39 protein-coding genes, 2 pseudogenes and 1 other annotated feature are annotated in these 48,595 nt (G+C 38.0%); of the genes and pseudogenes, 9 read left to right on the top strand and 32 right to left on the bottom strand.

What is annotated here, in order from left to right; all coding sequences use genetic code 11:
* Window positions 1–298: 298 nt before the first annotated feature.
* From CD33_RS02335 to CD33_RS02305, 8 genes and pseudogenes are all read right to left on the bottom strand, one after another.
* Complete coding sequence (locus CD33_RS02335; RefSeq protein WP_036197787.1) at window positions 299–3,856, bottom strand: SIR2 family protein; 3,558 nt, start codon at window positions 3,854–3,856, stop codon at window positions 299–301.
* A gap of 433 nt (window positions 3,857–4,289) precedes the next feature.
* A complete protein-coding gene (locus CD33_RS02330; protein WP_036197785.1) occupies window positions 4,290–4,721 on the bottom strand; it encodes a hypothetical protein in 432 nt (143 codons plus the stop codon).
* Between the two features lie 75 nt (window positions 4,722–4,796).
* Window positions 4,797–5,219, bottom strand: a complete 423-nt coding sequence (locus CD33_RS02325; RefSeq protein WP_052129911.1) for a hypothetical protein — start codon at window positions 5,217–5,219, stop codon at window positions 4,797–4,799.
* Window positions 5,216–6,988 (bottom strand): YfjI family protein, encoded by a 1,773-nt coding sequence (locus CD33_RS02320; RefSeq protein ID WP_140422984.1) that lies wholly within the window; start codon window positions 6,986–6,988, stop codon window positions 5,216–5,218. Before CD33_RS02320 ends, CD33_RS02325 begins: the two co-directional genes overlap by 4 nt.
* A gap of 1 nt (window position 6,989) precedes the next feature.
* Complete coding sequence (locus CD33_RS20650; protein ID WP_258516431.1) at window positions 6,990–7,211, bottom strand: primase alpha helix C-terminal domain-containing protein; 222 nt, start codon at window positions 7,209–7,211, stop codon at window positions 6,990–6,992.
* Between the two features lie 81 nt (window positions 7,212–7,292).
* Window positions 7,293–7,754: pseudogene (locus tag CD33_RS20645) on the bottom strand (bifunctional DNA primase/polymerase); the annotation flags it as partial.
* Between the two features lie 119 nt (window positions 7,755–7,873).
* A complete protein-coding gene (locus CD33_RS02310; RefSeq protein WP_036197781.1) occupies window positions 7,874–8,152 on the bottom strand; it encodes a hypothetical protein in 279 nt (92 codons plus the stop codon).
* Entirely contained in the window at window positions 8,118–8,345 is a 228-nt protein-coding gene (locus tag CD33_RS02305) for a helix-turn-helix domain-containing protein (protein WP_052129908.1), read from the bottom strand. The genes CD33_RS02310 and CD33_RS02305 overlap by 35 nt, the downstream gene beginning before the upstream one ends.
* 285 nt (window positions 8,346–8,630) lie before the next feature.
* On the opposite strand from CD33_RS02305, the gene CD33_RS02300 reads away from it, so the two are divergent.
* Window positions 8,631–9,821 (top strand): site-specific integrase, encoded by a 1,191-nt coding sequence (locus CD33_RS02300; RefSeq protein WP_052129906.1) that lies wholly within the window; start codon window positions 8,631–8,633, stop codon window positions 9,819–9,821.
* A 506-nt stretch (window positions 9,822–10,327) separates the two neighbouring features.
* Here CD33_RS02300 and glsA read toward each other — a convergent pair.
* Window positions 10,328–11,263 carry a glutaminase A gene (gene glsA / locus CD33_RS02295; RefSeq protein WP_052129904.1) on the bottom strand — a complete coding sequence of 312 codons (936 nt, stop codon included), beginning with the start codon at window positions 11,261–11,263 and terminating at the stop codon, window positions 10,328–10,330.
* A 409-nt stretch (window positions 11,264–11,672) separates the two neighbouring features.
* Here glsA and CD33_RS02290 point away from each other — a divergent pair.
* A pseudogene (locus CD33_RS02290) lies at window positions 11,673–12,504 on the top strand (manganese catalase).
* A gap of 146 nt (window positions 12,505–12,650) precedes the next feature.
* Here the strand turns inward: CD33_RS02290 and CD33_RS20395 are convergent.
* Entirely contained in the window at window positions 12,651–12,824 is a 174-nt protein-coding gene (locus tag CD33_RS20395) for a hypothetical protein (RefSeq protein ID WP_176400139.1), read from the bottom strand.
* 99 nt (window positions 12,825–12,923) lie between these two features.
* Window positions 12,924–14,192, bottom strand: coding sequence for a tyrosine--tRNA ligase (gene tyrS / locus CD33_RS02285; RefSeq protein WP_036197777.1), 1,269 nt, complete (start codon window positions 14,190–14,192; stop codon window positions 12,924–12,926).
* Window positions 14,193–14,334: 142 nt separating this feature from the next.
* Window positions 14,335–14,552: a binding site (T-box leader), on the bottom strand.
* A gap of 115 nt (window positions 14,553–14,667) precedes the next feature.
* Between tyrS and CD33_RS02280 the strand changes: the two genes are divergently transcribed.
* A complete protein-coding gene (locus tag CD33_RS02280; protein WP_036197794.1) occupies window positions 14,668–17,688 on the top strand; it encodes a transglycosylase domain-containing protein in 3,021 nt (1,006 codons plus the stop codon).
* An 83-nt stretch (window positions 17,689–17,771) separates the two neighbouring features.
* Here CD33_RS02280 and argD read toward each other — a convergent pair whose 3' ends face one another.
* From argD to acsA, 5 genes are all read right to left on the bottom strand, one after another.
* The gene (gene argD, locus CD33_RS02275; RefSeq protein ID WP_036197792.1) at window positions 17,772–18,923 is read right to left on the bottom strand and encodes an acetylornithine transaminase; all 1,152 of its coding nucleotides are present in this window, start codon (window positions 18,921–18,923) and stop codon (window positions 17,772–17,774) included.
* A 40-nt stretch (window positions 18,924–18,963) separates the two neighbouring features.
* A complete protein-coding gene (gene argB, locus CD33_RS02270; protein WP_036197775.1) occupies window positions 18,964–19,755 on the bottom strand; it encodes an acetylglutamate kinase in 792 nt (263 codons plus the stop codon).
* Window positions 19,718–20,980 carry a bifunctional glutamate N-acetyltransferase/amino-acid acetyltransferase ArgJ gene (gene argJ / locus CD33_RS02265; protein WP_176400140.1) on the bottom strand — a complete coding sequence of 421 codons (1,263 nt, stop codon included), beginning with the start codon at window positions 20,978–20,980 and terminating at the stop codon, window positions 19,718–19,720. The genes argB and argJ overlap by 38 nt, the downstream gene beginning before the upstream one ends.
* Window positions 20,958–21,992 carry an N-acetyl-gamma-glutamyl-phosphate reductase gene (argC, locus tag CD33_RS02260; protein WP_036197771.1) on the bottom strand — a complete coding sequence of 345 codons (1,035 nt, stop codon included), beginning with the start codon at window positions 21,990–21,992 and terminating at the stop codon, window positions 20,958–20,960. Before argC ends, argJ begins: the two co-directional genes overlap by 23 nt.
* Window positions 21,993–22,297: 305 nt before the next feature.
* The gene (gene acsA / locus CD33_RS02255; RefSeq protein ID WP_036197769.1) at window positions 22,298–24,025 is read right to left on the bottom strand and encodes an acetate--CoA ligase; all 1,728 of its coding nucleotides are present in this window, start codon (window positions 24,023–24,025) and stop codon (window positions 22,298–22,300) included.
* A gap of 286 nt (window positions 24,026–24,311) precedes the next feature.
* On the opposite strand from acsA, the gene CD33_RS02250 reads away from it, so the two are divergent.
* From CD33_RS02250 to CD33_RS02240, 3 genes are read left to right on the top strand one after another with little or no spacing between them, the layout of a single operon-like run.
* Window positions 24,312–24,944 carry a GNAT family N-acetyltransferase gene (locus tag CD33_RS02250; protein WP_036197767.1) on the top strand — a complete coding sequence of 211 codons (633 nt, stop codon included), beginning with the start codon at window positions 24,312–24,314 and terminating at the stop codon, window positions 24,942–24,944.
* A gap of 21 nt (window positions 24,945–24,965) precedes the next feature.
* Entirely contained in the window at window positions 24,966–25,616 is a 651-nt protein-coding gene (locus CD33_RS02245; RefSeq protein ID WP_036197790.1) for an acetoin utilization AcuB family protein, read from the top strand.
* Window positions 25,613–26,770 (top strand): acetoin utilization protein AcuC, encoded by a 1,158-nt coding sequence (locus tag CD33_RS02240; protein ID WP_036197765.1) that lies wholly within the window; start codon window positions 25,613–25,615, stop codon window positions 26,768–26,770. Before CD33_RS02245 ends, CD33_RS02240 begins: the two co-directional genes overlap by 4 nt.
* A 119-nt stretch (window positions 26,771–26,889) precedes the next feature.
* Here the strand turns inward: CD33_RS02240 and ccpA are convergent, their stop codons facing one another.
* Together ccpA and CD33_RS02230 are read right to left on the bottom strand one after the other, a co-directional pair.
* Window positions 26,890–27,888, bottom strand: coding sequence for a catabolite control protein A (gene ccpA, locus CD33_RS02235; protein WP_036197763.1), 999 nt, complete (start codon window positions 27,886–27,888; stop codon window positions 26,890–26,892).
* A gap of 178 nt (window positions 27,889–28,066) precedes the next feature.
* A complete protein-coding gene (locus CD33_RS02230; RefSeq protein WP_036197761.1) occupies window positions 28,067–29,152 on the bottom strand; it encodes a bifunctional 3-deoxy-7-phosphoheptulonate synthase/chorismate mutase in 1,086 nt (361 codons plus the stop codon).
* A 176-nt stretch (window positions 29,153–29,328) separates the two neighbouring features.
* Between CD33_RS02230 and pilM the strand changes: the two genes are divergently transcribed.
* Window positions 29,329–31,500 (top strand): pilus assembly protein PilM, encoded by a 2,172-nt coding sequence (gene pilM, locus CD33_RS02225; protein WP_036197760.1) that lies wholly within the window; start codon window positions 29,329–29,331, stop codon window positions 31,498–31,500.
* Window positions 31,501–31,600: 100 nt separating this feature from the next.
* Here the strand turns inward: pilM and CD33_RS02220 are convergent, their stop codons facing one another.
* From CD33_RS02220 to CD33_RS02180, 9 genes are all read right to left on the bottom strand, one after another.
* Complete coding sequence (locus CD33_RS02220; protein ID WP_036197758.1) at window positions 31,601–32,059, bottom strand: YtxH domain-containing protein; 459 nt, start codon at window positions 32,057–32,059, stop codon at window positions 31,601–31,603.
* A gap of 18 nt (window positions 32,060–32,077) precedes the next feature.
* Complete coding sequence (locus CD33_RS02215; protein WP_036197757.1) at window positions 32,078–32,563, bottom strand: DUF948 domain-containing protein; 486 nt, start codon at window positions 32,561–32,563, stop codon at window positions 32,078–32,080.
* 90 nt (window positions 32,564–32,653) lie between these two features.
* Window positions 32,654–33,970 (bottom strand): UDP-N-acetylmuramate--L-alanine ligase, encoded by a 1,317-nt coding sequence (murC, locus tag CD33_RS02210; protein ID WP_036197754.1) that lies wholly within the window; start codon window positions 33,968–33,970, stop codon window positions 32,654–32,656.
* A gap of 276 nt (window positions 33,971–34,246) precedes the next feature.
* Window positions 34,247–37,465 (bottom strand): DNA translocase FtsK, encoded by a 3,219-nt coding sequence (locus CD33_RS02205; RefSeq protein WP_036197752.1) that lies wholly within the window; start codon window positions 37,463–37,465, stop codon window positions 34,247–34,249.
* A 333-nt stretch (window positions 37,466–37,798) separates the two neighbouring features.
* On the bottom strand, window positions 37,799–38,416 hold the full coding sequence (ytpR, locus tag CD33_RS02200) for a YtpR family tRNA-binding protein (RefSeq protein ID WP_036197750.1): 618 nt from the start codon (window positions 38,414–38,416) through the stop codon (window positions 37,799–37,801).
* Window positions 38,413–39,228 carry a DUF1444 domain-containing protein gene (locus CD33_RS02195; protein ID WP_036197748.1) on the bottom strand — a complete coding sequence of 272 codons (816 nt, stop codon included), beginning with the start codon at window positions 39,226–39,228 and terminating at the stop codon, window positions 38,413–38,415. Before CD33_RS02195 ends, ytpR begins: the two co-directional genes overlap by 4 nt.
* Before the next feature lie 161 nt (window positions 39,229–39,389).
* Entirely contained in the window at window positions 39,390–39,917 is a 528-nt protein-coding gene (locus CD33_RS02190) for a hypothetical protein (RefSeq protein WP_036197746.1), read from the bottom strand.
* A 157-nt stretch (window positions 39,918–40,074) separates the two neighbouring features.
* A complete protein-coding gene (locus CD33_RS02185) occupies window positions 40,075–40,593 on the bottom strand; it encodes a DUF84 family protein (RefSeq protein ID WP_036197743.1) in 519 nt (172 codons plus the stop codon).
* Window positions 40,594–40,674: 81 nt separating this feature from the next.
* Window positions 40,675–41,751 (bottom strand): M42 family metallopeptidase, encoded by a 1,077-nt coding sequence (locus CD33_RS02180; RefSeq protein ID WP_036197742.1) that lies wholly within the window; start codon window positions 41,749–41,751, stop codon window positions 40,675–40,677.
* Window positions 41,752–41,990: 239 nt separating this feature from the next.
* Here CD33_RS02180 and CD33_RS02175 point away from each other — a divergent pair, with 239 nt between their 5' ends.
* Entirely contained in the window at window positions 41,991–42,305 is a 315-nt protein-coding gene (locus CD33_RS02175) for a peptidase M4 (RefSeq protein WP_036197739.1), read from the top strand.
* Window positions 42,306–42,356: 51 nt separating this feature from the next.
* Here the strand turns inward: CD33_RS02175 and CD33_RS02170 are convergent, their stop codons facing one another.
* The 5 genes from CD33_RS02170 to pepV all read right to left on the bottom strand — a co-directional run bounded on the left by CD33_RS02170 (window position 42,357) and on the right by pepV (window position 48,062).
* Window positions 42,357–43,232: a YtnP family quorum-quenching lactonase gene (locus tag CD33_RS02170; protein WP_036197737.1), complete on the bottom strand. Its 876-nt coding sequence runs from the start codon at window positions 43,230–43,232 to the stop codon at window positions 42,357–42,359.
* Between the two features lie 161 nt (window positions 43,233–43,393).
* Window positions 43,394–44,044 (bottom strand): tRNA (guanosine(46)-N7)-methyltransferase TrmB, encoded by a 651-nt coding sequence (gene trmB, locus CD33_RS02165; RefSeq protein WP_036197736.1) that lies wholly within the window; start codon window positions 44,042–44,044, stop codon window positions 43,394–43,396.
* Window positions 44,045–44,600: 556 nt separating this feature from the next.
* Complete coding sequence (locus CD33_RS02160) at window positions 44,601–45,593, bottom strand: nuclease-related domain-containing protein (RefSeq protein WP_036197734.1); 993 nt, start codon at window positions 45,591–45,593, stop codon at window positions 44,601–44,603.
* Window positions 45,594–45,795: 202 nt separating this feature from the next.
* A complete protein-coding gene (gene dat, locus CD33_RS02155; protein ID WP_036197732.1) occupies window positions 45,796–46,647 on the bottom strand; it encodes a D-amino-acid transaminase in 852 nt (283 codons plus the stop codon).
* Window positions 46,648–46,667: 20 nt separating this feature from the next.
* On the bottom strand, window positions 46,668–48,062 hold the full coding sequence (gene pepV, locus CD33_RS02150) for a dipeptidase PepV (protein ID WP_036197731.1): 1,395 nt from the start codon (window positions 48,060–48,062) through the stop codon (window positions 46,668–46,670).
* 185 nt (window positions 48,063–48,247) lie between these two features.
* Between pepV and CD33_RS02145 the strand changes: the two genes are divergently transcribed.
* The gene (locus tag CD33_RS02145) at window positions 48,248–48,568 is read left to right on the top strand and encodes a hypothetical protein (RefSeq protein ID WP_036197729.1); all 321 of its coding nucleotides are present in this window, start codon (window positions 48,248–48,250) and stop codon (window positions 48,566–48,568) included.
* The last annotated feature ends 27 nt before the right edge of the window (window positions 48,569–48,595 follow it).

Here is a 48,595-nt window from a genome sequence, read left to right as displayed (position 1 = left end):
ACAAATTCTTTGCACTAGTCTGCACTTCTATTTTGCAATAAACAACTCCATATAAAAAGAATTATTATACCTTTACTAAACCATAATCTGTCATCTCGCTACCCCTAGGAAAAGAAACCTCCCCACCCTGTTCGATGCCCTTTCTACATTCAAAACAAAAAAAGGTGAATCCAAAATAGGAGACACTGAAAAAGTCGATTTGTCACAAGATTTGTGATACAAATCGACTTTTTAAAACAAATTGGGTTTCTTTAGTTATTCTGTGTCCCCAGGAGGGCACCCTTTTTTGAATTGAAATTTAGCTATTCACTAATACAAATTTATCTTTATTATTTTCGTCAACTAGCTGATTAATTTCATTTTTAATAAGAGATAGATAATTGTCTTCATCATACTCAATGAAATCTAATCCACTTATTAACGTGTTGAACCTATGGACATGATAATAATAATGATATTTTTCTGATAGATCTTTACCTAAATTATACCAAGAAGTGAATTGTTCTGGATCTTTTTCTTTTAAGAATTCACAATAGAAATAGATTGCTTCTACATAGTAATATTTTATGTGAGTGAGCTTTTCAATCGCCCTTTCAAAAAGCGTAGATTTATAGGTTACATCTTCCTCAATTAATGCTAACATTAGTGCTTTTATGCCCATTGTATAAGGGTTGGTTACTACTAATTTATCTATTACCTCACTATTAATCGTACCTAACTTAGTTTTAATATAGTTTGTTTGCATTAATTCTATATACTGTTTATTATAAATGCCAACTTCAATATATGATTCAAGCTCCTCAAGATTAATTTTCCCTGTATTTAGTTTAACCTCAAATTGGAAAAATCCTTCTTTTCTCGTATATTCTTCAACAGACTTATAGGCACCAAGCTTAAATAACACGCTGTAAATATGCTGTTTCTCGTACATGCCATTTTTTATATAAAACTCTATTACTTGGTATTCATAACCCTCTAAAGCATATAAATGAAGTGCATAACTAAGGATTATTTTTTTTATAATTGGATCAGTGTCTGGTTCAATGTTATTTAAAGATTCAAGGGAGATTTCAGAAATTAAAAAATTAAATGCTGCTTCAAAGTCTCCCTCATAATATTTTAAATATGCAATAAGTATGTCCCTCACTAACAGTCCATTAGTTACACCTAGAAATAATTTGTCAAATTTCGTTAATTGCTTACGAAACTTTTTTAACTGTCCTATTCCTTGATAGTATTTTGTGAGTGTTTCTATATAAAATATATACGTCTTGTTTTCATAGTTAAGTTTTTCTAGGTATTCTAAAGATTTTAGAAAATTATCTTCATTTTTATCAAAAATAGATAAGCTTTCTACTCTTTTCTTTTCGAATACCTCATCTAACATTTCTAATAGATATAGATTAAATGCATACGCTCTTTTATAATATTTATACTTCTCCTCTTCCGATCTTTTATTGAAGTGGAACTCAGCAAATCTACCGATTATTGATTGTAGTGAAATAAAACCTCCATTTATTTCTATTAATGATTTATTTTCCAAGCTTCGTATTTCTTTATTGGTAATTTTGTAAGTATCTGTCTTGAATTCATCAGTTCTAAAGAAATTCTTAAACGATTCCATATGAATTCCATTAGGGAACAGAGACAAAAGTTCAAAACCTAATTGTTCCCTTGGTGTTAATCGTTTATAGGAGTAGTAAATAGACTGATATAAAGACACAGACCTTTCGATATTACCATCTACTTTATTATCGAATATATCTATGTACCCAGTGTTTGTAGCCCTGAAAAAGTCCTCTTTTAGTTCCTCCCTTAATGCATCCATTCTAATGAATTTAGGAAGATTTTGTGTGACAATTTTAATTGCCAATGGATTATTATTTAATAATTTTTCAAGAATATCTTCTTTTAATATTTTTCTGTCATCATCCTTGAGAATTGACGGGTAAAGTCTTCTAAAGAGAGCCTCAGCTTCTTCAGAAGTAAAGTTTCGCAACTCATGCATTTCTTCAAATTCAAAACCTATCCACTCTCTTGAAGTAATAATCACAGTTTTAAAATCACTAATAAATGTAATTAAATTCTTCATTTTTTCAATGTCTTCTAAGTATAATAAGGGTTCGAAATTATCTAAAATTATTAATGAATCGGATTTAGTTTCGGAGTTACTTATATGTTCTACAAAGTTTATTGAACCTTCTAAGTTAAAGGTTCTAGCGATATTCTTTTCAAAAGTCTTATAATCCTTAACAAATTCACAGTCAATAAAATCAATTCCATCTTTAAATAGTCCTCGTTCATAAAACTCTAGTGCAATTTTTTTTACTGTTGAAGTTTTTCCAATACCTCCTGAACCTTTAATTGTGATTATTTTATCTTGGCGGCTTACTATGACTTTTCGAATAATATCAGTAATATCAATTTTTCTACCCACAAAATTAATCAGATTCTTTTTTTCTATATTGTTAGATATGTGATTACCATAATTTTTATTTTTGACAAGTCCTTTACCCTTATTTACGGTAGTTACAAAAAAACTTGAATGGTTATAAATAATTGAGTTGCTCAAGTTATCTAGTTCGGTTTTCTTAAATAATCTGAATAATAAATTATTTAAATTTTCTTCATATTGCAAAACTGCAATTGGATAACTAAGGCTCTCACTGTCAGTGAGGTCAGTTACTTTATCTAAAAACAAAAATATCCCATCTGGTTTTAGTATTGCTAGTTGATCTTCTAACCGTTTTATTGTAATTGTTTTTTTTCTAAAATATTCATCTTCAATTATGATTCTTTTTTGAATTTCTTTTGTAAAAATAAATAAATAATTATATGATTCAAGTTCATTTAAGTTCTCTTCAGTCAAGTGATAACAATCAATATTAATATTGAATTTATTAAAATATTTTAATAAATTGTCTAAATTGTAATATGGTTCAGAATCTATAGGGTTACAATAAAGTATTGCAATTTTGAATACACTATCTTCGACTAGAGCTAATTGAGAGTCTTCCTTCTTCTCAATTTCATAAGTGACCTGGGGCAAAAATGAATCCCCTTTTTTTCCCTCTAAAAAATCTAGAAATTCAGGTAATTCCTTCCAAGAATCAATAGATATAGGCATTAAATTATAATCCGAAAAATCAACATGTTCTGTAGTGAGTATATAATGAGTTTTATTAAAATTATTATACACATCGCAAATGTATTTAAATGTGTCTTTTACATATTCATCATTAAAACTAAAGCCTATAAATAACATTGTTTTATCTGTTATAATTGACTTTAAACGATTTATAGCAGCAGTTGGTGCAGTTGTGGAATACAAAACATTATAGTCGTCTCTAAAAAGAATACAGTTTTCTGGTTTTTCGATACTTCCATGAATTTTATATATATATTCTTCATAATCTGTTAACCGACCTAAATGATATTTATCATCATGTACAATCTTCTTAAAATTAGGTAATGCTTTTTCTAAAATCATGTCATAGTTTGTAGTTATTATTTTTGAACACAAATTTCCAATCTTTTTAGGTATACTAAGATCTAAATCCGTTATATTACGATCAATACTGGATTCTAAAACTTCATATACTCTTCCTCGATTACCTGGGTTCATTATCAGTAATTTATCAAGTATCTCTATTTCAGAAAAAATATTTTCTTCTAATACATTTTTTAATCCTTCATACTTATTGTCGTCAATTGAAAGCTCATTAAGTATATCCAAGACTAATTCTTTCCAAGAAGGAAATTCATAATTCTTAGATAAACCTGCACCAACAAATACTAATAAATTATCATTTTGTATTGCATTTATTAAATCTTTATTAATCTTATACTCTTTCATAATATGTTCTCCACTCGTTTTTTAATATATTACCATTTATTGTACCTCCTTTTTACAAAATTTCATATAACTTGGCATATTTCATAAGACTAGAAAAAAGTACTAACATTTTCCAGTAATACGTATCCAGAGAAGGTATTAAAGTTCGCTTCAGCAGAACGACCTGATGAATATATTTCAATGACATACTCCCCTTTAACAACATCGTACTCCTTTAGCAGCATGGATTTTAGACTTGGTAAAGTTACTATTTAAAATAATACACCAGTAACAAGGCTCCGATAGTCAAAAATATTCTGTTATTAAAACCCTCGATTTATTTAATTATAAAATTCAATATAACCCAAATAAAATAAAAGTGACCCCACTAAAAATGGTCACTTTTACACTAGATGGTAAAAAACCAGTCAACTTCTAGTCAAAAACCGCGCGATTATTCTGGTTTCCACATTGTTACCTCTTTGCCTAATAACATTTCATTAAATATTTCATCACGTTCTTGTTCCTGTTTAAACATTATATCAATTTGTTCTTGTTTCAGCTTTTCCAGCAATTTAAGTTGCATATCAACTAACTTTTCTGTTGCCACCTCAGACAAATCACGTTTTTCAAGTTCTTGATTGATTTGTTCCAGTTGATTATTCAGCAATTCAGTTCGTTTTTTCCAACTCATAAAAAACCGTTCTTGAAGTGCTTCGATTTCAAATGCTTTGGAATTTGCAATTTCAATTTTGAATTCTTTCGCCCATTCTAATAGAGTTGGCTTACTAATTCCAATTTCATTCGCAATCGCTTCAAATGGTGTTCCTTTTGCCCTTAACTCAATAAAGCGTTCTTTTTGCTCCCAACTTGCAACTTTAGGCATAATAAAACCTCCTTCACTCTAGATAAACGTAATAAATCTGGAAAAGCATTCATATGGTATTTCGAGTTGTGAAAGTTACCGTTTTAAAGCAAAAGCATTCTTCTTAATATTCTCCAAATATCGCTTCAACTTACTAAGTACATATTCAAATGTACTCCCTGAAGCAATCGTTTTCGACTTGATATACTTATTACGTTTATGAGATTCATATGTTTCGCTCCATGCTACCCACTCATTATTTATTAATTCGATATAAACAGCGCTATTCCGATTAACTGAACATGTATATAACAATCCAGTTATTCCTATAAGTAAACCGTTAACTCTAGCCATTTCATCATGTTCTAATGCTTCCATAATTAACGGTTTATTATTTATAATAGCCTGTCTCAAATGTGGTGGTAGGGTGGCAGCATTTTCTACCTTAATGCTACCATCCACCGCGCTTAAATAATGATTCATAGAGTTACATTGTTCAATAATTGATTGATAGTTCATATTAACTCAGAACCATCCTCTGATATAACTCTAGGAGTAGCTTCCCCTATTTCCCCTAATGAGTTTGAAACATTGTTATTTAAAGGATTTTCACTAGGGGGCGTATCTACCCTAAAAGGTACTAGTTCCCCTAATTCATTTCTATCTGTACTAGGGTAATTAGGTGCTTTTAAAATTTCACCATCCCCTAGTTCATCTTCTTGGCATATCATTGTTTCTTTAGTATTAGGGTTATTAGGGGAGCTTTTAATAAGATACGGATTAACATGAATAATTTGTTTCCTACCATCCTTAGCATTTTTAATATAATTTAATTCTTCTAAAGTAATTAGCACATCCTTTAACTTTTCAGATACTTTGAACCGTTTTTTAACTAACTGCCATATTTCCTGGAAATCAATTATTTCCTTCCCGTCAAATTTTTTTGATTTAATTTTTCTTAAGATATATCTCACATCATCAAGGCTTTCATGTTGTCCAATAATACCAAATGCCTTTTCAGCATGCTGAATGAAATAGTCTCTTAAACTATCAGCTTTCATTAACGTTTCTTTGCTGATAGACATTGGAATAGTACCTGTTTGGACATATTCAGTAACATGTAACAAACCAGCTATCCGAATAATTTGACCAACCAGTTTTCCTAACCACCCTTTTAAAGCTTCATTCAAATCCTGATTTTTAAACATTAACTCAATCTCAATTTGAATTTGAGTTAAATATTGCTGTGCTTCAGAATTGAATATTAAGGGCAAAGAACTTTTAATTGGATTGTTTGGGTCTGATTGTGTTGGCAATCTCAATTCAATTAATTTTTTGATGTTCGCATTGTATATATTTACTACATAATCAGGAATTTCATTTGGTTGAATTTTTCTTTCCCCAATAAACGATTTAGGGAGAAAGAAAAGAAAACGTTGTGTTAATCCTCTATATGAAAAATAAGGAGGTAAATCTTGAATTACAGATGGTTGAACAAATAAGCCAATTGTTAATGTAGGATTTTCTAATGAAATACTTCGTCCATCCCCAATTCTATCAATTGTTATGTTGTCACCTGAAAAGGCTTTTAGATACGTGTCAATATTGAATTTATCTGAATATCTACCAGCCATCATTTCAAATACTTCAGCTCCCTCTGACGATAGAATTGCAAAGCACTCATTATTTTCATACATAAGCACAGCTATTTTTTCAGGTGTAGCATCATTTGTGAAAAAACGTGGAAATCGAGTCAATGGATTCAACTCTTCATCTACTTTTTTTCTCAATTCCTTGATTTCTTTTAACAGGATATTTTTATTGTCTTCATCCTCAGTTCTTCCAAATTGCCGTTCTAACTCTATAATTCTTTTGCGAATTACCTCTCGCTCTGCTTTTTCCTCTGTTACAATAGAAATAAGTCGCTCTCGTTCTGTTTTTTCAAATTCTACAATTGGTTTTTGAAAAAAGTTAAATACCGCGCTTTTCCGATTAGCTGGATCTAATGCCATAACTGTATATGTGTTTAATGGTTCAATCCAATTTTTACGGGCTTGTACGACATACTTTCTTCCTAATATGGTTGATAATGTAGAAATACACGCCATAGCAGGTGCATCTTTTGGTGTTTGTGTTTCTTCTGCAATTGCATCCACATAATCTTTTAACCAATTGGGGAAAATGTCAGTATTAAAGATTGGCAAAGTACTGTTCTCCAACGTTATTGGTTGTTGCCATTCAATTGACGACTGTTCACTTAACGTTTTTAAAATTTTCTCTTTATCCAATTCAAAATTCACCGCTTTTCAAGTTACGCCTTACCTGTTCTTTTCTTCCTATACTGATAATAACTTTTTCAAGTTCTTCCGAAGAAAGCGGTGGGTTATTTCTTCTGTTCCACATTTCAACGAATCCTATTATTATCTCAGGATCTACATATCTTCTAAATAAATACCCTACAAGAGATGTTGCCGCGTTATTACGCTCTCCCTCATTTACACCTTCGAGAATCCTAGTCCAATAGGAAGTTGGCTTTGAATGATTTAATTTCTGTTCAGTTGAAACTAATAACTGTAGTAACCAATTTGGAATTTCAGCAATTTCAACCTCATTTGGTCTGCTTAATACTTCCCATTCGTATAATTTTCCATTTGGATGAACAGATGGAGGTACTACGATATAACCACCCTCACCTCGTATGTCTAATTTTGAATCTCGTTTTAACCATCCTACTTTATTTCGGATTTGAATCCCCTCAATAACTGGATACTTGAATAAGATGTGTCTTCCACCATTCCCAGTTATACTTTCAACTGTTTCTGGAAATTGTTCATTTGCTGACATTAAAATCTCTAGTGAACATTCCCCTTCTTCGCCATCTACATCAACCGCAACAATACCTGACACTTTTCCCGTACGAATTGCAACATTAGCATTCGGGTATTTTGACCACCATTCGAATAACTTTTGTTCATCTAAAGTTGCATCCAAATGACCATTCTTTGTAAGGGGGACTTTCCCTCTTGGCATTAGTGGGAACACATGCCATTTATATTGATTTGCATAATATTAAGGCTGCTTTTCCTTGTTTAGATAAATTCAAATGATTAATTTTCATTTTTTATCTCTCCCTTATTGACGTGATTACCTACCTCCACATGCCCGCCAAGGCTTTATTTATTCCATTCGTCTTCAATTATTTGTTTTATCACTTCAGTTGTTTCTTTGTACCAGTACCAACGTTTTTTATTTTTTCGGACTTCAAATTGTCTAACGCGCGGATCTTGAAGAAATTCTTCTTCTATAAATCTCTGTGACATAGAAAGTAAAATTGCTAGTTTTATTACATCCACTAACAAACACTCATGTTGTATCTGTTGCTCTAGTTGTTCATGGATGTACTGCTTCAAGGCTTTCTCATCGATTTGTACTTTGATATTCGCTGGAATCATCTAAATCACCGCCTTTTTCTGTCTTTGAAGCTCCGTCAATTAACCACTTCTCAACCGTATTACGATGGAAGAGAATTTTCCCTTTGACTTTTGTGTGGGGAATATCATTTGTTTTCACTAATGAATAAATAGTCGTTAATGAAATTCCAAGCAATTCAGCAGTTTCTTTTACTGTCAATGTAATTCTATCCATCTCTATTAACCTCCCTTCCATTTTCAATTTCGCTTATATTTAAGTTGTATGTATAAAACTAAAAAAAGAATAAGTAATTTTATAAAATTTTTTAAAATGGTAACATATTACTACTAGATATATAATTTTTTTACAGAATAAAAAAAATATATATATAATATGATAAAATTAGATAAACTATTTAGCTTATTAAATCGAAAGTAAGCAAAAATAGATTATTTATGTTTATTTCAAAACTTATTCATTCCTGTACACACGCCCGCCAAGCGGAAAGGAATAATAGTAATGACAATAAATAAACATGTAAAAGAACCTGAAATTTATCACTATTTCACTAATAAAGGCGAAAAATTGTGGATGTACCGACATAAATACTATGACAATATGGGAAAACGCAAAGAGAAGAAAAAAAGTGGGTTTAAATCAGACAAAGCAGCGATTCAAGCTTTACTAGAAGTAAAAGCTCAAACGCTGCGCGGACAAACAAAACAAGTAGAATACGAAAATATAACAGTTGGTCAATGGCTTGATATTTGGTATGAAACATACAAAAGTAGTTGGAAAGTTACTTCGCGTAAACAACGAGAAATCGCCATTAGACTGCAAATGAAGCCACTTCTAGGCAAATACAAACTGCAAAAATTAGATAAAACTACTTATGTACGCGAATACATCAATGTACTCAAATCAAAGTATAAACCGAGTACAGTTCAACTACTTCACAGATTATTTAAAATCGCCATCAATGCAGCAGTAGATGATGAAATCTTGCAGCGTAACCGATTTACAAAAATCAATATCTATAACAAAGACGAAAACCAAAAAAATGAAAAATTAAATTATTTTACACCAGATCAATTGGTTCATTTCTTATCGACTGCAAAAAACGCTGAAAATATCACTAATTTCACTTTTATCTTAACTGTTGCTTATACAGGGATTAGAAAAGGGGAAGCTATGGGGCTTCAGTGGAAAAATATAAACTTTAAGAATAAGACAATCACAATTGAAAGAACAAGAGATAATAAAGGCGTACGTACACCAAAAACAAATAATAGTTATAGAACAATTTTAATTGATGATCTACTCATCCAACAATTAAAAACCTATCGTAAATGGTGTATGGAAACAATGCTATCATTTGGCTACCAGTGTTTTGATGATTCTTTTGTTTTTACTTCCTATCAGACTGGGGAACCGATAACCGATAATAGTGTTTTGTATGCTTTTAGACGTATTTTAAAAAAGGCAAACCTCCCTGATGTAACAATCCACGGTTTACGTCATACTCATGCCACAATTCTTTTAAATAGTGGTCAAAATGTTAAAGTTATTGCTGAACGTTTAGGAAATACACCAAAAATGATTTATGAAATTTATGGACATGTTCTTGAGGAAGCTGAATCACAATCAGTTGCATTGTTTAATCAAACATTAGAAGCAAGTGGGGCTAAAATTGGGGCTAACAATCCATAAACGCCTTTTAAACTTATATATATCAAGGGTTTTTAACATTATTGAGTTCTACTCTCGTTAATCTCTTTGCTCAGATAAGAAGCAAATTTCTAAACCCCAAATCATTGGCTATGCCATTGTTTTGGGGTTTTTTATTATTTATAGATAACTTTTAGGTACTTACAAGGGATAATAAAAAACCATTCTATTTGAGGGTATCTGGGGGACATTAAATTATCATGGACAGATGTGATTTTAACTAGAATAAAAAAGCCACTCTTTTTAGTGGTTTCAGACTGTTGACAAACGCTTCCATCCTGCGTTGGTTGTCTCGTTCGTCCCCTCATGAACCTAATGTTCTATTCATCTCTTCACTCGACTGCCCGCCTTGTCTGCCAAGCGTTTTCAAGACAGTCTAGGTAATTTTTTATTGAAGGAAATAGCCTAAAAAAACGCGTAGACAAAGTCGAAGATCGACTTTGTCTACACTCTGAAGCCACTCTTTTAAGTGGTTTTATCTCGTTCTACTAAAATACACTTAAATTGTAATGCTCCGAAATTCTCTGTAAAAAGTCCATTCCTTTGACGCTATTTCCGATTTCATCAATCATTGGACTGAATACGCCGATTCCCATTCGGCCTTGTAAATGTTCGATTTGACCATTTTGGACGGTACATAATACGCCTCCGGACACCCCACTTTTCATCGGGATTCCGATTGTTGCCGCATATTTACCGGATGCATTATATAGGCCGCACGTCATCATAAGTGCTTTTGTATAGCGGGCTGTTTTTCGGGTGATGAGATTTTTATTTTCCGTTACCGTTAACAGTAAACCGTCAGTGGCGATAAATAAACCGAGTCTCGCCAAATCTTCTGTCGTTAATTCAATCGAGCAAAGTTGTAGATACGTCTCTAACGCTTCCTCTACCGTACCCCGTAGATAATCGTTTGCTTTTAAATAGTTGGCAATTGCTCGGTTACGATAAGCCGTTTCCATCTCTGATTTGAAAACTTCTTGATTTACCGAATGTTCCCTTCCTGTTACTTGGCTAATAAAATCTGTGACCGACTTCACTCGCGCTTCAACAGTATCCCCAGGTAACAAAGAAGCGACCGTTATCGCTCCGGCATTAATCATCGGGTTAAAGGGCTTTCCTTTTTCAGCGACTTCCAGGCGCACAATGGAGTTAAACGGATCCCCAGTAGGCTCCACATCCACTTTTTCAAGTACTTGATCAATTCCTAAACTATCTGCTGCTACTATAAAACTCATTACCTTGGATATACTTTGCAAGGTTAATACACCTTTGAAATCTCCAAATGTTAATACTTCACCTTTTTCATCAATTATGTACACTGCAAATAAGTTTTTCGACTGGTTTGCTAAAGCGGGAATATAATCTGCTAAATGTCCCTTTTCTGGCGCACTTATTACTGCTTCAAAAATAGATTGTATCACGGTATACACCCCTGTATTGACTTTCTTTTATAATTGAATATGTATGCTTGAAACTTTAAGTTTTCAGGCATATTACTTTTTTGACTGTATTAAAGACAGACAGTTTCTCATTAAATCCTTCTGCCTTTACCTTTAAACCTTACTAATAATATCATCCCCTCTCATGTATATCTACATTCATAAAAGCAATTTGATATTTCTTATTTAATGACGGAAATTTGGGCATACAAATTATAGAAGTGAACTCAACAACGAACAAACGTTATCCTTTTGATGTTTCATAAAGACGGTGGATATATAATAATCATAAAACAAGAGGTTATTTTGCACTTTCATTCAAAATCATTGAAGGAACACTTATTATCAATAGGCATATTTTATTGTTAGTGAAAATAAGGAGTGTGAAAGTATGTTTTACCATATTAAAGAATTGCAATATCATGCAAAGCCTGAAAGACCGGATCCAGTTTTTGCAAGAATGCTTCAAGAGGTTTTTGGGTGGCCAATGGGGAGAAATCTCGGTGGCTATGCAATATTTGTTCCAGGGCTGGAATGTAAGAGGGAATGAAAAATATCGTGACCTTTTACTTGATACAGGCACGGAAGAGCTTGCTCATATTGAAATGCTTGCAACGATGATTGCTCGGCTCCTCGAAGGTGCCCCACTGCCAACTTTGGAAGAAGCCGCAAAAAATCCGGTTATCAATGCCATCCTAGGTGGAATGGATCCTCAACATATCATCGTATCAGGTCTTGGTGCGATGCCTGCAGATAGCAATGGCAATCGATGGAAAGCTGATTATATTGTTGCTAGTGGAAATTTATTGACCGATTTCCGCATGAACCTGACAGCAGAATCCCAAGGCCGCCTGCAAGTGGCCAGACTTTATGAGATGACAGATGATAGAGGTGTAAAAGATATGCTGGCTTGGCTTCTGGCTCGCGATACTATGCATCAAAATCAATGGGTCGCTGCCATTAAGGAAATGGAGGCAAAAGAAAATATAGTTGTTCCAAGTACCTTCCCAAGAGAGTTGGAACATCGGGAAGTTTCACATATTTTATTTAATTTCTCTGCTGGAAACGCCAGTGCTCATGGTCGTTGGGCACACGGTCCAAGTATGGACGGCGAAGGCCAATTTAAGTATGTAGAAAAACCTGTGCCATTTGCAGGCAAACCTGTATTGAATCCTGCACCCCCATATCTTTTCAACACTCCTCCCAAGGATTTCAATCATTGATGATCGCACTGATCCTTTACTAAAAAATTCTCCTGCTCAATTCAAATAAATAAAAACCCCGAATAGTCACTTAGGTAAGTGTCACAATTCGGGGTTTTGTATAGATGTTTTTAAACATTACTATACTTTTGTGTGAAAGGCTTTACTTAGCGATTTTCATTGTTGTTGTTGTTTTGATTGTTGTTGTTGTTGTTGTTTCTGTTATTGTTGAGGTCAAAGTTTGCTTCCTCAGCGAACTCCGCGCGGTTGTTGCGGTTATCCGCATCATTGTTTTGACGGTTGTTGCGTTGGTTGTTGTTGTTATTGTTGTTTTGTGCCATGTCTCTCACCTCCACCACATTATTATGAGTAGTATTTATTTTTTTATTCTAAAAAAACAAAAAAACGTCCTAGTCAATTTCAAACTAGGACGTCGCCGATTAATTAAATTTTACCATGTGATATTTTTTCTTTCCTCGTCTGATAATGGCAAACGCATCTTCCAAACGATCATTTCCATCGATTACATAGTCGAGGTCAGCTATTTTGCCGCCGTTCACGGAAATGGCCCCGTTCGTTACATCTTCACGGGCTTGGCGTTTAGAAGAAGAAATTCCAGCTTCCACCAACAAGTCCACTATGTTTTTGTCTTCTTTTGCGAGCTCAACAGAAGGGACTCCTGCAAACGCTACTTTCATCTCTTCGGCAGATAGCGCCTTCAAATCCCCTGAAAATAACGCGCCCGTAATTTTTTCGGCCTGTTCCAAACCGACCTCACCATGGATTAACTTGGTCATTTCCGATGCCAATGTTTTTTGGGCCTTTCGTAAATGCGGTTCTTCTTGCACCGTTACTTCGAGTGCTTCAATTTCTTCTCGGGACAGGAAAGTGAAAATTTTTAAATACTTGATTACATCAGAATCAGCTGTATTTACCCAAAATTGATAGAACTCGTATGGGGATGTTTTTTCAGGATCTAACCAGACAGAACCTCCCGCAGTTTTACCAAATTTTGTACCGTCCGCTTTTGTTACTAATGGTATAGTAATCCCGAAGGCTTTCGTTTCTTCTTCATGTGTTTTTCTGATTACTTCCAGTCCTGTTGTGATATTTCCCCATTGGTCGGATCCACCAACCTGGATTTTCACATTGTAATGATCATATAAGTAGTTGAAATCAAGGCCTTGTATAATTGTGTACGTAAATTCAGTAAACGAAATCCCTGATTCTAAACGGGATGAAATCGTATCTTTTGCCAATAAATAATTCACATTCACCAATTTCCCATAATCACGCAAGAAATCAATTACGCTTAATTTTCCAATCCAGTCATGGTTGTTGACAAGTTGCGCACCATTCTCGACTTCACTAAAATCAAAAATACGCTCCATCTGCGCTTTTAAGCCTGCTACATTACGCGCAATTTGTTCTTCAGTCAATAAATTTCGTTCTGTAGAACGGCCGGATGGATCACCAATCATCCCTGTTGCCCCACCAACTAGCAATACCGGTCGATGTCCAGCTTGTTGGAATCTGCGCAGCGTTAAAAGTGGCACGATATGTCCTATATGCATCGAATCCGCTGTTGGATCCACCCCAACATACAAAGACACCTTTTCTTCATTCAATAATTTCTCCATACCTTCTGCATCAGTTTGTTGGTATAACAAGCCGCGCCATTGTAAATCTTCAATTAAAGGGTTCGTCATTATTTATCCTCCATTCTTATTCTTTGCATTATTTATAATTAATAATTAAATTAAACCAACAAAAAACCTGACTAACACTTACAAAACGTACCTATTCAAAAGTTTTGAAGCATAAAAAAATCCCAACATGCAAAAAAATGCATGCTGGGACGTTAATTAGCTAATTTAACGCGGTACCACCCGGCTTGAAGAAGACATGAATAATGCAAACTTCTTCCACTTTGGAACGTTTTAACGAAAACGTGGCCGTTCAAGCTCCAAGAACGTAATTCGCGTTCACACTATGTCCAGCTCTCACCAACCGCCGGCTCTCTATATCAGGGAGTGAAAACACTACTTCAATCTTATCCTTGCTTGAAAAGTATATTGATAATTCTACTCGATTTAAATTCAATGTCAATATCTATGTTCGCACTATCGTGAATTATGCTATAATAAACGAGATTTTAGGGGGTGACGTTTCGTGAAAGAATGGATGAACAGTTTAATAAAATATATTCGCGAATCAAATGCGAAATTAGATAGATTAGCAACGTCAAAGCAAATGAGCAGAATAAGAATAACCGGCAGCGTTATCTGGAATCTGATTCTCATTTTCCTGATTTTCGCCACTATTGCGGCCGTTTTTGTGGGCGGAATTGGACTTGGATACTTTGCATCACTTGTAAAAGATGACCCACTGATGACAAAAGCGGAAATGAGAGATCAAATCTATAATTATGATGAGACTAGTGAAATCTATTTCGCAGGCGATATTTATATAGGAAAGCTGCGTACCGATTTGGAAAGAAGGGAAACTTCGATTGCCAAGGTTTCTCCTACACTTATCAATGCTGTACTTGCAACGGAAGACGAGTATTTCAATGAACACTATGGTATTGTTCCAAAGGCCGTTTTACGCGGACTTTTCCAGGACATTACAAACTCATCGACTCAAACAGGTGGTTCCACATTAACCCAGCAATTAATTAAAAACCAGATTTTAACGAATGAAGTTTCGTATGAACGAAAAGCTAGAGAAATCCTATTAGCCATTCGTCTAGAGAAATTTATGACCAAGCAGGAAATTATAGAAGCTTATTTGAACATCATTCCTTATGGTCGGAATGCGTCCGGTAAAAACATTGCCGGTGTAGAAACTGCGGCACAAGGGATATTTGGAATATCAGCATCCGAATTAAACTTGGCACAAGCTGCCTATATTGCCGGTATCCCACAAGCACCATTCGCACATACTCCTTTTACAAATAAAGGGGAGATAAAAGATGCAGACGGTTTAAAACCTGGTATAGACCGAATGGAAACGGTACTTAAGCGCATGCTGGCGGTTGGTTACATTACTGAAGAAGAATACAATCAAGCGGTTAATTATGATATTACAAAAGATTTCCGTGAACCGGAACAAGAAGCTACAGATAACTATCCATGGCTTACATACGAACTGGAAGATCGAGCAAAGGCCATCATCGCAAGGATATTGGCAGAAAAGGATGGAATCGATCCTGAACGTTTAGATGAAGAAGAAAACTTGGAAGAAAAATATATGATTCTTGCCGATCGTGATGTGCGCTCAGGTGGTTACAGAATCTATTCGACAATTGATAAAGGAATGTATGATGCAATGCAGGAAGCTGCGCAGAACTTCCAAAGTTATGGCCACACTTTTACAACTACCCAAATCGACGAAGAAACTGGCGAAGAAATTGTGATTGAAGAACCTGTTCAAGTCGGAAGTATCGCCATAGAGAATACGACCGGCAAAATTTTAAGTTTTGTAGGTGGTCGGAAATTCAACTTGGAGCAACAATTCAACTATGCTACACAAGCATACCGTCCAAATGGCTCGACGATGAAACCGTTATTAGTATATGCACCCGCCATCGAGTATGGTGTAATCGGTGCAGGGAGTCCGGTTGTCGATGTGAAGTTTACTCTAGGTTCATATAGCCCTTCCAACTATATCGAAAGTCAGGAATTAGGAATAATTCCCGCTCGTGAAGCTTTGGCAAAATCGCAAAACTTGCCGGCATTACGCTTATATGATTCCATCCGGGATCGAAAGCCTGCGGGTTTTTTAGAGAAAATGGGCTTCACAAAAGTAACGGCTGGAGACTATGAAAACCTATCCGCCGCTATAGGTGGTTTAACTTATGGAACAACCGTAGAAGAAAATACGAATGCATTTGCGACATTTGCGAATGGCGGTCAATTTATCGATGCCTATATGATAGACAGAATTGAAGATCTGGATGGCAATATTATATATAAACATGAAGCCGAACCTGTCCAAGTATTCTCACCCGAGACGTCCTACATGGTGACGGATATGTTGAGGGATGTTTTAGATTACGGTACCGCTACTAAAGCGAATGGTGCATTGAAATTTTCATCTGATTTTGCTGCTAAAACAGGTACAACAAACGAGCATAAAGATGTATGGTTGGTCGGATACAATCCAAACATTTCACTGGGCGTTTGGTTAGGCTATGAGAAAAATAAATCGCTTTATCAATTTAACAACACTTATGGACAACCAAGTACACGTGTTAACTTATTATGGGCACGTTTAATGAATTCCCTATATGATGTGAATCCGGAGTTAGTCGACGCTGCAGGACAATTTGAAAGACCTGCCAATGTCGTTAACGCATCATTTTGTGCTATCTCGGGAGATGCACCTTCATCAGCATGTTCATCAGCAGGTTTAGTTCGTTCTGATTTATTTAACCGAAATGTGTTCTTGCCAAGCAAAGTAGATGAGAGCTTAAGTGCATCCTCATCTGTGTTAATTGATGGTAAAGCATATGTTGCATTGGATTCCACACCGAGAGAATTTGTAATTTCAAGTGGCTCTGGTATTAATGGCAACTTGGCCAGCAGAATGCTTGGTCGTCTGGGGGGAGATCCTTCCAAATTATGGCCAGGTGGCACAAGCAACGTTGTATCCTCTGCGAAGTTCAATGCTGATGGAAGTCCACCACAGGCAGTTACAGCTTCTCAGCAAGGCAATACAATGACTTGGTCCAAATCAGCATCAAATGATGTAATTGGATACCGGGTTTACGATATTACTAATGGCAACCGTTCCCTAGTGGCTACGCTAAGAGATGGCAGTGGCCGTCAAACTGCTATAACAAGCGGCAGATCTTATATAGTTGTAGCTGTTGATATAACTGGGCTGGAGTCGGCTAAATCAAATACAATATCAACAGTAATCGAGACACCGACAGAACCTGTACAACCGCCGGAAAATAATCATCCTCCAGATTCTAACAATGGAAGTGACGGAGCTGAACCTGGCTCTAATGATGGTAATTCCAACGGGAATGGCAATGATGGCTCGAATGGCAATGGAAATGGCAATGATGGCTCGAATGGCAATGGAAATGGAAATGGCAACAATAATGGAAATGGGCCTGGTAACGGCGGTAGTGGTGATGGCAATACACCTGGGGACGGCACAGGTCAAACGCCACCAACAGATACAAATCAATAGCAAGCCTCCGCTTATCTTCATCTCTTCGTTGGAGATAAGCGACAATATTCCCGATGTTGAACGACAAAAAAGCTCAGTCTCAATTAAGAGACCGGGCTTTTTTCGTCCACTAATATCCTCTCCAGTATTTCAACAGCTTTATCTATTTCTTCATATGATACTGTTAACGGCGGCAGAATTCGAAGTACATGAGACCCTGCTGCTACAAGCAACAAACCCTCTTCCTCCGCCTTCTCAACTAAAGCGGCAACTTCTTTTCCACAATCCACCCCCAGCAGTAAACCTTTGCCCCGTACAACAAATTGTCCTGCCGGCAGTGATTTTTCCAATCTATCGAGCAGGTATCGAGATTTTTCTTGCACTTCGTCCAGGAAGGAAGCTTCAAATACATGATCGATTACCGTTTGGGCGACAGCTACCCCTAGAGGATTCCCTCCATAAGTTGTTCCGTGTGAACCGGGGCCTAATGTTTCATATAATTCTTGAGTCCCTAAAATTCCACCAATTGGGAATCCTCCCCCCAATCCTTTTGCCATTGATACAATGTCAGGTTTTAAAGGTGTATGCTCAAAGGCAAAGCGGGTACCAGTACGGCCGATTCCTGTTTGGACTTCATCCACTATAAGCAACACATCACTATTTTCGCAAATTTCATTAATTGCTCGCGCAAATTCATCGGTTATCTCGATAATTCCGCCTTCTCCTTGGATAATTTCCAGCATGATGGCGGCGACTGTATCATCAACTGCTTCTTTGAGTGCATCAACATCATTAAAGGGAAGATAAGTAAACTGATCAACTAACGGGCCAAAACCTTTATGAATCTTTTCTTGTCCAGTGGCGGACATTGCTCCAAAAGTCCGTCCATGGAAAGAATTAATAAAAGTAATAATATGGTTTTTTCCAGTATGTTTTCTGGCCAGCTTAATAGCTGCTTCGTTTGCTTCGGCTCCACTATTGCAAAACAGTGCATGGGCCAAGTGATTATCTTTCACCAAACTCTCCGCTAACGCAACCTGACCCGGACTCTCAAACAAATTGCTTGTATGCCAAATCTTCTCACTTTGTTCGCGGACCGTCTTTACTAATGCTGGATGCGCATGACCTAAACAACAAACGGCAATTCCACTTGTAAAATCGAGATATTCTTTACCGTCAGCATCTTTTACTACAGTACCCTTACCCTCAACAATACTTATCGGTCTTCTAGAATAGTTATTGAATAACGCAGTCATTTTGATTGGCTCCTTTTCCATTTTTTTGGTACAATAGACCTCACTGTTTTGCAAGGGTCTCCTCCAAAGAAGGAACAATGGCAGTTCCCCTCAATCGTTCATCGACAATCTGTACGGATGGCACACCAGCTTTTAGTACCTGTACTGCACCTCGAACCTTAGGGATCATTCCTCCATTTATATGACCTTCATCAATCCATTGATCGATCAATCCCGGAGTTGCTTTTTGTTGATATTGCCCTTCAATCCGTATCCCAGAGACATCTGTTACAAGTAGCAAGCTCTCTGCTCCAATCGCCAATGCCACCTCGCTTGCAACAGTATCTCCATTGATATTAAGTGCCTGGCCGTCAGCTGTTGCACCGACACAGGCAATTACGGGAACTACCTCATTTGAGCACAGGATATCGATAAGTTTCGTATTGACATTGGTTACTTTTCCTACAAATCCATAGGTTTCTTGTTCTAAAAACTCGCTTTGCAGTAATTGGCCATCAATGCCATTCAAGCCTACTGCCAATATTCCCGCTTTATTTAACTCGCCCACCAAAGCAGGATTGACTTTCCCTATCAACGTTGACTGTACTATACTGATCGCTTCCCCATTTGTTACCCGGATTCCATTTAAGACCGAGGAGGCTACATTTTGCTTTTTTAATTCTCTATTAATCGCGGGACCACCGCCGTGGGTTATAATGATATCGTAACCTTCATGTTGCAAACTTTTGAAATTGGAAAAGAAGGCTTTATTTAAGCCTTCCAATGTACTTCCGCCAAGCTTGATGACGATTTTTTTACGAACGGTAGGAAGCATTGATTTGAACGTAGTCATATGTTAAATCGCACCCCCATGCTAATCCTTGGCCTTCACCCAGCCCTAAGGATACGGAAATTTTCACTTCATTTGCTTTTAGAATCTTGATTAATTCTTCCTCTGAAAAAGGTACTGGTTCCCCATTTTCAACCATTAAAGCATTCCCGATTTTTATTGTAATTTTTTCTGGGTCGACAGAGGCGCCACTGTACCCAACGGCTGCAATGATACGCCCCCAGTTTGCATCATTTCCGAAGACTGCAGTTTTAACGAGAGGTGAACCAACGACTGTTTTTGCGATTTTGCGCCCTTCCTCATCAGAGAAAGCACCAACTACTTCCACTTCGATCAATTTAGTTGCACCTTCGCCATCACGAGCAATTGCTTTAGCCAAGTCTTCAGCTACCACTTGCAATGTGCTATAAAAATTATGCCAATCCGGGTGTTCGGGAGTTAAAGTTTCATTTTCCGCTAATCCATTTGCCATGACGATTACCGTATCATTAGTTGATGTATCGCCATCGACTGTTATCGCATTGAATGTTAAGTCCGTGATTTCCGAAAGAGCTGCTTGCAGCACTTCCGATTCAATATTCGCATCCGTGGTAATAAATCCAAGCATTGTCGCCATATTGGGCTCAATCATTCCCGACCCTTTTGCACTACCTGAAATGACTACTTCCTTTCCATCGATCAAAGTACTATATGTTGTATTTTTCATGACTGTATCCGTCGTCAATATTGCCTGTGCGAAATCAATCCCGTGCTCCAATGTTTTCCCTAACTCCAACTTCCCGACACCTGCGCGGATTGGCTCCATTTTCATCATTTCACCAATTACGCCGGTGGAAGCGACACCGATTAGTGAAGGATCAATTCCGAGCTTTAACGCCGCCAAGCTTTGCATTTCGTATGCATCAGCAATCCCTTGTTTACCTGTACAAGCATTTGCATTTCCAGAGTTCACGATTAATGCTTGCATCTTTCCTGTTCGGTAAACTACTTCTTTCGTTACCTTCAACGGTGCAGCTTGTATGGCATTTGTAGTAAATACACCGGCAACACTCGCTGGTACTTCACTTACTAAAAGAGCCAAATCTTTTTTCTTATGCTTAATACCACAATGCATCCCAGCTGCTGCGAATCCTTTCGGTGATACTATATTTTTACTGGATAGTTTTCTGACCTCGTATAATGTATTCAATATATTCCTTCCCCCTTTAAATAAATAACGGAATAACATCCAGACCGAGTGATTGCGGCAGTTCCAACTGAACATTCATGTTCTGGATTGCCTGCCCTGCAGCCCCTTTTACTAAATTGTCTATTACTCCGACAATCGTAGCTCGATTTGTTCTTTCATCCAATTGTACAAATACATCACAGTAGTTCGATCCTTTTACACGGTTCGTTCCGATTGTGGAAACATCTTGCACGACCCGCACAAAAGGATGGTTTTTATATGTGTCCAATAAACAATCGTTCAACTGTTTATTTGTAACGCCAGGCTGTACCGGCGAGTATGAAGTAGCCAATATTCCTCTTGTCATCGGGACAAGGTGTGTGTTGAAAGTGATTGCAGTTTCGCTATCCGCAAACATGGCAATAGCCTGTTCGATTTCCGGAATATGTTGATGTTCATTTACTTTATATATGGAAAAGTTTTCATTCATCTCACTATAGTGTGTGGTTTGGGAAGGCTTGTTTCCTGCACCGGAAACACCACTTTTAGCATCAATTACTAAGTATCGGGGATCGATCAATCGCTCTTTGATTAAAGGTAGTACCGACAATAAAACAGCGGTTGGGTAACAACCCGGGTTGGCTACCAAGCTCGCCGACTTTATATTTTCCTCATTCCATTCAGTAAGCCCATAGACACTTTTCTTCACAATAGATTGCGGTGCCGGTGCTTTTTTGTACCATTTTTCATAAGTGCTTGAATCTTTTAGGCGATAGTCACCCGAAAGATCGATCAACTTCGGACCAATATCAACGAGTGGAGGTAATAATTCACTTGTTACACCGGAAGGAGTACTTGTAAACAAAAAATCGAAGCTAGCCAAAGTTTCGACTTCAATCTTTTGCAATGGTGTATCGTGAATGGATAACAAATGCCCAAATTTCGAAGAAAAAATGGTCCCTTCTTCTGAAGAAGTAAATAATTCTATTCCCCCTACTTCCGGATGATTGTGCAAGAAACGGATCAATTCCAATCCGCCATATCCCGTTGCCCCAATAATTCCAACCTTCAATTAATTCACCCCTTAATCACAGATATCCAAACGCGGAAAATTCTCAGTTAATATATGCATATTCTTCCTTTTATCCGCCTTAATAAAGTTAGTATAATTCTGCATAATTATTTAGTCAACTGTATTTTTATATATTTCCAAAATTTTTAAACCAGAGGAAAAAGGGTACTCTATCATATTTTATATCAGAGCACCCTTAAAACAAATTGTATAAATATTAATATTTTATTAATTATTTGTTAATCATTACCAAGTTTCAACGATAAAAATCATCATTGTACCTATCCAATTATTCAGGTACAAAATCAATCTTCCATTGTCGATAAATCACCTGTTGGCAATTCCAATTCCCATGCTTTCAAAACACGCCGCATAATTTTGCCGCTTCTAGTTTTAGGCAGCTTATCTTTAAATTCAATCTCTCTTGGTGCAGCATGTGCAGCCAATCCAGTTTTGACAAAATTGCGGATATCCTCCGCCAATTCATCGCTGGGCTCTATCCCTTCCCGCAGTGCGATGAACGCTTTAATGACTTCACCCCTTATGGCATCCGGCTTGCCAATTACGCCCGCTTCCACGACATCAGGGTGTTCAAGTATTTTACTTTCTACTTCAAAAGGACCTACTCGTTCACCGGAGGTCATGATGACATCATCGATCCGGCCCTGGAACCAGAAGTATCCGTCCTCGTCTACATAAGCGGAATCTCCTGTTACATACCATTCCTCTTTTAAGAAATAGGACTTGAACCGCTCGGGATTTCCCCAAATCCCTCGCATCATGGATGGCCAACCCCTTCGGATCGCCAAATTGCCCATTGTATATGGTGGAACTTCAATCCCTTCGTCATCAACAATGCTGGCGTAAATGCCAGGTACTGGTTTCCCCATCGACCCTGGCTTAATATCAATGGAAGGATAATTGCAAATAATATGGCCACCAGTTTCGGTCATCCACCAAGTATCATGGATTCTATGACCAAGCTCTTCCATTCCCCAGCGCACTACCTCCGGGTTCAATGGTTCACCTACCGACAGGATATGGCGCAAAGTAGAAAGGTCAAACCTTTCCAATACACCAGTGCCTGCACCCATCAACATTCTGAAGGCTGTAGGTGCACTATACCAAACCGTTACACCGTACCTCTCAATTGCTTCGTACCAATTCTCCGGACTAAAACGTCCCCCGACAATGAGGTTTGTTGCTCCATTTAGCCATGGACCAAAAATACCATATGCAGTACCTGTTACCCATCCGGGGTCTGCAGTGCACCAAAAAATATCTTGCTCATGTAAATCCAGAACCCACTGTGCTGTTTGGTAATGTTGGATCATGGCATTATGGACATGCAAAACTCCTTTTGGCGTGCCTGTTGAACCTGACGTATAATGGAGCAACATCCCATCCTCCAGGTCAACCCACTCGATATCGAAACTACTTGGTGCTTCTTTTATTCGACTTGTAAAGTTTACAATTTTATCACTTTCTTCAATTTGTTCCCCAACGACAAAGATTTTTTCCAAGTGCTGCAGCTTCTCGATCGGCACTCGATTTAGCAGGCTAGGAATAGTTACGAGAACTTTTGCCTCACTGTCCGCTAACCGGTCATAAACGGCCCCTTCCATAAATGCTTCAAACAACGGACCTACAATTACCCCCATTTTTATGGCGCCTAAAAGAGAAAAATACAATTCCGGTGAACGCGGCATAAAAATGAATAAACGGTCTCCCTTTTGTAGGGTAGTGTGCTTTTTAAACACACTTGCAGCCTTGTTCGAAAAACGTTTCATATCATTGAAGGTATAGCTTTCTCTTCGTGATCCGTCATCGAAAATCAATGCCACTTTGTTTTTTCGGGAACTTTCGGCATGCCGGTCAATGGCTTCATATGCAGCATTAACCTTCCCTGTTTCATGCCAGCTAAAAGCAGTTTCTGTTTCTTTCCAATCAAAAGATTCCACCAGCTCATCATAATTTTTCAGTTTGTGATCACCGCTCACAGCCGCTAATCTGTCTGTAATTTTTATCCCCATAAAAATTACCCCTTTCGAATCAATTTCTCCCAAAACCTACAAAATAATAAAAGGATCAAATTTGCAAAATTAAACATTACTTTTATAAACAAACTGATAATCTTTCAATCTATGTACACTAACTGTCGGTATTATAGATTGACATTTATATTTTACAATATTCAGAACATTTTGATATAAAAATTTCCAATTTTGCAATAATTACTGCATTTTTAACAAATAACAGCGATTTTGTGCATTTTTTATCATATAATGAAGATATCAAATTCATGTGGAGCGAATTAGAATGAAACATATTAAAACCTTTTATTCAATAGAGATGGAAACAAGTCATGGGCTAGTCACCATAGAAGGCCCGGTCCCATCTGAACAGTTGGAAAAATATACATTCCATCATGACCTAGTCTCATTTAGACCTCCCGAACAGCAGCAAAAGGCACTAGTTGAAATAGCAAAACTTGAAGAAGGACGAATCATCATTATCCGAAACAACGAAACCGTCGTTGGATATGTCACATACCTCTATCCTGATCCATTGGAGAGGTGGTCCGAAGATCAAATAGAAAATATGATTGAACTCGGTGCGATCGAGGTTATTCCATCTTACCGGGGTTGTGGGGCAGGTAAAAAATTGTTGCATGTGTCATTCATGGATGATGCAATGGAAGATTACTTGGTGATTACTACTGAATACTATTGGCATTGGGATTTAAAAGGAACAGGATTAAATGTATGGGAATATCGAAAAATGATGGAGCGATTGATGAGGAATGTGGATTTTGAATATTACGCAACCGATGACCCCGAAATTACATCCCATCCTGCAAATTGCTTAATGGCCAGAGTCGGTAAACGGGTTAATGATGAAACAATAGAACGTTTTGATCGTTTACGTTTTAAGAATCGCTTCATGTACTAATGGAAAGGCGGAAATAACATGATGATCATTGAAGAGATTATGAATAGGGATATCCATACACTAGGACCTTCCAATACGGTGAAGGATGCGATAAAAATAATGCGGGAAAAGAAAATCAGGCATATTCCGATTGTCGATGAAGAAGAGAAGATAGTCGGAATCATTACTGCACATGACTTAAAAAACATACTCCCTTCCACCATAAAGGATGACTTAAATTTAACAACTTATGAAACCACTCTTGAAAATATCATGGTAAAGAACCCTTTGATTGGACATCCACTGGATTTTATTGAAGAAGTGGCCCTTACACTTTATGAATCCAAAATTAGTTGTCTGCCGATTGTTTCAGGAGGCAGATTAGTTGGCATCGTCACAACAACAGATTTACTTTATACATACATTGAATTGACGGGAGCAAACAAGCCTTCTTCCAAGATTGATATACGAGTAACCGATAAGCCTGGTATTCTATCCGATATTACGGAAATATTTAAAAAGCACCATGCCAATGTCCTAAGTGTATTGGTTTATCCTAGTGCGGATTGTAAAAAAAATAAAATTGTCAGTGTGAGAGTTCAAGTCATTAATCCATTGTCCATCATTGAAGACTTGCGCAAAGAAGGCTTTGATGTATTATGGCCAAACTTGCCCGGAGTCGATGGCCCATGAAAAACGCCGTATTCATTTATTCTCCAGAACAACTTGGATATAAGTTTTCAGAATCGCATCCTTTCAATCATAAACGTCTGCTTTTGACAATCGATTTACTTAAAGAGATCAATGCCTTATCGGACGAGGATATTGTGCCTGCAAGAATTGCAACAGATGAGGAAATCGCTCTAGGACATGACAAAAAGTATATCGACATTGTAAAAAAAGCTGGCCATGGCTTACTGACTCCAGAACAATGTGAAAATTACGGAATCGGCACAGAAGATACCCCCATATTTAGCAATATGCATGAAGCAAGCGCATTATTGGTCGGCAGTACGCTTACGGCAGTTGATTATGTCATGCAAGGTAAAAGCCACCATGCTTTAAATCTCGGCGGTGGGCTTCATCATGGGTTCTTTGGCCGTGCATCCGGATTTTGCATTTACAATGATAGTACTGTCGCCATTCGCTATATGCAAAAAAAATATAACGCCAGGGTTTTATATATAGATACGGATGCTCATCATGGGGATGGGGTTCAATGGGCATTTTATGATGATCCGAATGTATGTACACTTTCCATTCATGAAACGGGACGCTATTTATTTCCCGGTACGGGAAATGTAACGGAGCGTGGCAACGGACAAGGATATGGTACGTCCTTTAATTTCCCACTCGATGCCTTTACTGAAGATGAGAGTTTTCTAGAAATTTATGAACAGGCAATGAAAGAAGTATTTGAGTATTTTAAACCGGATGTTGTGATAACGCAAAATGGCGCAGATGCTCATTACTTTGATCCACTAACCCACCTGTATGGAACGATGAAAATCTATCAAGAGATACCAAGACTTGCCCATAAATTAGCACATGAATATTGTGACGGGAAGTGGATCGCTGTCGGTGGCGGCGGTTATGATATATGGCGCGTTGTTCCCCGGGCTTGGTCCTTTATTTGGACTGAAATGAATGATTTGCCATTACCGACCGGCCAACTCCCAACTAACTGGTTAGAAAAATATCAAGCAGAATCGCCTGTACCCTTTATTCCGACGTGGGAAGATCCAGTTACCTTATATGAACCAATTCCAAGGAAATTGGAAATCAAGGAAAAGAATGCCCAAATGCTGACGAAAGCACTTCATATCATACGATCGGAAAAAAGATAAATTGGCAATGTTACTGTAAAAAAACAACTCGACCTAAATAGGCCGAGTTGTCTTCCGTATTACTGCCATTTTGAATACTTGTACATCTTCACGAGAACGTCAATCGGGTGCATAGAAGATTATTTTACAGAGTTTCTTTTTTCAATTCGGTGAGGAATGATAACGGATTGATCTTCGATATTCTCTTTGTTCATCAATTTTGTCAGTAAACGCATCGCTACAGCTCCGATATCATATAAGGGCAATACAACACTTGTTAGCTGTGGTCGCACCATACGGGCAAGTTTGGAGTCTTCAAAGCTAATGACTTCAATATCATTGGGAACCTGTTTTCCATTATCCTGTGCACCGTGGATCAGGCCAATTGCCAATTCATCACTTCCTGCAAAAAATGCAGTTGGAGGATGCTGCAGTTCACTTAAAGTGTCCCATGCTTCAAGGCCGCTATCATAAGTACCGTCATCCGAAATGATTAGCTGTTCATCTATTTCAAGATTTGCATCTGTTAATGCTTTTTTATATGCCTCAAGTTTGAATCTGGAATTAATGGTATATGCTAGGGGACCTGAAACAAATGCAATGCGTTTATGGCCGTTAGCTATTAACATTTGTACAGCTTCGATAGACGCTTGGAAATAATCGATGTTAACCGAAGGGAAATTGTTCGTTTCATCCACTGAACCGGCAAGCACAATGGGTACAGGAGAATGTTCCATTGACTGATGCAACTTTTCTGTTACTGCATCACTCATCATTACGATACCGTCCACTTGCTTTCCTAACATTGTATCTAATAGATTCAGTTCCTTGTCTTCATTTTGGTCAGAGTTCGCTAAAATAATATTGTAGCGATACATTGTTGCGATATCTTCTATGCCTCGCGCAGCTTCAGCGTATATATTATTGGATATATCAGGGATGATTACCCCAACAGTAGTTGTTTTTTTACTAGCTAATCCACGCGCTACGGCATTCGGTCGATATTCTAAGCGTTCAATAACTTCCAACACTTTTTTTCTGGTAGCAGGTTTTACATTTTGGTTTCCGTTAACTACACGTGACACCGTCGCCATTGAAACATTGGCTTCACGTGCAACATCATAAATCGTTACAGTCAAAGGATACGCCTCCTTTTAAGTCAAATTAATATTTCCATCATACGACAATTTCCATTTCTTTTTCAATATAAAGCCTATATTCTTTAGAAAGAATAAACATTTGTCATATACTTAATAGCAAACAATTAAAATAAGAAGCCCAAAAGTATGTAAAAATACTTTTGGGCTTAAAGTTTTTTTATGCTTTTAACTCATATTGTTTCATGAACTTTTGAATTTCATTGTAGAATGCATCGAATTCCGGGATATCCATTTGTTGTTGAGAATCCGAAAGTGCCACAGATGGATCTGGATGTACTTCAGCCATCACTCCGTCTGCTCCTATCGCAATTGCCGCTTTCGCACAAGGCAATAGTAAATCACGACGGCCTGTCGAATGAGTTACATCAACAAATACAGGTAAATGTGTTTCTTGTTTTAAAATCGGTACAGCGGAAATGTCCAATGTATTACGCGTTGCTTTTTCGTAAGTACGGATTCCGCGCTCGCATAACATGATATTTTCATTTCCTTTTGACATAATATATTCTGCAGCGTGAATAAACTCATCAATTGTAGCTGCTAAACCACGCTTTAATAGAACCGGTTTATTTGTCGATCCCACAGCTTTCAATAATTCAAAGTTTTGCATATTCCGGGCACCAATTTGGATAACATCCACATAATCCAGCGCTTCTTCAATATGGGCTGGAGTTACGATTTCGGTCACAACTGCCAATCCGTATTCTTTCGAGATTTGTTTTAGTATTTTTAGCCCTTCCAAACCTAACCCTTGGAAATCATACGGGGAAGTACGTGGTTTATATGCACCGCCACGAATTAATTTTAACCCTTTTGATTGAATTGATGCTGCAACAGCCGCAACTTGTTCATATGACTCTACTGAACATGGACCAAACACGAATGTCGGGCTGCCTGTTCCTACAGTTTCGCCATTGATCTCGACTACTGTATCCTCTGATTTTTTCTTGCGTGAGACAAGTAGTTCTTTTTTCTTATCCGCCTCTAGTTGCTTTAATGCTGTCTTGAATATTTGCTTAAATATATAATCTACCGTCATTTGATTCAACGGACCTTTATTGTGCTCTTTTAAAAGGTTTAACATATGGCGCTCACGAAGAGGATCATATCGGTTAACACCTTGTTTTCCCTTAATTTTGCCAATCTCATCTACAATCTCTGCTCGTTCGTTAATTAAACGTAGGATTTCTATGTTTAATTCGTCTATCTGACCTCGTAATGCTTCTAAATTTTGCTCACTCATTTCATTTCTCCTCTCCTTTTCTGTATGCTAGCCTTTTGAAGAACATCAAAATGTATGGTACATTTGAAGTTATTAATCATATTATAATCAACTAATTTCAAATTGTCACGCTTTTTTCTTTAGCGATTCAACTCGCTAAAGTATATTGAAAATTTCCTTGAAAGGAAGCGATTTCACTGGGTTCAAAATTATTTGCTTTAGATATTGGAACACGCTCAGTCGTCGGCATCATTCTAGAAGAGCATAACGACCATTTTCACGTAAAGGACATTCTTGTAAAAGAACATAGAGAGCGGGCGATGGTAGACGGACAAATACATAACGTTTTATATGTTGCAGATTTAATTAAAGAAATCAAAAGTGAACTCGAAGCTACTTATGGCCCTTTATCAAAAGTTAGTGTGGCTGCTGCTGGACGTGCTTTAAAAACAGAGCAGGCTTCTAGTACGGTCAATATTAAGAATCGCCCCATGTTTACAGAAGAAGATGTTGGCCGTCTTGAGCTGCAGGCTGTTCAACAAGCGCAGGCAAAACTGCTCTCTTCAAAGCAGGATGAAAATATAAACCATTATTATTGTGTTGGGTATTCCGTCTTGTTTTATAGACTTGATGGAGAGGAAATCGGCAGTTTGGTAGACCAGCAAGGCGATGAAGCAACAGTTGAAGTGATTGCAACTTTTTTGCCAAGAGTTGTTGTAGAATCATTGCTTGCTGCTTTAAAACGAGCCGAGCTGGAAATGGAAGCATTAACCCTGGAGCCGATAGCTGCGATTAATGTCCTTATTCCACCGTCAATGAGACGGTTAAATGTCGCTTTGGTGGATATCGGTGCCGGCACTTCTGATATTGCCATAACCGACAAAGGGACGATCGTTGCATATGGTATGGTGCCAACTGCCGGTGATGAAATCACTGAGGCATTAAGTGATCACTATCTGCTTGATTTCCCTGTCGCCGAAATTGCAAAGCGGCAATTATCCACGGAAGAAAATGTCGTTATTTCGGATATCCTTGGTTTCGAGCAAACGTACCCAAAAGAAGAAGTTGTCAAGGCTATCCATCATTCTGTCCAATCTCTTGCCCAGGCGATTGGCAGTGAATTATTAAGATTGAACAATCAAACTCCTCCCAAAGCTGTGATGCTCGTCGGAGGTGGTAGTTTGACACCAAATTTGCCAAGTGAATTGAGCAAATTTTTGGATCTCCCTGAAAACCGGATAGCTGTTCGGGGAATTGATGCGATACAAAACTTGACAAAGGAGGAGTCGATTCCGACAACTCCTGAGCTCGTGACGCCAATAGGAATTGCGATAGCTGCACGGAAAGCACCTATACAATATATGTCGGTAACCGTAAATGAACAGGTTGTAAGACTATTCGAGCTAAAAGAAATGACGGTCGCAGATGCTTTCCTATCAGCAAATATACGGGCAAAACAGCTTTATGGAAAGCCAGGCGAAGGGATTGCCATTACAGTAAACAATCAGGATATCCTGATTCCCGGCGGGCATGGCCAGCCTGCAACAATCCTTGTAAATGGTGAGCAAGCTTCTACGAAAACAAAGATAAAAAACGGGGATGTTATCTCATTGATTGAAGGGCAAGATGGGGAAAATGCTAAAGCTACTGTCCGGGATATAGTGGATGAAGCTCTAATCAAACATGTGACTATCCAAAATATATCTTATACAATTGAGCCAATCGTTAAAATAAACAATAAAATATGTTCGGTTGATCAAGTGCTCACGGACAGCGATTCACTTATCGTTGAAACCATTGAGACAGTGGAAGAGTTACTTAAACATACTAATCATGCAGACTTGCTGGAAAGATTGAATGCATTCTATCTAACAATTGATGGAAAACCGGTTTTCTTTCCTGAATTTTCTTCAAAGCTACTACTGAATGGTAAACTTTGCAAACCAGCATATCCATTTAAAAACGGGGATGCAATTAGTATCGAGGAGTGTGCAAGTCCTACAGTGGAAATGATTGCGAATAAGCTCGATTTGACGCTAGAGGAGAAGATCGTCGTGTCCTTCCAGCAAGAAACTTTGGAGTTGAAAAAGCAATGCAGAGAAGTGATGCAAAATGAAGTTGCCGTTTCTGCTTCACATACCGTTTCAAATGGATCTTCCATTTCAATTGTTGAAAAGGATACAAATCGATGGATTTACCAGGATGTTTTCCGTTTTTCCAATTGGCAGTTGCCACTTGATTTTAAAGGGCAATTTACGATATTAAGAAATGGAATGCCTTCCTCATTCGATGAGGAGATTTTTGGGGGCGATCAACTCGAAATTATTTTAATCGAACAACCAATACAGCACAATTCGATTGATAAGTAACAGAGTTTTATTGTTCATTGTTCAAAAGCCGAAATGAAACAAAAAGCCAAAACAAAACCAGGTGGGAAAACAGTTTGTTTTTCCACCTGGTTTTATTTTACTAAATAGAAGAAGGTCTCGAGGCTTCTGAAATATCTACACCTTCATAAGTTTCGTTTTCCAATGGTTCTTCCCCTTCGTATGAAACTGTACCGTCATCAAATACGGTTGGAACCTTTGATGTTTTATATTTCACTTTATCAACAAGCTGAGTAGATTGTTCTTTTAACTGGTTGGAAATTTGAACAGTTTTCTCTTTTGCTGTGGATGATAAGGAGACACTTCGATCCTTGATCATCTCAGCTTGACTTGCAACATCACTGCGCAAATCTTTGCCTGTTTTAGGTGCAAGCAATAAACCAGCTGCTGCTCCAACAATTCCGCCTACTAGTGCTCCAATAACAAAATCTTTCATATTCACCGACTCCTCCTCGTACATTGCATCTGTTCCTGTATAAACTTGAGGTAAATTGGGTAATTCATTTTTTACTTCGTTATAGTTTGGTTTTTCCCCTGCCATTTCCAAAACATCCCCTTTTTATGTTCTACGCTTAAATTTAGAAGATTTCTTTACGATTTCTTCCGTAGCCCCATCCACATCTGTTTGATCGATCGTTTTGCGTTGTTTCCATTTATCGGCAATTTCCATTGCCACATTACCCCATTGGACTACTTGTGCTATTTTCTCTTCATTTTTTCTTACTTCCGATGATATGGATGTAGTAATTTGGTTAATGGATGTATTTAAACCATTTACTGAAACCCCGATATTTTTTACGGCATCAACAACAGTATTCAGCTTTTCCGATTTTTCCGTAATGTCTTCTGCAAGCGTGTTCGTTTTTGCTAATAGGGAGGTTGTCTCACGAGTAATCCCTTCCATTTGCCCTTCAATACCGGCAATCGTTCCTGCTATGCTGTTCAAAGTATTTTTCAACCCAAATAGTGTCATTCCCACACTAATACATAATACTAAAAATCCAATTGCAGCAAGTAATGCCGAGATGTATAAAATAATTTCCATAAAATAACCTCCTACGTCTACTACTTCCTATTATTCGACAAATCTTGAGCGATTCCTTCCGTCTAGAAAAAACAGCCTAAACTTAGGCGTTTAAGCTGTTTCTTCATTGTCTTCCAATACATTCTCAAATGCATTTTGGTATTTATTGACATCTCCGGCACCCATGAACAAGAAAACAGCATCACTATGTTCTTTTAAACGTTCAATTTTATCCAATTGTAGAATATCACTATTCGTTATTAAGGCTTGTAAATCTTCAATTGATAAAGCTCCCTGTTTTTCACGGGCCGAACCGAAAATATCACATAAATATACTGCATCCGCTTTCGACAAGCTATCGGCAAACTCCTGCAAAAATGCAGCGGTACGGCTGAATGTATGAGGTTGAAAAACAGCTATAATTTGTCGGTCAGGATATTTTTGACGTGCTGATTGTATTGTTGCCTTTATTTCGGTTGGATGATGTGCATAATCATCTACAAGTACACTATTCCCAATTTTCGTCTCTGTGAAACGTCTTTTTACACCACTATAAGTTCGGAGTCGTTCTTGAACCAATTGTGCCGGAATTCCTTCGTAATGAGATAGGGAAATAACAGCAAGTGCATTTAAAACCGTATGGTCACCATAGAGAGGAATAAAGAATTTATCATAATATTCATTGCGAACATAAACTTCAAATATTGTACCCTCTGTTGATTTTTCAATATTTCTTGCTTCAAAATCGTTATGTGCCCCAAATCCATAATAGACTACAGGAACATTTGCTTGGATTTGTTGAAGGTGCTCATCGTCTCCACATGCGATAATCGCCTTATTCACTTGGAGTGCCAGCTCCTGGAATGCCGAATAGACATCCTCGATACCCGAAAAATAGTCAGGATGGTCGAAGTCGATATTCAACATCACTGCATAATCTGGATGATAAGCTAAAAAATGACGTCGATACTCGCAAGCTTCCAAAACAAAAAAGCTTGCATCCTCTTTACCGGAACCAGTGCCATCACCGATCAAGAATGATGTTGGCATGAAGCCAGCTATCACATGGCTCATCAGCCCGGTTGTCGACGTTTTCCCATGTGCTCCAGTAATAGCGATTGATGTATAACGATTGATATAATCGCCCAAAAATTTGTGGTAGCGGATAACTTCCACTCCCAGTTCCTTAGCACGGACAATTTCCGGGTGCTCATCCGGGAATGCATTACCGGCAATAACAGTCATGCCTTCTTTAATATTGTCAGCGCTAAAAGGCAAAATCGTAATATTTCGATCTCTTAGCGGTTTTTCTGTAAAATAGTAAGTTTCATAATCAGAACCTTGAACTTCTTCTCCTGAATCAAATAAAATTTGAGCCAGTGAACTCATGCCTGAACCTTTAATTCCTGTAAAATGATAAAATGTCATATTTTAAACCTCCTGGGATCCACAGGTCCCTATGAATGAACGTTTGTAATTAGAGTTAGTTTGTGCCAATTAAACAAAACTTACCCCATTATAGCATTATTTTTAGTAAAGAATATTGTAAAATATCTTTATTTATCTATTCATTCACTCATTTATTCGTATTTTTAATTTTGGTTAGAAAATGATCGAACGCTGTGTGCTTCAACTTTTGAAGTGCAAATTTCCTGGATTTATTTTTTCTTTGCCTTGAAAAAAAATGAGAGGGAATCCCCCTCATTATTCAAACATCGAAGTTAGATCAGAGTCTGTAATATAGACCTCTCTTGGCTTACTCCCTCTTGGCTCTGAAATAAAACCTTGGCTTTCCAACATATCGATCAAGCGTGCGGCACGATTATAACCGATATGATATTTTCTTTGAATTGAAGAAGTGGAAGCTGAACCTTGTTCATGAACAAATCGGCAAACCTCTTCAAATAACTCGTCTTGTTCTTCAACCATTTCCGATTTTTTAAGTAGTTCGTCTTGTTGGAAGAAATAATCAGGTTCGCCCTGCCCTCTTACATGATCTATAATTTCTTCAATCTCATCATCTGTTACAAATGTACCTTGCAGTCGGATCGGTGCACTCATGCCATTACCCAAGTACAGCATATCCCCTCTTCCAAGCAGTCTCTCTGCACCTTGGCTATCCAAAATTGTACGTGAGTCGACTTGCGAAGAAACCGCAAATGCAATGCGGGTCGGTATATTCGATTTTATCAGACCTGTAATTACATCAACCGATGGGCGTTGAGTTGCTACAATCAAATGTATTCCACAAGCCCTAGCTTTTTGAGCAATACGGCAAATGGCTTCTTCCACATCCGCCGGGGACATCATCATCAAATCTGCAAGCTCGTCAATCACGATTAGGATATAAGGCAACTTATGCCCATGCTCCCCTTTTGAATCAGCCAATTTATTATACCTTGGCAAATCCCGCACTCCGACATGAGCAAACAATTGGTAGCGTCTTTCCATTTCCTCTACAGCCCATTTCAGCGCTGCAGTTGCCGCTTTGACATCGGTGATTACCGGGCTGACAAGATGCGGGATATGATTGAATGGTGCAAGTTCGACCATTTTCGGATCGATGAGCATAAGCTTCAATTCATTTGGATCCGCTTTATATAATAAACTAACTAAAATCGAATTAATACAAACACTTTTCCCTGAACCAGTAGCACCTGCAATCAATCCATGGGGCATTTTTCTTAAATCGATTGTAACAGGCTTACCTGTCAAATCCAGACCTAATGCTGCTTCCAGTGGCGATTCAGATTGTAAAAAGGAATCACTGCAAGTTACTTCGGATAATTGCACAGCTCGTGAGATGCGGTTCGGAATTTCTATCCCAATTGTGCTCTTTCCTGGAATGGGTGCCTGAATCCGGATATCCTTCGCTGCCAAAGCAAGCTTTAAATCATCCGACAAGTTCCTTACTTTACTAACCTTGGTCCCGTGGCCGACTGTAATCTCGAATTGCGTTACGGCTGGTCCCTGTGTGATAGACTCCACTTGGGCTGTTACCTGGAAATAGGATAAGGACTCCACCAAAACCTCGCCCTGCGATTCCAGCCACTCCCGATCTTCCGTTTTCTCTTCGGGGGGTGATAAAAAATCATAAGAAGGCTTAATATAAATTTTCGGTGATGATTTGTCCTTTTGGTTCGGTGAAATCTCCATTTTTGGCGTCGGCTCTACCTCTTCTGAAAAAAGCTCGGTTTCCCCTTCATCCATCTGGAGCATTTCATTTTTCTCCGTATCATCTACTTGCAATACGATTGGTTGTTGATACTTTTCGACCGTGTCCGGCACTTCTTCTGTAGATACAGATAGTAAAGCACTGTGGGATTGCTCCGTCTCCCGTTGTTCTTCAGTCTTGGTTGTATGCCTATGCATTTCCTTAATAACATCATTATGTTGAGCCATTTGTTTTTGTGCCAGTTTGGCAGCATATTTTTCTTTGTCGGATTTCAGCATTAATACATTAAACGGTAATCTACTACCTTTAGAAGGCGGTTGTTCCGTTATACTTTCTTCGTTCCCGCAAAGATTATTTATTCCATCTATATTGATTTCCCCAGTGTCTGATACATCGATAGCTTGTCTTTCAAAATGTTGTTCATTTGATGAAAGGCTTTCATGCTCCACTTCTGTATGGGATACAGTTTCCACTTCAAAATCAGCATCACCTAAAGCGATTGAAACCAACCTTGAAACTTGGGCACTTTGAATAGGTTGTTCCTCTGTATAAGATTGGTGTACAATTTCAGTTTCTGGATAAATGCCCTTCGGTTCTTCGTAGTTATGAATATCATTGGCATTGGCAGCTTCAATTTCCTCAGACGCCCACGCATCCTCATCATTCATTTCTACTTCGATTTCAACTTCCTTGATGAGCTGTTCTACCAAGCCATTCTCTACAAGTTGAGGAACTGCGTGTTGATTCATGGAATCAAAATTATTTGATACCCGTTCTTCAAGTTCGCTCCATCCAGATTCATTATCCGCCTCCAAAGATTCAAGTACAGACGTTTCTGCTAATATTGGAAGCTCTTCCACTTGTGCAAACAATTCTGTCCCTAATGAGTATGGTTCTTCATTAACCTCATCCTCAATTTCGATATAACGGTTCGCTGTAGCCATATGCACATCTGCCTCATCTTCCGGTTGCAAACTTTCAGTAGTTGCAAGTGGACTTAATGAACTTGCAATTTCCTCTTTCACTCTTGCACTTTCCGAAAGCATGAGCTCCACTTTCTTTTCGAATTGAATAGGAGCAACATCTGGAATAGATAAACTATCCTCCGGCTCATTTTCGTTTGCGTTTTGCTTCGTACCTGCCCTGCCTTGTTTCTTGGACAGCAACTGATCAATGTTGCTTGGCTTTTTAAAACCATAAACAGGAGATGGAACTTGGGTTGGAACAAATCTTCTTTTTGGAATAAGTGGATCATCTTGTTCAACAACATTCTTTTTAACCGGAAGTGGATTTTTGATTTCCTTTTTAATCGGTTCCAGGTTTTTTGCTTTCTCAACCCGGCGAATCTTGGTAGATTCCTGATGATTCATAACATTCGAATATCCTTTTATTCGCTGGCGTTTTTCTAGTAAATCACGTATTCCCGAAACCTCAACATCGAAGACTTTGGAAATCGCATTCTGCTGGTAAAAATACTTTGATTCTCTTTTGGACTCATCAAGTCTATTAGAAAGTTCATTTTGAAATTCCTGATCCAAGGATTGAGTAGACTGTAGAGGGGGTTCTATTTCTTCGTCTGCAATTATCGGAAACTTGAAGCTCTTTTTCTTATTTTGATTGTCAGTATGGCGTCCTGCCTCATCCAAACTGGTGGATGTTAGTTCTTCGAATTCATCCTCTTCGTAATATTCTTCATCATCTATATCATTATCAAATAATTTATTAATTTGTTTTTTAAACCAGTTCATCGTTTATCACTCTTTTCTATCAACGTAACTATTATATTATAAAGTAATTATATGTTAGTAGGCACCAATATTTAACCAATGATTCCAATTTCTTAAGGAACCCATGCCTTTATGCATACCTTTAACCAGTTTATTCAAAAAAGAGGCTACTGGGTAAATAATATAAATCTACCTTAGTTAGCAAAATCATATCATAGTTACATTTCAATAAGATAACAATGTTAAAACATTTCAATAAAAAGAAAAAGGAGATTCCACATTGGTGAAATCTCCCTGGACTATTGAAATCAGGTTGCTCAAATCTTGAGCGGCCATTAATTTATATTGCATCTATTACAGATTTGACGGAATCTCGAAAGGTGAACCAACTACTGCATCTTCCTCCAACACTAAAATCCCCTTGGCAGATGGTGCATTTGGAATTGCAAGTTCTCTTGCAGAGCAAAGCATTCCGCTCGAAGCAACCCCTCGCAGTTCTGAATCTTTAATCACTAATCCAGATGGCATTACTGCGCCAATTTTTGCTACAACAACTTTTTGTCCTGCCTCGACATTTGGTGCTCCACAAACGATCTGTAATACTTCGTCCCCTACATTCACTTTACAAATACTTAGTTTATCAGCATTTGGGTGTTTTTCTTTTTCTTCAACATGCCCAATTACAAATTTAGGCGTAAAATCCACATCCAGGGAAATCGTGACTTCATTCTCCTTTAGGGCCGCCTCGATTTTTTCCACAATCTCCGGTGTTACTTCTACTGCACCTTGTACTTCCAGCTCGAAATACTTACTGGCATTGAAAATATTGAAAGCTTTGATTTCTCCAGTTGCTTGCTCTTTTAAAATGGCGATATCGCCGACTTTCTCCACTTCGGTGTTGACAATTTTTTCAGTTGCTAGTTGGACCAAAAGTACGTCCCCCACAAAAGGTTTGTTATAAGCTACAATCATTTTTCTTCTTTCTCCTTCTCCACTCTATTTTTAGCCAATATAAAGATTGGCTCCAGTTCGCCTTTTTCATAGACAAATGATAATGATGTAATCGGCACGGCACCTACAGAAAAGAAATGCATCGTCATTTGCGCTAATACATCATAACCTACTTCATTGCGTATATCACCAATAATTAACACATCCTGATGAGGAACAGATAGCGTCATATCCCCTTCGACTTTGCTTTCCATATCTTTTAGGAAGGATTCATTCAGAATCCTGCTCGCATCATATCCATCATTGTGATTTAAGAAATAAAAGATATTGCCAGCCACTTCATCCTTCTTCGTATTCGTTGGCAGCTTTCTGACAGAAAAACGCGCCGCTTCCCGGACTTGATTGGCAGTGACTTTTAATTTTTCCAGCATTGACTCGTCGACTAAACGATAGGTTGTCCCCAAATCCAAAGCATAATAAATCCTTGTTTCTGCTGTGTGATCTGTTGTCAAAAATGGAAAACCTTCATTTGATTGTGTGGCAAAAGAAGTTGATCGGATAACAGGATAAACTAAAGATAAATCATGAAACCCCTCACTTTGTTCTTTTTCCATTGCAGAAAATGTTTGCTGAATTGTATAGACCACTTCATCAATCGCCTTTTCTTTAGTTGTTTGATATTTGGCGATTATTTCTGGTAACGAGATATCAATCCCTCGGTTCAATGACTTATGATCAAGGCGCAACGTATCTTTTTCTTTATCAAAATTAAAATCAAATATATCGATTCCTAAACGAGCTTTCAATGTTTCAACTAGTTCTTTCGATTTCATCTGATCACATCCTTTCCAATTACAAAAAATTATGTAATTATGATCGTGCTATTTTCTTATTATTCAACAAAAATAAACGGCTCACACAAAGTGAACCGTAAAATATATATAACTTATTGTAACAAAATATTCTATTTCTAGTCGATTAGTTTGTTCGCACCTTATTCTTTTTCGGCATCTATCTTGACTGAACGTACAATCGTCATCATATCCACAAGCTTCTGATCGATATTTTTGTCTTCAGAAATTGTAGACATTTTCACCCCACCACTACTAACAATCAGTTCAAATTGTTCCTTATCGTATTCAAGAACTGCACTGAATCCAAAAGCACCATCTAGTTCTACCGTTTCTTCTTTAATGATCTTTTTGGATGGATCCTTTTTTAACAATTCATAATGTAAGTTACTGTCTTCTTTTTCATGATAATTGACGAAAAGAATATAGCTTGCATTTCCCTGCTTAATAATTAAATTATTCAGGTCCTCGCTTTCTTTTACTTCATAACCAGAAGGAACAAATAATTGAATCTTACCAATTGTTTTATTTGGCTGTTGAGGGTTTTCTTCAAAAACAGTTTGAGCACTTGCTACACCCGTATCGATTTGCTCTTCAACGGTTTTTCCACAGCCTGTTAATGTGAATAGCAAGACACAACAGGCAGGGGCAAGTAACCATTTGCGTTTCATATGTACTCCCCACTTTCTATTCAACTACTTATTTTAAATGATAAATAGGTATCGATGCAACTTCATTGTTCGAGTATTCCTTTCGAAAAAGACCTTAATTAATATTTATTTAATCAAAATTCATGCGATAACTACTTAGAAATATACGATGAAGCTTTTATTTTTTAACCAGGAACAAGTATTGTCCAATCAGTAATTTGACAATATGCTCGAACATTTCTGTTCGATCAACAAGGCCGGCTGTAAATATACCTACAGCTCCTGAACCCAAGCGTGTATCCCGTTGTTTAGTGTAATTATCCATCACGGGGCCTAATTCTTTACCCGCACGCAGCTCTTTTGCAATTACTTCGGGTAATGCAAACTGGGCACCTGCTGCCGAAAAAACTGTTCCATCCTTTAGTGCAAGTGCACCCCAATTTGTACAATACAAAAAATCATCCAGCTCATGCACGCCGCCCTCAAGCCCAAAGTTCAAGTCTCCCTTGACTTCTTCTAAAGTATTGACCGCTCGATTGATCGCCCCTTGCCTCGTTTCTTCGTTTGAAAAAGGCTGTTCCGACACATTGGACGCTGCTGCTACTTGAACATATTGAACATTTTCAAAATATTGGTTTACTATATTTTGGATTGCTGCTATTTTAGCTTTATTATTTGTTCCAATTGCTACCAACAACTTATTCATCTCCTAGTCTTTTAGGACGTTTGCTCAAGAAAAAAGATGCCAACACCGGCATCTTCCATCTTTTGCATAAACCTAGCCATTGTTAATGATTGTATCAACGGTGCTTCTATCCAGCGTTCTTACAAGTTTAACGAGCAACTCTTTCGCTGCTGCGTAATCATCGACATGAATAATGGAAGCCGAAGTATGGATATATCGTGAGCAGATTCCGATTACAGTACTTGGAATTCCTTTATTGGCAATATGCACTTTCCCTGCATCTGTCCCGCCTTGGGAAACGAAATATTGATATGGAATGCTATTCGTTTCGGCCGTGTCGAGTACAAATTCACGTAAGCCGCGGTGAGTGACCATAGTCGGATCGTAAATTCGCAAAAGCGTCCCTTTTCCTAGTTGGCCAAATTGTGTTTTATCACCAGTTGTATCATTTGCAGCTGATGCATCCAATGCAAAGAAAATATCTGGTTTTATCATATTAGCCGACACTTGTGCACCGCGTAGACCGACTTCTTCCATCACGTTTGCCCCTGAGTAGAGATGATTGTTTACCTTTTCGTCCTTTAACTCTTTTAGCAATTCAATCGCCAAACCACATCCATATCGATTATCCCAAGCTTTTGCCATAATCTTTTTAGGATCCGCCATAGGAGTAAATGGACAAATCGGAATGATTGATTGACCGGGTTGTATGCCCATTTCTAAAGCCTGCTGTTTGCTATCCGCACCAACATCGATCAGCATATCTTTAATTTCCATTGCCCCTTTTTTGTCTGACCCTCTAAGCAAGTGTGGAGGAATGGAGGCAATGACACCAGGAATTTCTTTTTCTTTAGCATAGACAGTCACTCGTTGGGCTTGTAACACTTGGTTTGACCAACCACCAAGTGTCTGGAATTGAATCATCCCATTTTCAGTAATGTTTTTGACCATAAACGAAACTTCATCCATATGGCCGGCAACTAAAATTTTAGGTGCATTATCATCTGCTGCTTTTCTTACTCCAAAAATCCCACCAAGGTTATCCTGGATGATTTCATCGGAGTATTTCTCCAGCTCGGTACGCATAAATTTGCGGACGGCATGTTCATTCCCTGGCGCTCCAGGTAATTCCGTTAATGTTTTAAATAATTGTAATGTTTCAGTATTCATAAGAACACTCCCTATTTATTTAGATACTTGTTTATTTTAACATATATATTTCGATTTTCGAATTGAAATAAAGGATAAATTTACATAAACTACTTGCTCACTTCTTTTTAAAGCTTGTTCCAATACTCCTTTTCTATCCATTTAATTATTTATGTGGAAGTACTTTTTCATGGTAGTAGTACAAGACTTCCATACTAAATAATGTTAAAATGAGGAATAGCAAAAGAGGAGGATGACAAATGAAATTAAGAGATTTTTTAATAGGTGTGGCTACTGGTCTAGCTGCCGCAATTATCATTAAAGAAGCTTCTGAAAGAATTTCACCTTTTGTACCTGCCAATCAAGTTTTAGACAATGTAAAAGATGAATTTAAGAAGGAAAGCCCTATCGATGGTTCTTGGATTTACATGAAAACTGAGGATTTCAACAATGGCGTGATGACCATTCCTGTTTACCGTGGCGGGATTACACGCATGAACAACGGTCAGTTGGAAACATTTGAGTTTGCAGCGGATGCGCGATCAGGTGTAGTTGTAGATCTAGTAAAATCATAGAAAAGATAACGATAAATAGCTGCTCGATTGAAAAAATCGAACAGCTTATTTTTATAGGTTCGTTTGGAATTGGATTCTTGCTTCTTTTCCCCGTTTCAGAGAATCCGTTATCTCTTTTCCATCTTGACCCCACTGAATCATTCGATAATAGGCATCATGGTAAAAGATAAATTTATAGCCATTTGCCAATGCCTCTTTCAATATCTTTTCTTTCGCAAATACGCTGGTCATCGGATAGTCGTCATAGGCCAATACCCATAATGGATTTTGATGTGCGTGAGTTGGCATAATGTCAGCCATGTGCAGCATCGTTTCGCCTTGCTGGGATAGTTTGATGATGGCATGTCCGTCACTATGCCCCCCGGTATGGATCATTTCTAATCCAGGCGCTATCGTAACTTGACCTTCAAACGTCTCTACAAGATGCTGTACAGGCTCCCAATTTTCCTTCCAATACGTATTTTTCGAACGAATATTGGGATTTCTCATTTCATCCCACTCAGTTTGTGTTGTATAGATTTTGGCATTTGGGAATGTCGGCACTAGTTCATCACCTTCCCATCGTGTCAATCCCCCAGCGTGATCAAAATGTAAATGGGTCATTAGGAGAACATCGATATCTGATGCCTCAAGCCCCAATTTTTGCAAGCTTTGGAGTATTGTCGATTCTTCTGTCACTCCAAAATTCCGCAGCTGTTTTTCCGATAGCTTGTTGAAACCTACGCCGCTATCGATCAAATAGTTTTTTCCTTCGAATTGGATTAGAATCGGTTCACAGGCCAACTCTATTTGATTTTTTTCATTCACCGGGTATTTTCGTGACCATAATGGTTTTGGCACCACGCCGAACATTGCTCCGCCATCTAATGAAGTGACGCCCCCTTCGAGCCATGTTAAAGTCATGTCGTGAAATTGTAGTTGATCCATCCATTTCTCCCCCTTATTGTCAGATCGAATTTTCAAACTCTATTTAGTAAACTGTGACCAATATTGTTTTATCCATCACAGTCTATTAATAATACAAATCGGCAACTTGCGATTCCGGTCAGCACATGTGCAGCGGTGCAAATAATCCCCGCAAATTTGCTCTACTTTTGTGCTACGAACTGGCTTTCCAATCGATAGATCGGCTGGCCTTTGGCTGAAAACTTTTCTTCGTACTCCGTCATGATGTTGTCCTCAGGCATATTGGCATGTAAATCAAGGGAAACATATTTTAATAGCATGCGATATTCAGACATGCTCACCAATGAATATTCAAACAATCCACGGTTGTCAGTTTTAAAGTGGATTTCCCCTTCATCAATCAGAATCGACTCATATAGTTTCAAAAATCCTTCGTGTGTGAGGCGGCGTTTCGCATGGCGTGTCTTAGGCCAAGGATCCGAGAAATTTAAGTAAACCCGGCTTACATCACCTTTTGCAAAGTACTTATCCAAATCTGCCCCATTCACTTTTAATAACCGTAAATTTGGTGGTGTATTGGCTTCGATTACTTTTTCTAAAGCCACAACAATGACACTTGTATATAATTCTATCCCTATATAGTTAATATCGGGATTTGCCAAAGCCATACCGGTTACAAATTGCCCTTTCCCCGTCCCCACTTCAATATGGATCGGGTGATCGTTTCCAAAAATGCGCTGCCAATTCCCTTTATATTCCTCCGGGTTTGGAATAATAACTTCCGGATGACTCGTAATAAATTCTTCTGCCCACGGTTTATTTCTTAATCTCAATGCCTAATCCTCTTTTCTAGTTCTTCGTCTAAAATACCTTTTTCATTTCAAATCTTTTTGTCATTATAGCTTATTTTTCTAATGATTACATCGCGGCGCTATTTTCGTCATCATTTTCTTTATTTTCAATTCACCTACTATTCGTTTCGCAAAACCACAATACCCATTTTATTTGACAGGACAATATGTATAAAAAATCTCTATTTTTTGTAGCTGAAGAAATTCCTTTAGGGTGCTGCAGGAAGACAAATAAATTGCTGATATCAAATATACCATTATCTTGAGAAATACTAACCATTGATGAAAGCAGTCATTATTTGGCAAGTTACGATACCCTCATTCCTCGCCAAATATGATTGGTATAGACTGTGACAAACGATCCATTTGCTTCATTCCTTGCTTTGCACTTTGTTGTGAATTTGTCTAAATCATTATCATTGAAATGGATACACTTATGCATAACTTAGTTTGCCAAGTCCCAGTGTGTTCAATCATTTATTGGAGCTAGTATGGCTTCCGTTCCATGCCCATTTACTGAATCAGGAACTCGTTTTCTTTATTCCTGTGAATTTTCAGTATTCCAAATATCCCGATTGAAGGAAGTCGTTTGGACGGTTTGCAAGATAGCGGTTGCCGCCCGCATTTGCATATGTTTCATTGGCGAAGAGTACTGTCTTAATTGCTGCATCCAATTCGGGAAATCTCGCTTATCAATAAATTGGACATTAAATGCTGTGCCAGGATAGTCAAAATAGCCATTCCGTGAGAGAAGGATTTTACGGATAGGCATCTCTACTTCATTCTCGATCAGTATTTTGGATATGATGGATTCCATCCGGTTCAATTGGATTAAAGGGTTTAATATTTTACTGCTCATTTTACCGAACTTTTTCGTCCAAAAACGGTCCCCTTCCCCTACAAAGACAGCTTGATTTTCTTGTTCCACTACAGTAATACAAAAACATTCCGTTGGTGCCAGCAGAACGATATCCAGCTCTATGGGAGCCTTTTTTACTTTTACGATTGGATAGTAGAATACTAAAAAACTATCCGGAAAACTTTGAAGCATGTTTCGAAGTAGTGTATCCCGCAAAAATTTAGGATCAACATAAGATTTTTCCCGAGTAGTGGAACTTGCCCATTTTATTTGAAAATGGAAAAATTGATCTAGGAACATTTTCTTCAACTCTTCAATCGAATTCGGTTTATACACGATATTGGGCTCAAAAAACAGGGTTGATTCTTCATCGGGAATGTCTTCTTCTTGATTGATTAGTTCGTTTGTTATCTCAACTTCCTCAAAATTTTCAACCTGTTTTGGTTCTTTTTTCATTTTAAATTTTTCAAAAAAGGAAAATGACCTCTTATTATCTTTCACAGCAGTTTGTTCTTCAATTTGCTCCCACTGGGATATTTCTTCACCAGATACCCATTGCTGCTTTACACGATCCCACTGGATTTTCTTTAAACGGACAAACTGTGTAGGGTACCTTGATAGGTCTATTTGATATCTTGATATATAATCTTGAAGCTTTACTAATTGAGCCAACCAAAACACTCCTTTATGTATCATGTACGCAGTAAACTCACTCACGTCTTGACCTGAAGACTCCTTTTATACATTCTATACCCTTTTATTGCATTAACATACCACGGATGAACAATTACAATTTCATTTCACATGAAGGGGCACTAAAAATAGTGGATAGATGATGTTATCCTATCCACTAATCATAAGACTATTTATGTTTTTAAATTGTGCTTGCAACAGGAAGCTTTGTTTCAAACTGCTTCTGTAATCTGCGTGTCCACTCACCGATAACGCCACCGTTAATGGCATTTCCATCTATATCAATGACTGGTGTGATTTCCGACGTTGTCGATGAAACAAACAATTCATCCATTTGCAAAGCTTCGTCTTTTGTAAAGGCCCGCTCTTCTACAGGCAATCCGATTTCATTTGCACATGCCAGAATAACACCGCGTGTTATTCCGCTCAAAATGAAATTGTTGGCAGGATGTGTATAGAGAATACCATTTTTAATACCGAAAACATTTGTTGAAGATCCTTCTGTTACCGTTTCTCCACGGTGTAGAATCGCTTCGTAACAGCCTTTCTCATGAGCCTCTTGTTTTGCCAGCACGGCACCCAACAAATTTAATGACTTAATGTCACATCGCAACCAACGAACATCTTCTGAGAACGTTGCTTTTACTCCATTTTTTCCATTTTCAACCGAACGAGGTGCCTCTTTTACATTACCAGTTAATACTGGATATACTTCATTCCCGGGGAATACATGATTACGGGAAGATGCACCGCGTGTTAGCTGGAAGTACAGATTTCCAGTATTCAATTCATTTGCTTCAATGAGTTCATGCAGCAATTGATGCAGCTTATCCTTGGTATATGGTACTGTTAACTTGATTTTTTCCGCACTGACATAAAAACGATCGATATGCTCTTTAGCTGTGAACATTTCACCATCATATACCTTGATTACTTCATACACACCATCGCCAAATTGATAGCCGCGATCTTCTTTATTGATGGTTACCAATTGATCTTCCACAATTTTGTCATTCCATAAAGTGTATTTCATAAAACCAACCCTTTTAACCTTTATTTTTTTCCCGCCAACTGGGCTATCGCTTCTGCATATATAGCTGCTGCTCTTACTAAATTATCGATCACTACGAATTCATCGGCTTGGTGGGCTACATCCGGTTCGTCCGGGAACAGCATGCCAAAAGCCACTCCTTTTTCCATAGTTCGGGCATATGTGCCTCCACCTGTGGACAAAGGCTTCGTGTCGTCAGCAGTATACTTCCGGTACACCCCTAATAAAGTTTGGACAAAGTCATCCTCTTCCGGTACGAAATGTGGTGCTGAATTAGCAGCCACATCAAGCGCAAATCCTAAAGCAGCAACTTCCGCGGATGCTTCTGTTATTTTTCCTTCAAAAGGATAGCTTACCGAATAACGCATACTGACTTGGATATGGCCTCCTCGTTTTTGATGGAATAATACAACACCCGGATTTAATGTCGTATGGCCGGACATCTCATCGTAATAGTCCAGCTTGATTCTGCTGCCAAAATGATCATCTTCAAATGTATCGACCATAAATGCAACAAATTCCTTACTCGCTTTTGTCGTCACAAAATTTTGGAGGAACTTTGATAATAATACGGCCGCGTTTCTCCCTTTTTCAGGTTCCATTGCATGTGCCGCTTTGCCGTTTATAGTTATTATATATCGACCGTCTTCTTTCGTTAATGTACCATCAGTGCTATTTTTTTCAAGAAAGGCCCAAAATGCATCTTCGATTGATGGCGGGACATTTTGGACGATGGCATTTGCTGTATCAGGCACCATATTGGAACGTTGTCCAGCTTTAAATGCTATAATTTGCTCATCATCTTCTAAATTTCCTTTTTGCGAAAAATCAAGGAGTGCTATCCCTTTCTCCGCATTAATTAGTGGAAAATCAGCATCCGGAGCAAAACCGATTGTCGGCATTTCTTCTTTTGTAAAATAATGATCGACACATCGGAAGCCACTTTCCTCATCCGTTCCAATAATCATGCGCACGCGCTTATTTAATTCAATTCCCGAGTCCTTCACCAGCTTCATTGCTAAATAGGCTGCCATCGTAGGCCCTTTATCATCGATTGCCCCACGGCCATATAATTTACCATCGGCTACCTCGCCTTTAAAAGGAGGGTATGTCCAAGAGTCGCCAACGGGCACTACATCTACATGGCATAAAATGCCAAGCATTTCCTCACCGGAGCCCATTTCAAGATGACCGGCATAATTATCAATATTTTTTGCAGTGAATCCCTGTTGCTCCCCCAACCTCAGCATATATTTTAGAGCCTCCAATGGACCTTCACCAAAAGGAGCATCCTCGCTTGAAGTTTCTTGATCAAGCACACTTTTAATTTGAATTAACTGTTGCAATTCTGAAACGAGCTCATCTTTTCTGGACTCCGCCAAATTTAACCAATCCATGTTTACCACCTCTTTACTTAATAACCACAATTTTACCCCTTCTCAACGAAAAGCGAAAGGTGCTTGCCCAGCTCCGAAAAACAATTGGAGGAATCGACAAAAGGACGCTTTTTGTCCTTGCAGGCGATTTTCGAAATTGTGACGGAGCTAGCACCTGCAGCTAGACTAAGAAAAGCGAAAGGTGCTTGCCCAGCTCCGAAAAACAATTGGAGGAATCGACAAAAAGACGCTTTTTGTCCTTGCAGGCGATTTTCGAAATTGTGACGGAGCTAGCACCTGCAGCTAGACAAGAAAAGCGAAAGGTGCTTGCCCAGCTCCAAAAACAATTGGAGGAATCGACAAAAGGACGCTTTTTGTCCTTGCAGGCGATTTTCGAAATTGTGACGGAGCTAGCACCTGCAGCTAGACTAAGAAAAGCGAAAGGTGCTTGCCCAGCTCCGAAAAACAATTGGAGGAATCGACAAAAAGACGCTTTTTGTCCTTGCAGGCGATTTTCGAAATTGTGACGGAGCTAGCACCTGCAGCTAGACTAA

It is taken from the genome of Ureibacillus sinduriensis BLB-1 = JCM 15800 (genome assembly GCF_000772955.1).
GTDB classification, from domain to species: domain Bacteria; phylum Bacillota; class Bacilli; order Bacillales_A; family Planococcaceae; genus Ureibacillus; species Ureibacillus sinduriensis.
The sequence above is the reverse complement of the archived record's forward strand: the minus strand, read 5'-3'. Positions and strand labels throughout refer to the sequence as shown.

Excerpts from the sequence above, each read along its gene's own strand:
- CD33_RS02335 (WP_036197787.1), bottom strand. The coding sequence starts at position 3,856 with ATGAAAGAGTATAAGATTAATAAAGATTTAATAAATGCAATACAAAAT.
- CD33_RS02330 (WP_036197785.1), bottom strand. The coding sequence starts at position 4,721 with ATGCCTAAAGTTGCAAGTTGGGAGCAAAAAGAACGCTTTATTGAGTTA.
- CD33_RS02325 (WP_052129911.1), bottom strand. The coding sequence starts at position 5,219 with ATGAACTATCAATCAATTATTGAACAATGTAACTCTATGAATCATTAT.
- CD33_RS02310 (WP_036197781.1), bottom strand. The coding sequence starts at position 8,152 with ATGATTCCAGCGAATATCAAAGTACAAATCGATGAGAAAGCCTTGAAG.
- CD33_RS02305 (WP_052129908.1), bottom strand. The coding sequence starts at position 8,345 with ATGGATAGAATTACATTGACAGTAAAAGAAACTGCTGAATTGCTTGGA.
- CD33_RS02300 (WP_052129906.1), top strand. The coding sequence starts at position 8,631 with ATGACAATAAATAAACATGTAAAAGAACCTGAAATTTATCACTATTTC.
- CD33_RS20395 (WP_176400139.1), bottom strand. The coding sequence starts at position 12,824 with ATGGCACAAAACAACAATAACAACAACAACCAACGCAACAACCGTCAA.
- tyrS (WP_036197777.1), bottom strand. The coding sequence starts at position 14,192 with ATGACGAACCCTTTAATTGAAGATTTACAATGGCGCGGCTTGTTATAC.
- CD33_RS02280 (WP_036197794.1), top strand. The coding sequence starts at position 14,668 with ATGAACAGTTTAATAAAATATATTCGCGAATCAAATGCGAAATTAGAT.
- argD (WP_036197792.1), bottom strand. The coding sequence starts at position 18,923 with ATGACTGCGTTATTCAATAACTATTCTAGAAGACCGATAAGTATTGTT.
- argB (WP_036197775.1), bottom strand. The coding sequence starts at position 19,755 with ATGACTACGTTCAAATCAATGCTTCCTACCGTTCGTAAAAAAATCGTC.
- argJ (WP_176400140.1), bottom strand. The coding sequence starts at position 20,980 with ATGTTATTCCGTTATTTATTTAAAGGGGGAAGGAATATATTGAATACA.
- acsA (WP_036197769.1), bottom strand. The coding sequence starts at position 24,025 with ATGGGGATAAAAATTACAGACAGATTAGCGGCTGTGAGCGGTGATCAC.
- CD33_RS02250 (WP_036197767.1), top strand. The coding sequence starts at position 24,312 with ATGAAACATATTAAAACCTTTTATTCAATAGAGATGGAAACAAGTCAT.
- CD33_RS02245 (WP_036197790.1), top strand. The coding sequence starts at position 24,966 with ATGATCATTGAAGAGATTATGAATAGGGATATCCATACACTAGGACCT.
- CD33_RS02240 (WP_036197765.1), top strand. The coding sequence starts at position 25,613 with ATGAAAAACGCCGTATTCATTTATTCTCCAGAACAACTTGGATATAAG.
- CD33_RS02230 (WP_036197761.1), bottom strand. The coding sequence starts at position 29,152 with ATGAGTGAGCAAAATTTAGAAGCATTACGAGGTCAGATAGACGAATTA.
- CD33_RS02220 (WP_036197758.1), bottom strand. The coding sequence starts at position 32,059 with ATGGCAGGGGAAAAACCAAACTATAACGAAGTAAAAAATGAATTACCC.
- CD33_RS02215 (WP_036197757.1), bottom strand. The coding sequence starts at position 32,563 with ATGGAAATTATTTTATACATCTCGGCATTACTTGCTGCAATTGGATTT.
- murC (WP_036197754.1), bottom strand. The coding sequence starts at position 33,970 with ATGACATTTTATCATTTTACAGGAATTAAAGGTTCAGGCATGAGTTCA.
- CD33_RS02205 (WP_036197752.1), bottom strand. The coding sequence starts at position 37,465 with ATGAACTGGTTTAAAAAACAAATTAATAAATTATTTGATAATGATATA.
- ytpR (WP_036197750.1), bottom strand. The coding sequence starts at position 38,416 with ATGATTGTAGCTTATAACAAACCTTTTGTGGGGGACGTACTTTTGGTC.
- CD33_RS02195 (WP_036197748.1), bottom strand. The coding sequence starts at position 39,228 with ATGAAATCGAAAGAACTAGTTGAAACATTGAAAGCTCGTTTAGGAATC.
- CD33_RS02190 (WP_036197746.1), bottom strand. The coding sequence starts at position 39,917 with ATGAAACGCAAATGGTTACTTGCCCCTGCCTGTTGTGTCTTGCTATTC.
- CD33_RS02180 (WP_036197742.1), bottom strand. The coding sequence starts at position 41,751 with ATGAATACTGAAACATTACAATTATTTAAAACATTAACGGAATTACCT.
- CD33_RS02175 (WP_036197739.1), top strand. The coding sequence starts at position 41,991 with ATGAAATTAAGAGATTTTTTAATAGGTGTGGCTACTGGTCTAGCTGCC.
- CD33_RS02170 (WP_036197737.1), bottom strand. The coding sequence starts at position 43,232 with ATGGATCAACTACAATTTCACGACATGACTTTAACATGGCTCGAAGGG.
- dat (WP_036197732.1), bottom strand. The coding sequence starts at position 46,647 with ATGAAATACACTTTATGGAATGACAAAATTGTGGAAGATCAATTGGTA.
- pepV (WP_036197731.1), bottom strand. The coding sequence starts at position 48,062 with ATGGATTGGTTAAATTTGGCGGAGTCCAGAAAAGATGAGCTCGTTTCA.